Origin of the sequence: Desulfosporosinus fructosivorans (assembly GCF_004766045.1) — a bacterium.
Classification (GTDB): domain Bacteria; phylum Bacillota; class Desulfitobacteriia; order Desulfitobacteriales; family Desulfitobacteriaceae; genus Desulfosporosinus; species Desulfosporosinus fructosivorans.
Window position 1 is genome coordinate 57,672 of sequence record NZ_SPQQ01000011.1, and the last position, 57,671, is coordinate 115,342.

Consider the following 57,671-nt stretch of genomic DNA (forward strand, 5'->3'; position numbering starts at 1 on the left):
TACCCATTATGGGTATGAGCAATGCTTTGGCAACGTTTATTAGTTTTAATGCCGGAAAGCAAGACTATCTACGTATTCGAAGCGGCGTAAAATTTTTCTTTACCTTATCCCTGGGCATTGTAGTGCCCTTTATGTTGTTATTTGTTTCATTTCCACATGTCTTAAATGCTGTCTTTAATCCTCCAGCTGAGCTCAGAGAACTGAGCGGCTATGCCATTCAGGCATCGGGCATTGCAATTGTTTTTTCTACCGTACTCTTCGCCTTCTACGGCACAGTGCAAGGCTTGAAAAGGCCAGCCTTCATGATGGCTGTGTCTTTTATTTACCTCATTGTATTACGGGTTCCACTGGCCTATTGGATTGGTAACTATTGGGGTGAGCGAGGGGTGTTTTGGAGTCATCCGTTGGCAACGATGGTCGCAGCAATGATTGCTTTGATCTTGTTGGTGCGGTTGCTAAGAACTCCGGCACATTCAAGTTGAACTAAGGAGTTAGTAAATAAGAGTAAAGGGAGATGTCTTTATGAACAGAAAAGAGATTGAAAATCATGAGTAGAACTAATCGTCCGCTGACGAGTGAACCCCAAGTCATTGGCAGATCGGCACTTAGAGTCGATGCTCTGACTAAAGTTACGGGCGAAGAAAGATATGCCGCGGATTATTATCCAGAAAACCATCTTTGGGTAGGGGTCAAGCGTGCCACCTATCCCCATGCGAGGCTTACGAGTATTGATAGTTCGCAGGCAAAGGACATGGTTGGTGTCGCTACCGTTTTGACAAGTCAAGATGTACCAGGTAGTAATCGCTTAGGTATTTTCGAAAAGGATCAACCGATACTAGCCGATGGTATAGTGCGTCATTATGGCGATGCCATTGCGTTGGTAACGGCTGAAACCAAAGAAATACTAGAACAGGCGCTAGCGGCGATTGTGGTGGAATATGAACCCCTTGCTGCCGTATTTGATCCAGAAGAAGCTCTAGCGAACGATGCAGTAGTTCTTCATCCTGAGAGAGTCGATGGCAACGTACTACTGCGTGGCGAAATCAGCTGTGGACGCGGTGCTGAGGCTTTAGCAGACTGCGCGTTTACTGCAAAAGTATCCATCAAACTAAACTGGCAAGATCATGCCTTTCTTGAAACAGAGTCCGGGGTAGCATGGCTAGAGAAGGACGGTACCATCGCCATGATAGTTTCGACTCAGACACCCTTTCGTGATCGGTTGGAACTGGCAGAAGCCTTAAAAATATCACCCAATAAATTTAGAGTTATGGCGCCGCATTTAGGTGGTGCTTTCGGCGGTAAAGACGGTCTTACGGTCCAGGGATTTTTGGCGTTGGCGGCTCTTCATTCTGGTGGGCGACCAGTAAAAATGTGGTATTCGAGGGAAGAACGATTCCTAGCAGGAACCAAACGACATCCTGCGGTTCTGAACTATACCTTAGGGTGTGACCGAGAAGGCACTTTACATACTCTTGACTGTAGCATTTTGATGGATACGGGTGCTTATTCGGCACTCGGTGGTGAGGTACTTGGTTTAGCAATGGAACATGCTGGTGGTCCCTATTGTATTCCCCATACGCGAATCAAGGGGGCGGTTGTTTATACCAATAACCCCGTTGCGAGTGCCTTTCGAGGGTTTGGTGTACCGCAGGTAGCTGCGGGAATCGAGCAGGTCGTTGATGAACTAGCGAAGGTCGGAGGGTTTGATCCCCTCCAGTTTCGGCTGAAAAATGCTGTGCGCCGTGGCAGTGTTACACCGACCGGAGTGTTGCTGACGCAAACGGTAGGGATTGGAGAATGTTTGGCAAAAGTTCAGGAACATCGCCTATGGCGTGAACGGCAATCGTGGCAGAATAGTTCTCCACCCTTTAAACGGCGAGGCGTCGGTTTGGCAGCTTGTTATCATGCCGTTGGTTTTGGGCCGGTTATTCCTGATTATGCCAACGCTAAGCTAGAACTTTCTACCGATGGTCGTATACGTGTTTATGTTGGAGTCGTCGATATGGGACAGGGCAATGCTTCCACTTATATGCAAATTGTTGGGCATATTCTGTTCCAAGGGTATGACACGATGGAGCTGGTTCTGCCGGATACATCCCAGACACTCCCTTCTGCTTCCTCTTCTGCCAGTCGGACGACCTTTACCTATGGCAATGCGCTCATTGGAGCGGCAAATATACTGAAAGAACGAATCTTGGCAAGAGCATTACTGTTGTTTTCGTTTCAGCTCCTCGAACAACTGAGTGTTCAGGATCTAGTGCTATTACCTGGACGAATCTTACATCAGCCCTCGGGCCGGGAAGTTCCGCTGAAAATGGTCGCTGGGTTTATGGATGACAGTGAACGAATAACAACCTATAGTTACACTTGTCCCGTCAATAAACAAGTGTTGTCGACAGGGGGAAATCTTCGGCTTCATGGGTTTCCTCATCGGGTATTTTCCTATGGTGTACAGTTGGTTAGGCTACAAGTGGATACGTTAACAGGGGAAGTGGAAGTGTGTGATCTGCTCAACTGTATTGAGGCTGGGAGTGTGCTAAATCCCCAGGTTTTTGAACAGCAAATCCAAGGTGGTGCGGCCCAGGGAATTGGCTATGCTTTATTTGAAGATTTTGCTCTGGAAGACGGGAAGATCAGGACGAATGACTTTTCGACCTATATCCTGCCAACGGCAATGGATATCCCTAATATGGAAACAGTTGTCGTAGCTCTGGCAGAGGACGATGGACCCTATGGTATGAAAGGTGCGGGAGAAATCAGTATCGATGGCATTTTAGCAGCCATATCCAATGGTCTTGCTGGGATTATCGGGACACGTCTTACTCAGGGAACGCTGACTGGGGAAAAAATATTATTAGCTCTGCGTCAAACCGGTAAGGAGGGTGTGCGATGAGAGTGAAATTTATGCTCAATGGTAAGGAGACAGTCGTAGACACCCAGCCTGATCGGCGGGTGGTGGATCTTTTAAGGGAAGATATGGGACTGATTGGCGTAAAAGAGTGTTGTGGCGCAGGCGAATGTGGGGCTTGCACCATCCTCGTTAATGGAACAAGCCGCCTGTCTTGTTTGATGTTGGCGGCTCAGCTGGAAGGTATGGAAGTAACCACCATTGAAGGCGTAGCACCAAAGGGTGGCTTTGCAGTTGTGCAGCAAGCATTTATTGATCATGGTGCGGTGCAGTGCGGTTTCTGTACTCCCGGTATGGTGTTGGCAGTGTTAGATTTGTTGCATCGTAACCCGCAGCCGACGAGTGAGGAAATTCGAGACGGGCTAAGTGGTAATTTATGTCGCTGTACCGGCTATCAGAAAATTGTCGAAGCTGTTCTAGCAGCGGCTGCCTTGCTGAAGGGGAGGTGTGAGTAATGGATGTTTTGTTCCCACGTACCCTGGAGGAGTTAAGAGAACTGTTTGGGGTCTACCCTGAGGGGAGTATCTTAGGTGGTGGCACGGATCTTTTAGTTCAGATTCGAAAATATGGCCATAAACCGACGGCTTTATTTTCTGTGGAGCATTTGCCCGAGTTACAACGAGTGGAAGAGAAGGAAACCGATCTTTTTATTGGTGCAGGTGTGACCCATCAACAGCTTTGGGAATTACCCATCATCAAGGAACGTTTCCCAGTACTGCAGGATGCCTTAGCGGTACTTGGCTCTCCACCAATCCGGCATGCGGGAACGCTAGGTGGAAATTTGTGTACAGCATCGCCGGCAGGAGATACTTTGCCACCGCTCTATGTTCTGGGTGCCAAGGTAGCAATTAGCGGTCAAACAACCCAACGTTGTGTGTCGATTGACGAATTTATTCAAGGTCCTGGTCGTACGATACTGGAACAGGGCGAATTTGTAACAGGTATTTACATCCCTCTGCCAGCGCCGAACGCGTTTTCTGCGTATTACAAGGTTGGTAAACGCAAGGCTTTGGCTATTGCCATTGCCAGCTTGGCTGTGCTGCTAGAATTAAACCCTGATGAAACCGTGAAAAACATTAAATTGGCTTGGGGGAGTGTCGGTCCTACCGTCATGATCCTGCCAGACGTGGAAAACTTTCTCAAGGGAAAAGTTCTATCAGACGAAATACTAGTTCAGGCCGGAGAAATGGCGATCCTAGGCGTTGCTCCGATTGATGATATTCGGGCAAGTGCTGAGTATCGTCGACGTCTAACTGCGAATTTACTGTTGCGCCTTGGCAGTGCTATCCGTCTGAGCTCAAGTGACCTAGCGGAAAAATCAATCCTTTAGGTCACGAAGCAATCGTTACAAAAATTTGAAGAGATTGAGATAGGAGAGAATTAGTATGAAAATCAACAAGACGCAGGATGGAAGCAAATTAACCTTGACTTTTGAGGGCAGGCTCGACAGCAGTAGTGCCCCCAGTTAGAGACGGAAATTAAAGCCAACCTAGGAGGCATAACAGAACTTGTGATGGACTTTGCAGAACTGGTCTACCTTTCTAGTGCGGGGTTACGCGTTATTCTCGCCGCGCAGAAGCAGATGAACAAGCAGGGGGAAATGGTGATTGTTAAGGTCAATGAGACAATCATGGAGATTTTCGAGGTAACGGGCTTCACAGAAATTCTAAACATCGAGTAACACGTGACGTTTGGATGCCCTAAAGGTGGACATAGAGATAAGGAACACCCACTTACAAAAAGTGGGTGTCTCACGATTAGATGAAGAGGGATTATAAAGGATGATGAGAGATGTGTTTGATTGTGCCAAACTTGATAAAGACCCTAATGCTTATGTTTCCTATTGTTTAAAAACGCCTGTTTCACCGCATTTAGCGTCAAACCTTGAAAACGTCCGTATTGATCTTGAGATTATCTATAATGATTTTAATAGGATTAAGTCAGAGTTTGACTATCTGGCCTATGCCACCACCATCCATAAGAGCCAAGGCAGTGAGTATCAAATCGTCGTGGCACCCTTAACGATGCAGCACTACGTGATGCTGCAGAGAAATCTTCTGTACACTTGCGTGACTAGGGCTAAGAAGGTGTTTGTTCTAGTGGGCACCAAGAAGGCGATTAGTATGGCAGTCCGCAATAATAAGACGTCGAAGCGGAATACCCGTTTGGCGGAGAGATTATCGATGCCGTGATTTCGGCAGAAGCTCGATGACTAAGTGATATTTAGCTCGAACATGTGTTATAATATGGAAATAATGATCAAATAGACGATCTTCGAATCATCGAATATAATTATCATGAGGAGCGAATTTTAATGTCAATACTACAACATAGTAGTGATAAAAAATATACTTATGCTGATTACCTTACCTGGGTTGAAGACGAAAAACGATGGGAAATATTTAATGGAGTGCCGTATATGCAATCTGCTCCAACTTGGCAGCATCAAGCAATATCAAGCGAACTGATGTTGCAATTTGGTGAGTACTTACGGAATAAGCCATGTAGAATTTTTTCGTCACCGTTTGATTTAAGGATACCTGAAGCAGGAGAATCAGACGAAGAAACAACGTTTGTATGTCAGCCTGATCTTTTAGTCATTTGTGATCAAGCTGGTTTAAAAGGTACAGGGTATTATGGAACGCCTACCCTAATTATCGAAATATCATCGCCTTCAACAGTCAGGAAAGATAAGTTATTCAAGTTTAACAAATTTGAAAAGGCCGGGGTTAAAGAATATTGGATAATCGAACCAGACGGTAATATCGTGAGCGTGTTTACTTTGCAGGACAATAAGCGATATGGAAGGCCTGATGTATATTCAGATGAAGACAAAATAAGTGTGAGTACCTTACCAGACTTGATCATTGATCTTAATCTAGTTTTTGCTAATCTGTAATTGGACTCTGAAGATTAAATAATATTTCATTGTAGAAGCCGGTTGCTTTTTGCAATTGGCTTCTTGATGCCAGGGATGTGTTATAATATGGGAAAAGGAGGCGTCTATATGTCACCTACTCCAAAAGAGTTATCAGCCTCTTACAGCTATGCTGACTATTTGACTTGGCCTGAAGACGAACGCTGGGAGCTGATTGACGGAGTTCCCTTAAATATGACTCCCGCCCCTACGCCAAAACATCAAGAAATTTTAGGAGAAGTGTTTCGTATATTGGCAAACTGGCTCAAAGGAAATAGATGTAAAGTCTATATGGCCCCGTTTGATGTTCGACTAGCCGGGCCCGAGACACTTGATTCGGCGATTGATAAAGTTGTTCAACCAGATATTTCGGCGGTGTGTGATCCGCAGAAAATTGATGATCGTGGATGTTTGGGAGCACCGGACATGATCGTTGAAATACTATCACCGTCAACGTTTAAAAAAGACCTAGGGATAAAGCTTACCCTTTATGAAAGTTCCGGGGTTAAAGAATATTGGGTCGTCTACCCCCTGGATGAAACAGTCATGGTATTTATTCTTCAAAACGGTCAGGATGGAAAACCTACGGTCTACTCAGTACCCGATGAGATTCCAGTAGAATTATTCAATGATCTCACGATACCCCTGGAATCCGTTTTTCGATGATTCTCAGATGAATTCTAGATAACTAAAAGCATAGTTGATTCGCTCAGGGGCATCATGAAACGCGATGCTCCTTTTGTCTACACAGAATATTAGAGACTGGAGCAAAATATTATTGATGCACTAAAGCAGGAGAATATCTTAGCACTGCCTTTTTACGTTGCTTATTTACTTTCTAATTTAAAAATAGTCCTAAGTAGCCAAAGGAAACCAAAGAACAAATGGTATAATGGAGTTTAAGGGGAGCGAAAAATGGGTTATAAAATATTACTATTTGATCTAGATGACACATTGCTAGATTTCGGTGCTATCGAAATTGATTCGTTAAACAAATTATTTCATCAACATGGCTATAGCTTTTCGGATGAGCTGTTTCGAGTATACAATTCCGTCAACAAACAACTGTGGACTGATTATGAAAATGGAACTATTGCATTGGATGACGTATTAAACTCAAGGTTTTCAGGAACCTTGTTAAAATTGGGCAAAACTGTGGATGGTATTGAATGGGAAAATCAATATCGAGAACTTTTGGGAAATGGGCATCAACTGATAGACGGAGCCTTGGAATTGTGTCAGAGCTTATCTGTGTCGCATAGACTGTTTGTCATCACAAATGGAATAACAAAAACTCAGATCAAGCGATTGAAACAGGCAGGATTATATGGATTTTTTGAAGACATATTTGATTCTCAAAGCATTGGATTCCAAAAGCTGTCGAAAGAATTTTTTGATTATGTGATAGATCATATAAAGGATTTTAAAATCAGGGAAGCGCTTATTATCGGGGACTCCTTAAATACTGATATAAAAGGCGGCCTTCTATCAGGAATTGATACTTGTTGGATCAATAGAAAATCGGAAAAAAACTCTGCGGAAATTCAAAGCACCTATACGATCACAAGTTTAGCGGAATTATGTGACATTTGCGACCTTGGGCGTAATGCGTAGTGATTCACTATTCGCTATGATGCAGATACGACATAACAAAGACCGATCATGACGTGATCGGTCTTTGTTATGTCGTATGCCAAACAGTACGCAGGGTTTAATCTGAAAAGGATCCTTTTGGGAACGGCCTTGATATTTAACCGCTGGTGAATGTATATGTATATACGCAAAAATAAATTTCAATTGACCAACATATTAGTATCTGGTAATATAACTAATATATTAGTAGATACTAATGCGTTGAGGGGGAGCTATTATGGATTATTTAGATGTCAAAGTTAAATTCATAAAGGGATTTGGGGATAGAACCCGTCTTCAAATACTTGAAGCTATTAAAGACCAAGAAAAAACCGTACAACAGATCGTTGATCAAATCAATGGGAACCAGTCGAATGTTTCACAACACTTGGCCTGTTTAAAAGGATGCGGAATCGTAACATCACGTCAAGATGGAAAATTCATGTATTATTCGCTACGTGATGAACAGGTTAGAAGCCTTCTTAATATTTTTGACGCAGTTTTAGGCGATGTTGAACAGCAAGTCGCCACTTGTGACAAAAATGAAGTATGTCTTTGTGGAAAGGGTGATTTAAAATGTCTAACCAACCGAAAAAAGATCTCGCTTTAGAAGCTGATACCGGTTCTTATAGCATACATAATACTAAGAATATGTTTCCGATACTCTTGGAAACGGTTGTCCCCAAGACTTCAAACTGCAGTTACTGCGACCCAATTGAAGAATCCAACTGCCACGATAAAAAGGCTGATCTAGTGCAATTCCCTGTTTCCTCCACGAAGAAACAAGCAGGTATTCCACTTACCATGATTAAATCACCTAGCAGTGGATGTTGTAGTGATTCGTGCGGTGCCGAGGAGGACAGAGAACTTGAAATCAAGGATGCGATTGCTGGGAACATCTTAGAGTTTCGAGTTGAAGGAATGGATTGTCCGGTCTGTGCCCAGACTCTTGAGAAAAGTTTAATTAAGATGCTTGGTATAAATGATGCCAAGGTGAACTATAGTACTTCAAAAATGCAAGTTGTGGTGGAAAATGAGGCACTCCTAGAAAGCATTCAAAAACACGCCCAGAAACTCGGATTCAAGGCCACACCGATTACCCAAACTAAGAAAAAGGGTCAAACTTTCAATATCGAAGGAATGGATTGTGGAATTTGTGCACAAACCCTAGAAAAATATCTGAAAACCTTACCGACAGTAAGAGAAGTAAGTGTTAATTTTTCAACTGGTAAGATGCAGATTGTCCATGCTATGACGATAGAAGAAGTAATGAAAGCCGTGTCTAAATCAGGCTTTAAGGCTAGCTTGGTATCGAGTAGTAGAAAACAAAATACGAATAGTCCGGTTCCAGCTACTAAGAAATTCAACGTATCTTCAAACTCAATGTCTGGTATTCTCTTAGTTTTAGGATATTTCGGCACCATAGCCCACATTCCAGAGTTAATTTCTATACTGCTCTATGCTGCATCAGTCCTAATCGGCGGCTATAAACCTGCCAAAAGTGCCTATTACGCTGTTAAAAGCAAATCATTAGACATGAACGTACTTATGACAACTGCAGCAATCGGAGCAGCAATGATTGGTCAATGGTTGGAAGCAGCAACGGTTGTTTGGCTCTTTTCTCTGGGTATATACCTGCAAACTAAGACGCTTGACAAAACAAGAGACTCCATTCGTAGTTTAATGAGCTTGACGCCACCTGAAGCTTGGTTAAAAATAGGCCAAGATTTAGTCCGTACTTCAGTGGACGATATCTCTGTAGGCGATACCATAGTTATTAAGCCGGGTGAAAAAATTCCCTTGGATGGAGAAATTGTCTCTGGAACCTCAAGTATTAATCAAGCTACGATTACTGGCGAGTCCATTCCCGTCGATAAAAATGAAGGTGACACAGTGTATGCCGGAACAATCAACGAGAACGGTTCCCTAGAAGTAAAGGTGACTAAACTAATTGAAGATACGACCATCGCCAAAATCATTCAACTAGTTGAAGAAGCTCAAGCGAAAAAGGCAGTAACACAAACTATAGTTGACCGCTTTGCCAAGATATACACGCCCATCGTCTTTGCTTTAGCAATGCTTACCATGATCGTTCCACCAATGTTAGGTCTAGGAACTTGGAGTGATTGGTTTTATAAAGGCTTAGAGTTACTGGTTATCGCTTGCCCCTGTGCCTTGGTAATCTCAACGCCTGTAGCAATTGTATCAGCCATTGGCAATGCAGCAAAAAATGGAGTCTTGATTAAAGGCGGAACTTTCTTAGAAGTTGCCGGCACTATCAAGGCAATTGCTTTTGACAAAACAGGTACCCTCACCGCTGGTAAACCAAAAGTCGCGAAAATCATTACGCTTAATGGTTCTGAGCAAGAGATTATAAGTGTTACCAGAACTATTGAAGAACACTCTCAGCACCCGATCGCCTTAGCTATTATGAACTACGCTAAAGCTAATAATATTTCTAGCCAGAAAGCAGACTCCTTTAAGGCGCTCCCAGGTAAAGGAGCACAGGCTTCCATAGAGGGAATAGAATATTTTGCGGGTAAACCGGGCCTATTCCGTGAATTGGGATTGTTCATAGACCTTGAAGTACAAAACCGTATTGAAACTTCACAAAATGAAGGCAATACCATCGTTATGGTTGGAACTAAAACTAAACTTATAGGGATTATTCTAGTAGCAGATTATGTCCGCGAAGTAACAGTTACAGCTCTGAAAAAACTCAAAGAGGTCGGCATTGAACAGATTGTTATGCTAACCGGAGATAATGAAGGAACCGCGCGAAAAGTGGCGTCAGAAACAGGTGTCGATCGATATTTCTCCGAGTTGCTACCTGAAGATAAGGTGAACACAGTGAAACAACTACAGCAAGACTACAACGTCGTGGCAATGGTTGGTGATGGCATTAACGATGCCCCTGCCTTGGCTACCGCCAATTTAGGAATTGCCATGGGAGGAGCAGGAACGGACACAGCCATGGAAACTGCCGATATTGTTCTCATGGCAGATAATCTGGAAAAGCTTCCTCACACCATCAAGCTAAGTCGACGAGCTCTAAGAATCATTAAACAAAATATTTGGTTTGCCATCCTTGTAAAGTTAGTCGCTTTGGTGCTGATCTTCCCAGGTTGGCTTACCTTATGGATGGCTGTAATGAGTGATACGGGAGCAGCTTTGATCGTTATATTAAACAGTATGCGATTAATGCGTATGAAAGTGTAAAGAGTATTATAACAAAAATGTTCCTGCTGCAGATCTACCCTCGGATTGGGGAGCGTAATCGCAAACTTTTTCCTATAGATCACGTCGATCACCGGATACTGCGCCAGACCGAATAAGGCATGTGCTGCATCAAAAACAGCTTGTTATGTGGCGCCAGCTTGTCCCAAATACGACAACGTTTTCGTATTTGGGACAAGTCGTTTATAGGAGGGTGTCACGCTCAACTACACCTGAATAAGCGGTTTCCATAGCATCGGTCCCCAAATACAAGGAGTCGTAATCAATTATACAGTCACGCAGCGCTAATCAAGTGAACTAATAAGTTCACACGAAAATGGTTTTACATTCCCCATTGTGCCGCCAGTCATGATGGTTTATAAGTTGGTGTCAGACACCAGGTTCCTCTTGGTGTCGTAGTTTCCTTTGTCCGGGATGCAGTGTTGGGGGTAAGAAGAAATGAATATGGCAAGGGTGAAGCAATATGCGATTTTCAATACACTCAGGCCGTGGTCTGGGTGGAAGCGTAAGGATGAAGTGGGTAAGCATACTTGATTAGGGGGTCTGAATTTACTACTATATATGTATAGGGAGGATATATGTTATTGCGGCGGTGTTTATCATCGTTAGTTCCGCAATGCTGTACTCCAGCGCCAAAGTTAAAAAGGAAAACATTATTGATGCACTCAAGCAGGAGAATATCTAGGCCCTGTAGATTTAGGCTATTGAGTCTTCATGTCTTTACCTTATCATCTCTATGTTTTGATGGGGGAGTTTGACGAGTTTGGGATGCTTGTTATTTTGCTGAGAATTGAACTATCGGAATGACAAACATAAATGTCCGCGATTGATGCTAGGTTAAAAACTAACACCTTATCCCGAATTCGAGATAAGGTGTTAGTTTTTTTTGCTTAGTCCTGCTCGGTTAGAACCAGAGGTCTATCCTTAGTAATAGCAATGGTATGCTCGTACTGAGCGGAAAGACTACCATCAGTCGTTCTGGCTGTCCATTTATTGGGGTCAATCTTAAGCTGATATGATCCCACATTAATCATGGGTTCAATCGTAAATACCATGCCCTCACGAAGCCTCTCCCCCCTATCGGGTCGACCATAATGTGGGACCTGCAAATCTTCATGCATGGTTTGCCCAATACCGTGCCCTGTAAAGTCTCGCACTACGGAGAATCCCTGGGCTTCTGCATGACTTTGTATGGCATGAGAAATATCTCCGATTCTATTACCGATGATCGAGGTTTCTATGCCAATGTAGAGACATTCCTTCGTAACCCTAAGTAGCTTTTCAGCTTCCTTAGATATTTCACCGACAGGGTAAGTCCAAGCGGAATCAGCGAGCCAGCCATTGAGATTAACAACCATATCAATTCCTACAATATCGCCGTTGTTCAGAGGGACTTTAGTTGGAAATCCATGACATATTTCATCGTTAATCGACGCACATGTTGCAAATTGATATCCTTTATACCCTTTTTGCTCAGCAGTCGCCCCATGCGACTGCATAAAATTCTCTGCGAATTTATCAATTTCCAAGGTTGTTACCCCGGGACGAATCAGAGAACGAAGCTCTCGATGGATAGCAGTTAGAATCTTACCGGCTTCAGCCATAAGTTCGATTTCCTGTTCAGTTTTGATAATAACCAATTCAGATTTCCCCCTCAAATTTCACCTACTAGTATGCTCAGCTATTATAAGATGAGACTACTTATCTCAATTTTCCATGCGTGACTCAATGGTTGAGGCGATGTATCTCATGATTGCATTTGCAACACTTGTTGTTTTGATCATAAAGAAGAAATAACCGCCCCTGGCAAGGATTGCGGTTATTTCCTATAACTCTAATGCGGGCTAACCGTTCGGTTAGACAATCTGCTGGGCTGGCGTGCTTGCAACACGTCAGTCCTTTTCTTATATTATACCCATAGATGTAAAATATGCAACCAACTCACATAAGGCTGGAGGAAGATAAAAAAAGATACAGGCAGTATTTTTTTTTGACTGCTTTTCTTACGTAAGGCAATGGATTGGTTCATCATTCATCGTTCCATATACGCCGGAGCTTACATCTAGAAAGGGAAATTAACATGAACATGATATCTCTGCCCTTAGGTGTTTTCTTGATGATTTTCTGGTCTGAAGTGACCCATATAAACCCCGAATACACGCACTTGATTTGGCAGAACTTCAATAACTTTATGCTTGCTATTTCCAGACAGTAACTTTATTAGTGGTGATCCTTCCGACCATTTTATACGCTTCAGGGTTCCCTCTGTATCATTGTTGATGAGTGCGGCCACGATTTGACCATTATAATCTGCCCACTGCGCATAACGCATGAAGACTATATCGCCAGACTCGATACCAGCACCGATCATGCTGTCATATTTCACCCTCAAGGCATAGTCTGGTTGACGACTATCTTGGAATGGATAATGGATATAGCCCTCAACATTCTGCTCAGCCAGTAATCCTTCACCAGCACAGATTCTGTCTATAAGGGGGATAGACTTATATGACTGAGTTTTCTTAAATGATGAATTTATGTCAGACTTTAAGACATTTAATGAGTCGGCAATCTTTTGTAGATTACCAGGGGGAATTAATGTTTTTCCATTCACGTAGTCTGATATTGTGCTTGTTGGTAATTCAGTTTTATTGCTTAGATCGGTTTGACTAACACCTTTAAGATGTAGGATCCGTTTGAGGTTGCCAGAAATGTCCGCGATCATGCCAAGCTCAACCTCGGTATACTTACTGCGTGCCACATAATTCCCTCCAAAGTCAAAAAATATTCTATTCCGAGTATATCCGATTTTATGAATAATTTATAGTAGGTTAGATTAAAATATCTGTTGACTATCCGATTAAATCGGAATAATATTAAGACAACAAGTTAAACTAGAGGTTCAGGATTACATGGCGATTAACAAGGGTGTATAGAGGGCACCCAAGGAAAACTTAAAATTATCAGGTTTTTACTATAGTAATGCCGCTTTATATTATTTTGATTTGCAGTTTTAAGTTAGTTGAGGAGTTATTATTCTTCCGGATGATCGCTAAATTAATCCACCCCTTATGGACGAATTTATTTTCCGGAAAAATGACTAACGGTATTATAACCGTATATATTGTAATAGAACTAAATATTGCGTTTTGCGGGTAAGCAACCAATTTCTCTCTGAAGGGAGGAACTGGGGCTCATGAAAACATATGAGACGATGATGATTGCGATCGGATCCTGTTCATTACTAGTAAGTTTACTAGTGTTAATTGTGGAGGTGATAAAAGCAATTAGTAGATAATCTATTTTTCTTGACAGGTAAAAAGTAGCCAGCGCCAAACCGAGCTACTTCTCACCAACCGGTAAGGTTGCCTTGCCCGCACAGATAAGGATATTTCCTTATCTTTTTTTTTGCTTGCAATATCAAAATTATGTCGTCTGTTCCATTGGTATTACAAAATCAAAATAATAATAGTAATGAGGTTCAATTCCCATGACCCGTGGGAAATCCTTTATAAGGCGAAATTCCTGTTATTACACATTAGACGGCTACTGTACCGATCGTCCAAGAAATTAGGTTGTGGTTGACAATATTTTGACGATTTCGACAATAGAGCTGGTATATGCTGGAATTGTCCAAATGAATCGCACAATTTGGGACTAAAGTCCTAGTGGTACGAGCGGAGGTTTGAAATTATGCAATTTACCATGCGCGCTGTTAGGGTTTCCTGCGGGTATGCGGAAGATGAGGTTGCCAGATATTGTGGAGTATCAACTGAGACGATAAATGAATTGGAGATTGATTCTGGTCAGATAGATTATAATTTATTATCGAAACTTATTAATCTTTATGGAGTTCCCCTAGATATTATCTACCTAGGGTCTGAAACTGACAGCCATCAAAAGCACAGAAATGACCCAAGGGTAACATTTTAGTAACGTAATCATTGCGAATAGGTCAAATGAGCATTTTCGCTCGCCACATTGAAGTATCCGACGTATGGGTCCCATATCAAGACGACACTACAGAAAAGGAGGGGAATACTATGGTTAACTTAAGCCTAGATCGATTGGGGGGAAGTGGATAGCTACTTATTTAGCTCAGGAGTTTTAAATAAAATGATTGAGGTGAAGAAAGATGAGTCATAACTATTCAAATGAATTTAACAATAATGAAGTAAAATTAATTCCTTATGAAGTATTATCGATTGCTGCCGAGTTTACTTTTACTGAAATACCTGCCGGTGTGAAACTTGTTAACGCCCCAACAGCATGGGATAAGAGTGAAAAGGGTAAGGACATTGTAGTTGCTGTATTAGATACAGGATGCCAAACCGATCATGTAGATTTAAAAGATCGTATTATTGGTGGACGCAATTTTACTACAGATTATAACAGTGATCCTAATAATTTTTCTGATAATGTGGGGCATGGTACTCATGTAGCAGGTACAATTGCGGCATCAGAAAACAATATAGGTGTTTTAGGAGTAGCACCATTAGCCAAGCTACTTATTGTAAAAGTGCTTGCCGGTAATGGATCGGGGGCATATGAGTGGATTATAAATGGAATTAATTATGCGGTAAACTGGAGAGGTCCTAGTGGAGAAAAAGCACGAGTAATCTCAATGTCTTTAGGAGGACCTCAAGATGTTCCAGAACTACACCAGGCTGTAAAAAACGCAGTGAATAACGGTATATTAGTCGTTTGTGCAGCTGGTAATGGTGGAGATTGTAGCCCCCAAACAGATGAGTTGGATTATCCAGGCGCATATCAAGAAGTTGTAGAAGTTGGTGCAGTTGATTTAAATAAAAAAATAGCTTGTTTTAGTAATTCGAATAAAAATGTAGATTTGGTTGCGCCAGGAGATGGAATTTTGTCCACTTATATAGGTGGAGGATATGCAACATTAAGAGGGACTTCAATGGCAACTCCACATGTTTCGGGAGGATCTGCATTAATTATTAAACAATGTGAAAAAGAATTCGAAAGAACATTATCGGAAAATGAAATTTATGCTCAATTAATGAAGAGAACTAATGCTCTTGGTAATCCAAAATGCTTGGAAGGTAATGGCTTGTTAGATTTAGCAAAAGACTAAAACTAAGCCATCCTCCTCCAAAAAATTGTCTAGTTTATCAGAAATTGATTCATCGAAGCTAAGATTCCTGTATCGTGCCCTGCGTTGGCACCTAACAATATTCAATCCGAAAACAGACGCCCAAGCTAAGAAGACAAAGAAAAGGCCAGGATTATTTAATCCTGGCCAAGTTCACAAAAGGCAATATTATGCCGTAGTGCAGTCAGCTTTATTCCAGATTCAGACGTTTACTTAAAATATAATTTGCTATCGCGAAGTAAGCTGCGCATAAAAGGGCGGTAAAAATAATTCCAGAAGCAAGCATCAGTTGAATTGCCGGCTGCATGCTAATCAAATCATTGACAGAAGAGATATGGATATTGGAGGAATAGGTGGTTCCAGGGATCATATTGAAGAGTTTCAAAAGGATTTGAGAAAGAGCACTGAGGGCAATAAAGGCTCCAAAAGAGGCCAACATTTTATGCTGGTTAAACAGGTGCCCTATGGCTATCGAGGCATAGATGATCAAAATACCTGAAGCTAAGGTTACTAAGAGGACTATAATAATCTCGAAAAAGAGAAGGTATAGTGAAGCCCCTAATAGTTCAAACGCTTGGCGATAGGAATTTGAAAAGGCCTCAGTGAATGTAGTAAGGTCTCCATTTTTAAGAGCGATAACTAGGATTGACATCAAGGCGGCGATCCCACTGATCACAATCCACAGCATAGAAACGAAAAGCTTACTGACAATGTGTTTCCAGGGCTTGACGGGCAGCGTCAGCATCAAATAGCCCTCATCGGAAAGCAGATTTTTGTTAAAACGTTGAATCATCATAATAAAGGTCATGACGAGAATTCCTACCAAAATAACGATATAGATGGCCATGCTGATCATTGCAGGAGTATCAAAATCCTCTGGACCAAGAGTGAACCGATTGATTACTGCGAACAGCAACAAAGCGAGGAATAGCGGTAAAAATATTCTCCCAGTGGCTTTTAGTTCGTACTTTAAAAGCTTGCTTAACATTTGAACACCTCCCTGAATAAAACATCGACAGATTTACCCTTTGCATCCCGGATATCATCGACAGACGAGGTCATAACCACTTGACCTTGATTGATAAAAACCACATAATCCAAGATATTCTCTATATCTGAAATAAGGTGGGTCGAGATAATCACCGTGGCATTTTCATTGTAATTGCTAAGAATGGTTTGAAGAATGTAATCCCTTGCTGCCGGGTCCACTCCGCCTATAGGCTCATCCAAAAGATAAAGCTCCGCTTCGCGGCTCATAACAAGAATCAACTGAACTTTTTCCTTCGTTCCTTTGGACATGGTTTTCAGTCTGTCATTGGGGTTGATCTTGAGGCTTTTAAGCATGTCGTAAGCCTTCTCCGGTTTAAAATCAGTATAGAAATCGGAGAAAAGCTCAATGATTTGGTGGACGCGCATCCAATCATTCAAATATGTCTTTTCCGGAAGGTAGGATACGATTTTTTTGGTTTCGACGCCTGGTTTCTTATCTCCAATGAGAATAGTTCCACTGGTGGGGGTCAAGAGTTCATTGGCAAGCTTCAGGATGGTGCTTTTTCCGCTACCGTTCGGTCCCAGAAGCCCTACGATTTGGCCGCGTTCTATTTTTAGATTAACAGCAGATACGGCTACTTTGCTTCCAAATTTTTTAGTCAGGCCGTTGCATTCTAAAATAGTGCTCATTTCTTCATCCCCTTTACCATGGTATCAATAATGGTCAAGATTTCCGTTTGTTCAAAGCCCATCAACTGCATTTTTTCTAGGAATTCTGAGATTTGCGCCTGAGCCAATTTGGTTTTTGCTATTTCAACCATTCGTGCATCCTCCGTAATCGACCGCCCGCTTGTGCGGTGTGTAATAATGAGGCCATCTTCCTCCAGTTTTACCAGAGCCCTCTGCATAGTATTAGGATTTACCGCCGCCTCTTGAGCCATATCTCGTACCGATGGCAGTTTGGATCCTAGGGGATAAACACCGGAAAATATCATCAGCTCAATATGTTCTATCAGCTGGGTGTAAATAGGTCTGTCAGATTTTAATTCCCATGGCATTTGTATCACCCCTTGTATCATTGTATTAATCACTTAATACAATGATACACCCTTTCGAGATTTTGTCAACTTTGAACTTCAGGAGAGTTGTTTGAGTCAAGATAGCATTACATTAAGTTAATGTGGTAAAATTTAACTATAATTTCTTAGAAATGATAAGCAGGTGATAGAAATGTTTGAGCAAACTAATCAAATAGCTCAGTTGGAAGACATCATGATACGTAACAAGTTGTTTGAGAAATTCTGCTTGAGTAGAATAGGCGTATTTGGAAAAGTAAACGCAAAATAACACCTTTATATTACATCCTTTTTTCATTTTCGGTTATCCTACTTAGAGGTCATAAGTTCATTCTAAGGAGGGTTTTAAATTATGGGTAACAACAATGACAAAGACACTGGAAATGGGCCAGGAAAAGGACAAAATAAAGGGGCCGGACCACGAAAAGGAAAAACGAAAGAAAAAGGGTAAGAACAAGAGAAGCAAGGGTGAGTCTTTATTAGATACAATACCTAATGGTAACTGTATCTAATAAAGACTATATTTTTGAAACAAACAAATGCACCCACGGTCTACTGTGTAGAAGATAAATTGAATATGAGTTAGCCGTCTTTTGTCGCTGTGGTAACACATCGCAATTGTTGGGACAAGGGCCATCTTAAAGTAGGTTCACGCTGTAGTTGGTTTTCCAAACCCTCGTTGTAATTGCATGTTGTAGGCTACAAAACACTATATTTTACCAGTTGACAAACATCTCCCTACAAGTGTAGTCTATGCTTAGATTACACTTGTAGGGAGATGTTGTTTTAATGTCTGACTTAAGCTGCCGAATTTCAGATGCAGAATGGCTCGTAATGAAAGCTCTTTGGCAGGAATCACCCTTGACCGCTTCTTTAGTTATTGGGCATTTAAAACCTGACACCGACTGGAGCCCTAAAACAATTCAAACGTTGATTGCCCGCTTAGTTAAAAAGGGAGCTTTAGGTGTGAACAAAGAAGGTAGTTTAAATCAATACTATCCCTTAGTGTCGCAAGATGAATGTATGCGCACAGAAACAAATTCTTTTCTGCAAAAGGTGTATGGCGGTTCACTCCACCTACTACTGGCAAACTTTGTTAAGGACGATAACTTATCACCGAAAGATATTCAAGAGCTGAGAAAGCTGCTTGATAGAAAATGAAGTAGTGAAAGGGTGAGAAAACATGAATTTGACTGAACTCTTTTACTACGTTGTTTCTTTATCGTTGCTGGGAAGCATATTGGCTATAGGTCTACTTATTATCAAGAAATTATTTAGGCATAAGCTTAGTGCTAATTGGCATTACTACATTTGGTTCGCACTTATTATAAGGCTACTTATCCCCTTTACACCGCCCGCTCCGTTCAGTGTATTTAATCTCATCCCACATTACCAGCCGGGGATTCAATTACCCCAAACAATGCCAAGTGAAACAGGTTCAACGACTGCGCTTCAACAGGATAATAGTGTAAATATTACACCAGAAACGTTGTCTGGGCCAACAAATATTCAGTCCCCGCTAGTTGCGTCCGCAAAAGCATGGTTTAATTGGCAAACTTCTGCCCTCGCTTGGTTGATAGGAGTTAGCGCAATTTTTTGCTATATCCTGCTTATCAATTTATGGCTGCTGTATAAAATCAAGAAACTTCCAGTGTGCGACTCAGAGGATATCTTGAGAATTTTACAAGAATGTCAATCGAATCTAAAAGTCCGTTCCGAAGTTGCCATTGTCTATGATGATTCGCTCAAATCGCCTGCACTTTTCGGATTATTTCATCCCAAAATTATTATTTCTCCAGAGATAGTCAAAAGGTTATCATCTGAAGAACTAAGCTATATTTTCTTGCATGAACTTAGCCATCTAAAACGTTGGGATCTTTTGGTAAATGGTCTGGTGCTGGCAATCCAAGTTGTTTATTGGTTTAACCCACTCGTTTGGTTAGCCTTATCCCAAATGAAGCAGGATTGTGAAATAGCCTGTGATGCGACAGCTCTAGCTGCCTTAAAACCAGAAGACCATCAGAAATACGGTCAGACAATTATTAGTCTCTTAGAACTACTTTCGGAACCTCATTGGGTTCCGGGTACTCTTGGTTTTGTCAGTAAGTTTCACGCGAGGAGGATAGTTATGATCTCTAAGAATAAGCAAACAACGGTAAAATGGGCGGTAGCAGCTCTAGCCTTAACCCTGGTAGTCGGGTGTTCCAGTTTAACAAACCCCATCAACCCACCCGCTGGGCAAACTCAAAATGACCCCCTAACAAACAGTCAGCAAACGGATACAGTAACTCCAAACTCACCTTCATCATCAACTGAGGCAAACTCAATTGTCTACCAAAATACCCAATATGGATTTAACTTTACCTTACCGGAGACCTGGAAAGGCTATTCCATTGTAAATAGTAATTGGGAGGGCCTTGCCCTGAAAGGGCAACAGAGTGGTCAAACAGTGGTTGAAACTGGCCCGATAATTTCTATCCGAGACCCTAAGTGGACAGCTCAAACCCCACGGCAGGATATTCCCATCATGGTATTTACGCTTGACCAATGGAATTCACTTCAGCAGGAAGTATTCCATATCGGGGCAGCGCCTATCGGGCCAAGCGAATTGGGTCGTAACAACAGTTATGTGTTGGCACTGCCTGCGCGTTATAACTTTGCCTTCCCGGCGGGGTACAAAGACGTGGAAACGATTTTAGAGAGCAAACCTCTTCAGACAACTCAGACGACGCAACAACACCCTGATTCCACGGAATCGCTGTTATTTAATATGATGGTGTTAGGTCAACAAGGTAAAGTAATTAACAGCGACTTTGCAGCGAAAATAACGACAATAGAAGACGTCGAAAAAGTCTGGGGCAAGGCAGATAAAACAGATTACGTCGCAGCTGGTAAAGGTCGCTATGCCACCTATACCAGCCATAATGTTGTGCTTGGCATAAACAAGGGAGAACAACTATTTGAAGTTCGGTCCTTCGATAGTCGCTTAAAGGGCGTAACCCTTGCCCAAGCAAAAGAAGTGTTGGGAACTCCGCCCTACGATGTTAAAGCTAATGGGCAGGAAATCATCGGCTATACGGCAGGCTCAGAATTCAAAGTCGAAATGATCTTCCCTCAACCGACGAAGGATAGCCCTAATCCAGTGATGGATCACTATAATGTTCTTTATCCTCAAGGAACTGTTAATAGTATGGCAGATGACCCAGGTAGGCAATGGTAAGATCACACTAGGTCCAGTGCCAGCGGCAGCAATGAGTATCTGAAATTCGAAGAAAAGGCATACCCCTGACACATGAATATTGTCAGGAGTATGCCTTTTCTTTACTGAGATATGTTCAAAGTGGTAAGCAGGCTTATCGTTAAGCTCCGCTTCAAGAGCTGCAGATACGACCGCCGTTCCGCTGAATACTTACCTTTGGTGGATGCTGGGTATAAGGTGATAGGCGACAACAAGTGGGAAATTATTTGCAAATATTTGGTCATCAATGAAAATGTCATAAAATCGCATTTTTATTTAGTATAATTCTAGCTATCCCAATTAAACATCATCTTACTGTAATTCAAATATTTGCTTGAAAAGTATAATTTAAGGAGGGATGATGCAACATATTACGAACGATCACGATATTTGTCATAATATCATGGCTTCTGCACAAAGTTGCTTAAGTAGCACTGTTACAGTGACGAAAGATAATCAAATTGCGGGGACTCAATTATGGTGAGAAAATCTGTACGAAGAAAGATAATGAATAAAGACGGTGAAAGGAGCATTTAGATGAGCGTATTAAATAAACTATCCCCTAAAGAGGTTTTTGCTTTTTTTGAGGAATTATCCAGTATCCCCAGAACTTCAGGAAATGAAAAACAGGTAAGTGACTACTTGGTGGACTTTGCAAAAAAACGGGATCTGGAGGTCTTCCAGGATGAAGCGCTGAACGTGATTATTAAAAAGGGTGGAACTAAGGGTTATGAGGAATCAGAACCTGTGATTATCCAGGGACATATGGACATGGTAGGTGAAAAAATAAGTGGTAGCAAACATGATTTTTTAAAGGATCCAATAAAATTAAGAATTGATGATGATTTTATTTATGCAACAGATACCACTTTAGGCGCAGACGACGGTATAGCCGTGGCGTATGGATTGGCAATCCTGAATGCGTTGGAGTTGAAACATCCTCCCATTGAGCTTCTAATCACTACCAACGAAGAAACAGGTATGAACGGAGCAAGTACTTTAACTGCAGAACACTTATCAGGAAAGACCATGCTGAATATCGACGCAGAAGAAGAAGGCATATTCCTTGTGAGCTGCGCTGGAGGTCTGACTTCTTATGTAACCTTCAAACCTGATTATGAAGACCTGTCCGGAATGGTTATGGAAGTTTCTGTAACGGAATTAAAGGGTGGACATTCAGGAATGGAAATTATCAAGCAAAGAGGAAACGCGATCAAGCTTTTAGGACGAGTTCTGAACAGACTTAACGAGCAAATCGAGATAAGACTTGTTACCTTAAGGGGCGGAGCAAAACACAATGCAATTGCGAGAGAAGCCTATGCAACAATCGCCTTCACTAAGGAAAATGCTGCTCAGGCCTCTGAAATAATAAAGGCTATGGATTCTATCTTTAAAGATGAAAATAGAGTTGAAGACCCTAAGGTAAAGGTGGAAATTAAAAAAGCTTCAGGAGATAAGATGATGGTACATAAGAGCAGCAACAACATCATCAACTATATTTTGACCGTTCCCGATGGAATCCAGAGAATGAGCAGCGATATAGCGGGTCTTGTTGAGAGCAGCTTGAACCTGGGAGTCTTGGAAGATAAGGGTGGAAAGATAGAATTCACACATGCCGTAAGAAGTTCAGTCAAAAGCCACAAGGCAGAAATAGCAGAAATCATATCTGCTTTGGGAGATCTTACAGGAGCCATAGTCAATAATACCGGTGATTATCCTGAGTGGCAGTATGAAGAGGGCTCCAAAATAAGAAAGACAGCGATGTATTCCTACAAGGCTCTTTTCCAGAAAGAACCGGAAATCAGTGCTATTCATGCAGGCCTTGAGTGTGGCCTACTTAAGAAAATACTTCCGGATACAGATATGATCAGCTTTGGCCCGAACCTCTTCGATGTGCATACTCCAGAAGAACATATGAGTATCTCCTCCGCCGCCAGAACCTATCAATTCTTGACGACATTGCTTGAAAACTTGAAATAAGTTCGAAAAAGGAGATTGTAATCCATGAGTACAACAATTAATGAAAAACTCTCCAGCAGTGCGTATGGAGGAATAAAAGGAGATGAATACATTCCTTTTGTCCCAACCAGTGAAGTAATGCCTGAAACAACAGGTTATTCCTTCATAATAGGTATACTGTTCGCCTGCATGTTTGCCGCAGCAAACACTTATCTGGGACTTAAAGTAGGCATGACTATTTCGGCAGGTATACCTGGTGCCATCCTTGGTATAGGATTATTAAAGGGTGCCTTTAAAAGGAATAGCATACTTGAAGCCAATTTTGTAGCATCACTTTCAGCCATGGGAGAATCCATAGCAGGCGGTATCATATTCGTACTTCCAGCCCTTATTCTCTTAGGATTTGGACTGTCTATCATCCAGGTTGCCATTGTCACTGTGGTTGGTGGAATAATGGGCGTGTTCTTTATAACCCCTCTTCGACGATTCCTAATCGTCGAAGAACACGGAGAGCTAGTATTTCCTGAAGCCATGGCAGCTGCTGAAGTGCTTGTGGCAGGTAGTGCTGGCGGAAGTGGATTCAAAACTGTTGTAACAGGAATTGGTGCCGGTGGAATTTACAAGTTTATATCAGGCGGACTGGGATTTTGGCCAGAGACAGCCTCTTACACCTTCACAAGGTACCAAGGAACACAGATTGGGGTTGACGCCCTGGCTTCGCTGCTTGGTGTTGGTTTTATCATAGGCACAAAGTCCTCAGCGCTGATGTTCGGTGGTGGTGTGATTGCCTGGTTTGCCATGATACCCATGATCAGCTTCATAGGCGCAGGGCTTGCAGCACCAATATTTCCGGGCACTATTCCCATTTCCGAAATGTCAGCCAGCAATATCTGGTCAAACTACATCCGATACATCGGTACCGGTGCCGTTGCAACGGGTGGAATTATCTCACTTGTAACCTCTCTTCCTGCAATCGTCTCAAGCTTCAAGCAGTCTCTGGCAGGTATTGGAGGAAAAAATGGCGGCAAAGTTGACAGAATGAATCTTGAGGCTCCGTTGTTATGGGTCGTTGGAGCTGCTGCCTTTGGATTCCTCGCAACCTGGTTAATACCAGTCATAGGAGGAGGACTCCTCGGTGGTGTATCCGCGCTGATATTCTCATTCTTCTTCGCAGTTGTGTCTGCCAGAATGGTTGGTATCATCGGAGCTTCAAGTAATCCGGTTTCAGGTATGACCATAGCAACTTTATTAGTGGTCACCTCCTTGCTTAAAATTACAGGAGTAGTAGGCGATGAGGGCATCAAAACAGCACTACTTATCGCAGGCGTTGTCTGTGTTGCAATTGCAGTTGCCGGTGGTACTGCCCAGAGCTTAAAGACCACGTTCATAATAGGCGGGACTCCTAAGAAAGTTCAGATAGGAATGTTTATAGCATTATCTGTAGCTTCAGTAGTAGCAGGAGGAGTAGTGCTTCTGCTAGACAAGGCCTACGGTATCGGAACACCACTGGTTGCTGCCCCACAAGCATCTTTAATGAAACTTATTGTTGAAGGTATTATGACGGCACAGCTACCTTGGACTCTGGTTTTAGTTGGAGCTGCCATTGCAATATTCTGTGCCTTGGCAAGTATCCCGATCCTTCCAGTCGCACTTGGTATTTATCTTCCAATTTCACTTAGCTCACCTGTATTAATCGGCGGAATCATTAGAAAGATCGTTGAGGCTAAATTCAAAGAAAACGAAGAACGGAAAGCAGGTTCAGTTGAAAGGGGTATACTCCTGGCATCAGGACTTGTGGCAGGTGATGCCCTCATCGGGATATTAATTGCAGCGTTTGCCGTACTCGAAGTGAACATAGGGATTGGAGCCACATTGTTTCCAGCACTTGCAAAAAGCAACTTATTCTCCTTCATCATGTTTATGGCCCTGGGAACTTGGGTATATATCTTTGCTATCAAGAAAAATAAGGGTGTGGAATAAGTATGCGTGAACACTCTGCAAAGGATAAATACAATTTTGCCTTATATGTTCCAGTCATCAAGTATATGAACTGGGAGAATATCGATGGTAGAGTCAAATTGTATTTTTCTGTAAAAGACCCTGTCCGAAGATTTGCAGGCTGGTTAGTCAAAAAATCTCCTGCCAATGACTTGACGTTTGATGAATTGTCCTCTAGGACATGGTTATTGGTGGATGGGAAAAGAACAATATTCGAAATTTCTAAATTAGTTAATATGGATAGTAAAGACACAATGGAAGAATCCTTAAGAAGAGTGATAACCTTCTTCAGATATATTGCCAAGAAAGGCTGGATTACTTTTAAAGAAGCTAACCAGGAACCCAATGAAACCTCGGCTTAAATGAATCAAAACCTTGAAAGCATAGCACGAAATTGCCCAAAAAACCGGTGCCGACTTCTCGATTGAAATGGCACGATCCGTTCGAGCCGCTCTGGAAAATTGGCGTGGAAAACATGTAGCGGAAAACATTGAGTAGAAGTTTCGGATTATCTGCTGTAATTTAGAAAAAATTAATTAACACCCCAAGCTTCTTTTACAGAGCTTGGGGTGTTTTAAGTAAAAAAATAAAAGAAGTTAAAAGTTCCTCGAGTACTTTAACTAACCGTACCGTTTAATTGGATAAATTCAACATTAAAGGTCTTTACTTATTATAAATCATATTATTTCACTTGTTTTAATGAAATTTACTGTGAATAATAACCATATTCCTATATGAATTACTAAAAATGGTTTAATGTACAAATTGACCGCCGTATTTAGCTCATGCTATTATTGCGGAGGAATAGGAAATGCTTATAACCTTAATTATTTATTGAATTATTGAGGTGAACTATGAAAAGAGTTGTTTTTTTCTTAACATTAGTTTTAATCATGCTAAGTTCGATTGTGGCCGGGACGCTGGCTATGTATACTGTCTCCGTTGACAACTTGGCTGAAGGCAGTGTAGTTGCCAAAGAGTTCATCTTTCTTGGGGAAGGTACGGATACCTTTCAGCAGGGACTGAAAATAGCGCCGTCTGAGACAACTCAGTGGCAGTTCAAGGTCAAAAACTATGAAAACAATATCGTATCCGAAACAGATATGTACTACAAACTTACCTTTAATGTGCAAGCTGTGTCAGGTAAAAAGGCAATAGAACCATTAAAAGTCACCGTCAAGGACTCGAACGGCAATGCGCTTAACAGTGTAACCGGAGTGGGAACCTTTGCTGTGGTGGGATCATTTCCTCTTGCGGTTAATGGCCAGGAGCAGAATTACTTGGTGGAGATATCCTGGCCGGATGACGGAACCTCCGACGTTAAGTATGCTGGCGGCAATTACGGAACGATGATTAATGTGGATGCTGTTGCTTCCCAAATTCCTTTCAGTGTTGTTGATCCGGGAGACCCTTCCCAGGGGAAACAGGTCGACGTGCGTTATGAGACAACAACCCCGTGGCAGAACGGACAAAGCGGTATATATCAGTATAATTATAAGGTCACCATTACCAATAATTCCTCTGAACCTATCAACAATTGGAGCATTGGCTTTTTCCTTCCCACAGACAAGTTGACCGACGTCTGGAGTAATGCTAAGCTGGTGTCCAATTCGCCACCAGGATACTACAAATTCCTCAATCCTGGTTATAACAACCAGGCCACAGATAATATATTGCCTGGACAAAGCGTATCCTTTGGCGGTCCGGCATTGGGCATGGGCACTGAGGCGATTCAAACTATCAGTGTAGGCGGAAGCAATATAAGCGATACCACCAATGTAGATTTAACCTGTCAATTTGGCAAGGCATCCCTGAACTAAAAGGACTCTGAGCTGGATTATATGGATGAGATGAGGAGGGGGGATATGAGGAAAAAGATTCTCTTGCTTCTTGCCTTAAGCGCTATACTATTTGTTTCATTAACCGTGGGCACTCTTTCTAACTATACGAGCGTTTCCAGTTTCGGTACCAGCATTTACCCCGATTTGCACAAGCTAAAGAACTGATAAACCGGAATTTATTAATAATCAAATTGAATTTAAAAATTGGAGGAAAAATAATGAAAAAGGTACTAACGATTGTCGCACTTGTCTTGATTTTAACGTCATCCGTGATCGCAGGGACACTGGCAATGTATACGACGACTATTGACAATATTGCTGAAGGCAGTGTTGTGGCCAAAGAATTCATCCTGGTAAAAGGCGGTACGGATACTTTTACGAAAAATGTAAAAATTGCCCCGTCTGAAACAGTGAATTGGCAGTTCAGCGTAAAAAACTATGACGGTTCAGTTATAAGCGAGACCGGGATGGACCTGAATTTTGCTGTGGATGTTATGGCCGAGAACGGTAAAAGCGTGATTGCTCCGCTGGTAGTAACTGTTAAAAATTCGAATGGCGACATTGTTGGCACAGTAAACTCAAGCGGTAAAATAGTATTTAACGATGAATTCGCGTTGAGCGCAAGCGGACAAGAGAAAACCTATACTGTATCTGTGAACTGGCCCAGCGATAATAACTTAGATATCAGTTATGCTGGAGCAGATTATGGAACAGCCGTTAAGGTGTCTGTAACCGGTACTCAGAAATAAAGGCAGATGAATCGTTAAATTTTCTAAACAGGGCGCGAGTACCAGCAGGGACTCGCGCCCTGTTTATCATTTATAATGCGTAGTACTTTGATTTTTTACATATCCATAGGACATAATATAAGGAAGTCCATCGTTTGAGCTATACCCGATCCCCGAAAAGAAGGTTGAAGCATGACCCAAACAAAGTATACGACCCAGGAACAAATTGAGGCAATGCGCCAAGAAATCCAACGTGAAAAAGAAAAAATGGCGGGAATATCTTCCGGAAAAGGCCCGTCCGGAGGCCGGCTGCCGCAAGGAAAGCAGGCTGTGAAAACAGTCGGTGGGGCGATATTTTTAGCTCTCTGCTTACTCATTGTGTGGTCCATTATTTCGATCCAAATGACAAAGAGCAGGGGAGAAATTCCCAACGTCCTGGGTTTTCAGCTTTTTGCCATAGAGTCCGGCAGTATGGAGCCTACGCTGAAGATCGGAGCAGTGATTGTCAGTCGGAAACCCAAAAACCCGGAAACTCTTAAAGTAAATGACATCGTTACGTTCAGAACCTTATCCAATGCTATTGTCACTCATCGGATTATTGAGGTAGATGTTAATGACGAAGGCAGTAAAGCTTACCGAACTAAGGGGGATAATCCGAGAAATTCGGCGGATCAGGAACTGCTCACCTCAAACCGGGTGATCGGAGTTTTTGTTGCCAAAATACCCTTAACCTAAAGCAAATTTTAGGGGAGAAATAGAGATGGAACATGGTCCTGAACGGGTTGTAATGATGGAAGGCATCTCATCCGGCGAGCATTTTTTGGTTGGTGGAGAGATACCTCGGCGAGTGTTGGACGACATCACCCTGTTGATCAGAAAGGCGGAAGCCTGGGGTATCAATGGGACGTCATTATTTGAGATCAGATTGTTGCTGGAAATCATGGCCAACATCAGACCCTATGACAGGGGTAAATGCGCTTTGATCGAGCGGGGCATGATGAGGCGCAAACGCGAGATCTTAAGACATGTCTTTTATATCGGAAGCTCCGAAATGCTTTACAACAATATGAACGTGCTGGAATTTCTGATGTTCGCTACCGCCAAGTTCAAGATCAATAAGGTGGTGCTTCAGGAACGGATTTTTGAATTAATTATTGCTATAGGGCTGGGCCACCTTTCCCTGACGCCCAACCATTTGCTGACTAAAGAGGAAAAGGCCGTCATCACCTTAATTGCGGCCGTATACTCGGACAGTCTGATGATCGTATTCAATTTTCCCGAATACGTATGGGATGAAGTGCTCATTGATGCTATCGCCAAGCTCACAAGCATTATCAGGGAGCAGGGAAAAACCCTGATCCTCGCTACTCAAAACTGCCTTTTGATCGAGAAGGCTTGTTCCCATACGGCAATACTGCAGGATGGACAATTAATATACAGCGGCACGGTGGAAAATTTCCGTTTGAATTTTGACAAGGTAGAAGTGATTATCCGGGATAAAGCTGTCCACGCCATGAGGGAAAAACTCGCCCTGTTATTCCCCGGCTATAAGCTAGTCGCCAAAGACGACAGCCTGCTGATCAGCAGCCTTGGTTCAGAAGCAATTGACCATGGAGCTATCTATAAAAAAATCCTAGAGTCCGGCTTTACGCCAGACTCAATAGAGATTAATCCTAAAACAGTGCAAAATGCCTATGAGGAGCTTATGCGGCAGCATGATTTACAAAAATAGCTATTTCAAGAAAGAACTTCGTCAGGCCTACATGGGAAATAAAATCAGCACTAATCGGAAAATGGCCTCTGCTCTCTTTCTGGGCCTTTTTTCGTTTGCTCTTTACTTTGTGGTTCAGACTCTGCAGAAAAGCGTGCTTTCCGATGTTGTTCCCGAAATCATGCAGGCCAGTTACTTTTCCACAGTTTACCTTTACATTCACATAGCTGTTGTTTTTAATATCATCTATTTCATTGCCTACTATGACTATCTTTTTTTCTCGGAAATCAGAAACAACTCTTGGTATCTCTTGATTCAAATGGGCTATCAGCCGGTGATCATGTTTATTGCCAAGTTTTTTGCCCTAATGTATTCTATGATGCTGATTTATTCCGTTGGCTTTGTGGTGACGATAATCCTCACCTTTCTGCTGAAATACACCTTTATAGTGTCCTATCTGCCCACCCTCTACTTAGTAGGGCTGGGAGACCTGCTCCTCATCACGATCCTCTCTATGACGTTTTCCCTCTACGCCAAGACTGTAATTAATGGCCGTTATTGGACTTTCTTCTCCGCCGTGCTTATCTCCGTGCTAAAAATAACGTTGGGACAGTATGCAATCATTTCCAACCGTGTGTCAATGCAGAACATCTTTACTCTGTTCGATGTGAAGCTATCATCGTATTGGCTAGTTGGGGTGGTGATCATGATAGCTTGCTGCCTGATATGTCTGTTTCGGAGCAAAAATCTGGCCAAGTACTACAACCTTCCTTCCAACGCAGCCATCCTGCCGACAGGTATGGAGCTTGTAGAAATCGACTCCAAAACGGGCAAGCAGAAATTGATCGGTAGCAAGGCCAAGCAGGGATGGCGCGGCCGAATCGTCGATACGGTGACCACCCTATTCCTGATTGTTTTCATCTGTGCTGCCCTGGCTTTCAATGTCTTCATTATTTTGATCAATGCATCCACACCTGGTCAAGAGGTCACCATACGTGGAGTGATCCCCTTTGTGTTTAGCACCAGTACCATGCAACCGGAGATTATGATCAACGATCTAGCCTATTTTCAGAAAATCGATGTCCAGTACCCGATCGAGGAAGGGCAAATCATTCTTTTTGAAGAGAATAATGTGCTCTTTGTAGAACGGGTCATTACCGAGACAGGAAACCAATTGAACGTGGATATTGACAATTATCCCCCTATGTCCCAGATCGGGGCAATGAAGAAAACAGTGACACGACAGGCCGTACACGGCGTATACAGCGGCAGGAACCGCTGGCTGGGAGCGCTGATACTTTTTGCCAATACCATTGTGGGCAGGCTGCTCTTTTTGCTGGTTCCGGCGGTTTTGCTTTTTTATCAGGGACAAATTTATAAGTTTTTTAAAAAAGTCAGTCAGTAAAATTGGGATGGTGTGGTAAATCACATCACTGTGACCTAGAACTTGTTTGCAGCTTTGCCAGTTTGAGTGAAAGGTATGAGCTGGAAAGACTCGCCTAGCATCAGGAAAAAGGCAGGTAGTATCCAGAGGAGAGGGGGGGCAAACAAGGCTGAAGGGATTAGATACCCTCCAGCCTTGTTGTTTGTACTAATGGTTAAAGTATAGTAGTTTATTTAAAGGCTGGCGGTTTTTCTTTAAAGAACTTAGTTTTATAGGCTGTGTAGATAAAGCCTAGAGTAAGCCAACTGAAGCCGACAATTTTAGCTTGGGGCTGAAGACTCATCCAGACATAGAAGATAATAATGAACCCAATGGCCGGCAGAAGAAGGTATTTGAACAAGGAAGCCAAATCTCTTTTCTTGCTCCTGATCACGTAGTGGGATACGACGGAAACATGCAGAAACATGAAACCGGTCAGTGCTCCGAAGTTAACCATAGAGGTCAGGAGATCCATGCTAAGAAGTGCACCAATGGCAATAGCGATAAAAGCTACAAATATCGTGCTCATATAAGGAGTTTGGTACTTGGGATGAATTTTACCCAGGAAGGCAGGCATCATCTTATCACGGGACATGCTGTAGAGCAGACGGGAGATGGCGGCTTGAGACACGAGTCCGTCACCGATACCCCAAGCCACGGCTGTTCCCAGAGCAACTAGAATTCTGAGCCAGTTTCCTCCGGCTACTTGAGCCACCGCATAGAATGCAGTGTCGGGGTTTTGGAAGGTGGTGTGATCTGGCCAGAGCAGTCCAGCCAAGTAAGTTTGGAGGACGAAGAGTCCTCCGACGAGAAACAAGGCCGTTACAGTAGCTTTGCCGACGATCTTCTGAGGCTCTTTGGCTTCTTCAGCTAGGGTACTGATCGCGTCAAAGCCCAGAAAACTTAAGACCGCCAGGGAAGTAGCCGCCATGACCATATCCATGTTGAAGCCTTCCGGTTTCCAAATAGGGTCCAAGGTGAAAGCTCCCTGTCCGGCACCTTTTAAAACCGCTACAAAGGCCATCACTACAAAAACAATCAGGACGAATAGTTCGAAGATCAGCAGTCCGATATTAGTTTTAGCGGTCAGTTCAATCCCGCGAAAGTTTACCACGGTGTTGATAATGACAAAGAGGGCAATCCAGCCCCAATAAGGCAGGATGGGTAAGATTTCCTGCAGAGCATAACCGGCAACCAGGTAAACCAAGGCAGGGGTAAGAATGTAGTCCAGCAGTAAGGACCAACCGGCAAAAAAGCCTACATAGGGGTTGATCCCCCGGGAAGCATAGGAGTAAACCGAACCGGCCATCGGAAAGGCACTCGACATTCTGGAATAGCTTAGGGCTGTGAAAATCATGGCTATAATTCCAATGATATACGCCAGGGGGGCCATCCCGTTAGAGACATCGGTCACATATCCGTAAATACCCATAGGGGCAATAGGAACCATGAAAACCATTCCATAGAAGAGTAGGTCCTTAAAAGTGAGAGCCCTTTTAAGCTCTTGCTTATATCCAAATTCCTCTAGGCTTGTATCGGTCGGGGTAATCTCTTTATTTGGCATTAATAAAAACCTTCCTTTCTAAAGAAATTAAATAATTTTAAGTTCATGTAGAACACTGAGGGGCATAGAAAATCTAGCAGTCTTTAGCGGATCAACGATTTGACAGATCTGAGCGTTACCACAGGCACTCATCAACATGCCGGCTTCGTTCAGACTGAGAGAACTTCTCCCGGTCAGGAATTGGGCCATCTCGAAGGTAGCTGTTTCGATAGCCTGATCGAGGGTTAGAGCCGAAGCAATAAAGGCTAGTTCCTCTTCTGTCTGTACTACCGGATTGCTGATTTCCAGGTTATCGACCTTACGGATGGTTACATCCACTTCGCCGGAGACTTCGACGCCTGAAACCATAATTTCCCCGTCTCCCATAACGGCATGCAAATCTCCAAGGGCCAACAGACCGCCGTCTACCTGGACCGGCAGATAGAGGATAGAGCCCGGTTTGATCAGGGTACAATCCATGTTTCCACCATGACTTCCCGGAGTTCCACAGGGTATACCGACTCCATCCGGAGCAATCCCAATGACCCCGATCATGGGAGTCAGGGGCAATTGTAACTCTTTAAAGTAAGCGATGTCTCCTTCGATCGGGATGATGAGGGTTTCTGATTTTTTGATCAGGCTGCCCAGAACACCGGCATCTGGGGCGGCTACCATTTTACCCGGTGTTTTGACCCGAATCGCTTTAATGGTTACCGAGATGACATCCCCGGCCTTTATTCCGTTCAGAAAAACGGGACCTGTAGCAGGATTGACGCGCTCAAAATCGAGAATTTCCAGGGTATCCTCAGGGTGATTAATCTGCTCGCTAAAGCAGTCAAGCGTTTCAAACGTAAGCTCACAAGGTAAACTGACTTGAGCAACAGGTAAGTTAGTTTTGTCCAAGGCAAAGAAATGCGTGTCCTTAGAGATGAACATACCGATTCCTCCTTTTTAATCTTAGGCATACAGATACTAATACAGATACTGGTCTTTAATGTACAGCCTCAATAGTCCTCGGATTTGAAACCTTTCTTACCCAAGAGCTTCATGATGATCATATAAAACAGGCCTATACTTATCCAGACAAACCCCAGTTCTCTGGCCAAAAATCCTAGGCTCATCCACACATACCCGATAATCAAGAGACCAACAATGGGAAGAAAAAGATGGTTAAAATAATTTCGACTCTTCTTCCGGATAATAAAATGATTAATAACGGTTACATGGAGGATAAGGAAAGCGGATAATGCACCAAAGTTGATCAGGGACGCCAAGTCGTCGATTCTAATTCCGGCCATCATGATAACTAGGGTAATAAAGGCTACGAGGAGCGTGCTGACATACGGAGTTTTATACTTGGGATGGATTAGAGCAAGAATAGCAGGCAATTTACGGTCGCGAGCCATACTGAAGAGGATCCTGGAGATCGCTGCTTGGGCAACAAGGGCGTTGGCAATACCCCAGGCCAAGGCTGTAGCGACACTACATAGCCCTCTTAGCCAGTTTCCTCCCGCGATTTGGGCAATCTCATAGAAGGCACCGCTTAAATCCTGAAATGAAGTATAGTCAGGAACAATCAAGGATGCCACCCAAGTCTGAAGGATAAACAGACTCCCGATGATTGGAATGGTCAGGATAATTGCCTTTCCCACGATTTTACCGGCAGCGGTTCGTTCCCCTTTTACTTCTTCGGTGAGAGTGGAGATGGAGTCAAAGCCGAGGAAGCTGAGCACGGCAATCGAGGCAGCATTCATCAGCAGGGAGAGGTCGAACTCCTCCTTAGCGATGAAAGGCATAAGAGAAAAATGGGCTCCGTTTATATGAACATTTACTGCAGTAAAGCCAACCAAAAGAAAAATTAAAAGAACGCTAATCTCCACGGCGACAATGACTTTATTGGTTTTAGCCGTAATCTCAATGCCTAATATGTTAATGACTGTATTGATAAGGACGAATACAATTAACCAAGCTACCTTAGGTATAATCGGAAGCATGGTATGTAAAGCGGTTGCACTCACTAAATAAAGCAGCGGGGGGATCAGAATATAGTCAAGCAGAATAAGCCAACCGGCAAAAAAGCCGATATGCTCGTTAATTCCCCGCTGGGCGTAGGAGTAAACGGACCCGGCAACAGGGAAGACTTCTGCCAGACGGGCATAGCTCAAAGCCGTGAACAGCATTCCGGTCATCCCGATCAGGTAAACCAGAGGAACCAGGCCTTTGGAACTGCTGGCCACATAGCCGAAAATTCCAAAGGGGGCAATCGGCACCATGAAGATGACCCCGTAGATTAATAAGTCCCCAAGCGTTAACGAACGTTTAAGTTCCTCTTGATACCCTGAATGCTGCATTGTACTTTCACCTCAAGAAATTATTACATAACGATACAATGCTGCTTGAACTGTATTATATCAGTTGGCGCAGCATTACTTTTACAAATATTTACCCAGTTTTTATAATTTCCTGCATTTTTCTCAGTAAGCTGATGATCACTTGTAAGACAACACTCAAGCCTAGACAGAGGATAGGCGTGTAAAAGTACCCAAACCTTAGATAGATGAAGACCCCGCAGATTAAGGGAATCACGCCGCTATAAGCAACAAATCTCAGCGGAGGAGAGGTTCGGAAAAGCGTTATCAGATAGGGGACGATCAGGGAGGCATAAACAATACCTAAGACAGAGATTACCTCGATCAGGGAATTGTGAAGCAGGAGTAGAAAAAAAGCTGCGACGAGAAGGTTGATTAAGAACGAAAAAATATACCCTTGCTTAATCGGGCTCGTTTCTTTAACGGGGTGATCAGTCTCCCGGAATTTGAAATAGAGTAAGACAGTACTGAAAAGATTGAGAGCATACGAAGATGAGACGGCGATGAAGACAGTCAGGATATATAAATTGAGTAAAATAATCGACTTATTTCTCTCCAAGACTTGCAGGATGTTATTTCCGGTCAGTATTGTTTGGGACATGCCGTAAATAGTGATAGATGAGTAACCCATGGATATAGCGAAGACACAAAATATCGCAATTAAAAGGATGGAATACTGCCGTTGTGGCTTAAGTCGATAGACGCAGTGCCAGAGGGAATGGTCCAGGAGATACTGGGAGGTCAGGATGATAATTCCAGTCAGGAGAATTATCGTCCATTCTGAAAAACTGATCGGGTTAAGTGGGATTATGACAAGATCTTGGTAGGTGGTAGAGAGGCCTTTTTCTAAGAAGACGGAAACCGTGATCAGGGCAGTTGTGAAAAAGACAATGATCATCTGAGGTTTGGCTCCCTTATTCAAGGCCTCAAACCCTCCTAGTCCCGAATAGATAAACGAAAAGACAACTATAAAGAAGATGATCTGATAACTTGCTTGCAGAAAATAGGGACCAAGTAAATAGTTTAAGGCGACCAACTGCAGGAGCATGTTCCCTAAATTAATTGCGCATAAAACCAGTAAATGATATTTGTAGCTATAGGGGTCGGATTGTTCTCTTAATAAATCATGGATACTTTGACAGGCCTTCTTTTTACGGAGTTTGTAAACGATTAGGACATAAATAAGGAGACTGGCCAAGACCGTGAAAGCGAACGCTAGGCCACCCATAACCCCGAAGAGGAGAGCATAGATAATGGCGAAGGCCAGGAGATCCCCGGAAATGAGGCGCGATAGCAAGAGGTTGGTACCAGTGCTCAACCCTCCAAAGCCGGAGCGTCCTTCGGAGTAGACCTGCAGATTGGGGAATGATCCGATATGGGGGAACAAAAAAAGAATCAGGATTACCCCTAGATATAAGGGGATGTACCAATTAATCATAACGACCGCTCTTAAGTTCTTTATACTTACTGGGGGTTAAACCCTCGTATTTTTTAAAAATGCTGTTAAAGTAGTTTTGACTGTGAAAACCAACGACATCAGCGATTAAAGCCATACTATAATCAGGGTGTTTAAGAAGTAGAGATTTGGCCTTTTCAATTCGGTATTTCATAATATAGGAAGGAATACTGAGCTCCATTTCGTCCGAGAATTTCTTGCTTAAATAGGTTGGGCTAACATGTACGGTTTCGGCCAGGCTTTCCAAGCTGATCTTTTGACTGAAATCCCGGCTGATGATATCTAGAACTTGTTCAATGACGACCGTTTTAGACGGGGAATACCCACTGCGTTCAATGAACTTCTTGATCGCCTCGTCTAATTCGCCGGCAATAATGGGTTTGACTAAATAATCGACCACTCCTAATTTGATCGATTTTTGCGCATAGGCAAAGTCCTGATAGGCGGTTGTAATCACAAAGCTCAAATCGGGATTTTCCCGCTTCAGGGTTTCAATCAGTTCTAAACCTGAGATGCCGGGTAAATGGATATCAATAAAAGCCAGCACAAACTTATTTTCTCGGGATAGTTTGAGAGCTTGGGAAGTTTCTTCTGCACAATGGATCTCCCAGACCGGCCATTTCTGTTTTATCATGTGAGCGAGCTGTTCCAGTTCTAAGGGTTCATCATCGACTACTAAAAGCTTCATAATTTTACCTCCGGAGTGTAGGGCCAGTCTATTCTGGCCTCCGTCATTTCATCGTTTCTTTGAATCTTCAGTTCTGTCCTCATATCAAAGGTGATTTCTAAGCGTTTACGAAGATTTTCCAAGCCGATACCTTTAGAGGGGAAAGAATCCTCAATTCTGAGTTCTGGGCCGTTGTCTATAACGACCAGGGAGGCCCAGTTACCTTGCCGATGCAAGGATATTTTTAGAATTTTTTGGCCTGTCTTTTTGTCCAAGCCATGCTTAAAGGCGTTTTCAACCAAGGTTTGCAGGGTGTAGGGCGGAAGGAGAGTATCTCTGGCTTTGGAGTCGATTTCGATCACGGTTTGAAGCTTTTCTCCAAAGCGAGTCTTTTGAATGCGGAGATAGTTTTCCGTATGCTGCAACTCTTTTTCAAAGGTCACCAGCGGTTCCTTTTCCATATAGTTGTATCTTAGAAAAAGAGACAGATTTTCCACGGCTTTGACCGAGTCCTCTAAGCGGCCTAATCTTCCCAGACTGGTAATGGCATTTAACGTATTAAACAAAAAATGCGGCTGGATCTGTTGGTTGAGTTGCATAAATTGGCTTTGCTGTAAGTCATGCTCGAGACACACTCGTTTGTTTTCAATTTCTAAAATATTAACTTCCCTTTCTAAGAAGGATAAAAGTAGGATAATGACAAAACCGGCCACCGGTAAGAGTGTGCCCGCCATGAGGGACAGAGAGAAGAAATTATAAGAAATCATGTCTTTCACCCAATCCTATCAGCCCGAGGGGACTTAATATCATTAGAAACACTCTTTTTGTAGTCTGCATTGGTTCCCCTAAGACACTGCTAATTGCTTTAGTATTCAATACTGCTGTTTGAAGTCCTGCTTGAGCGGGCTAGATTCCAAGGATTAGTCGCAAAAGTTAAGGTGTAATCAAGAGAATCGGTTATTAGGCTTTGGGGGGGATATCGTTGCGTTTCGCTATTATTTTATAATAAATCGTTGACAGATATATCGGATAGTGATACATCTTGTATATCTGTCAACGATATATCGGAGGTTGATTAATTTGGATAATTGTTCACCTTTGACCGAAGCATTATTTTATATATTGTTGGCGGTACGAACACCAAACCACGGATATGGAATAATTCAGGATATAAATGAAATGACAGGTGGCAGGGTGGTATTAGGCCCGGGGACCTTGTATGGCGCCATTAACACTATGCTTACGAAAGGTTGGATAAGTTTATTCAGTGAGGATAAAGAATCTAGAAAGAAAAAGGAATATTTACTAACTAAAATTGGCAGGGAAATATTTGAGCAGGAAGTTAATAGATTAAATGAACTTGTAGAGAATGCGAAGAAGATGGATGAAGGAAGGGAGATGAAACAATGTTAAAGTGTAGTTTGGAAATGTAAATGGAAAATTGAACAATTAAGCAATGAAAAAAGTAGGATGCCTTATAGGCAAACTGCAAGACGGAAGTTTAAGAGAGCATCACTGGAATTCTGAAAGCTGAAGGCGAAAATATCAAAATGGAGTAAATCAATGGACATTTTAGCAATTAGTATAGTTATAATTATCTTCTTCTCATCGATGATACAGTCAATTACTGGATTCGGTTTTGCAATTGTTGGTACTCCGCTGCTACTGTTATTTATGGAACCGTGGCAGGTTATTAGCTTGATAACTATTTGCGGTTTATTACTGAATCTTATGGTTATCATTAAGACCAGAGGACGGTCAGATCCAAAAGTGATATGGCCATTGTTTGCGGCAAGTCTATTTGGAATTGTACCTGGAGTATATATACTAAAGGTTATAGACCCTTCGATTCTAAAGCTTTGTATTGGAATTTTGATTATATTAGTAGCATTTTTTATGGCCTCAAATTATGTTATGACTATTAAAAATGAAAAATTGGCGACAATTTTAGTTGGTATCGTCAGCGGTTTTATGGGAGGTTCAACGAGCTTAGGCGGGCCACCAGTTGCGCTTTTTTTGATGAATCAGCACCAAGATAAGGAAGCTTTTCGTGCAAATCTCGTCCGTTTTTTTTGCTACGGTAATATTGCAACTCTAGTTATAATGTATTGCATGGATACATTAGATATAGGTATATTTTCAAATCTTATATATGCAATTCCTGGAGTTTTAGTTGGTGGATGGTTGGGGGAAAAGTCTTTTGCAAAAGTGAGTCCGAAATTTTTCAGATGGCTGACCTTAATCATTATATTTTTTTGTGGTGTAGTTAGTGTTGTAAGCGTATTGGTAAAATAATATAGCTAACTGAAAAAATAAAGTGCCGATTAATCTCTCATTGATGATTCGAGGCGAGGCATACACCTAATTAGATGGTGGATTTTATAAAGAAGGGGAGCACAAACCCGATTAACTAAGGCCAGACTTCCTTAGCGTATAGGAACTCTGGCCTTTTTCTTGTTACTTACTTTTTGAGAACGAAATTATCTAGAGAAAGAAGGATTATAACCGCAGCTATGGATACATCGGGAGAAAAACACGATGGCAAGCAACTCCAGGAGTTGGTGGAGAAAAGTGAAGAGGCAGGAATTGAGGTGTCTTTCCCCTGCGAAAATTATCCAGTTAAATTGGAGGGAATTAAGGAAGTATATCGAATTTTATTAAAGTGCTATGAGGTAAGAAGTTAGTGGACCTTTATAATTTGCGTTTGAATTCTCAATGACTTGCTTCTTATTAACGTTTACATTCATGGAATTAAACGGCACATTAAAGATAGATTAGGATACTAACCACCCTTTGAAACCTAATATAATAGGATTGAGGTGAAGGTATGGAGAATAAGCTCAAAGAGTTCATTAATAAATATCCGTTTTTTTGTGACATTTTAGAAACCCTTGACGCATCTGTATACTTTTGCGATGTTAATGGCCGTCTGCTTTATATCAGTAAAGTGGCAGAGCGACTGGATGGTTATACCAACGAAGAGCTTTATAACCGCACTGTAGGAGAGGCCTATGGCTTGGATGAGAGAACCAGCCCGATGTTACTGGCATTAACTACGGAAAAACCTGTGGTGGATAAAGCTTTTCGTTATGTTGTTAATGGTCGGGAGGCTTATCAGATTTGTAATGCTCGTCCTGTTTTTATTAACGGTGAAAAAGTGGGGGCATATACTATCCAAAAAGATGTGACTCAGTTAATGGAGGTTATAGAACAAAATATTAGTCTACAAAAGAAAATATTTTTGCCGAATCGGAATGATCCCGAGGAATCTCGCCAAGGTCAAGATATTGTAGGCATAGACCATCTCATTGGAGAGCATCCTCTTTTCAAGGAATGCAAGGAAATGGCAATAAGGGCGGCAAGAAGCGACTCCCCAGTCCTTCTCACCGGGGAAACGGGTAGCGGCAAAGAGCTCTTTGCGCGCTGTATCCATCAAAATAGTAACAGGAGAGATGGCCCGTTTCTGGCAATAAATTGTGCAGCTATTCCGGAAACCTTGCTGGAGAGCATTCTTTTTGGTACTTCCAAGGGTATTTATACCGGGGCAGTGGAACGGAAAGGCCTTTTTGAAGAGGCCGAAGGAGGTACATTGTTTTTGGACGAAATCAATTCCATGCCTCTCTTTTCTCAGTCAAAACTGCTTCGGGCTTTGGAGGAAAAAGAAATTCAACATCTTGGGAGTAAAGAGCGAATCAAGATCAATGCCCGTATTATCAGCAGTAGTAACGTTTCCCCACAGGATGCAATCAGTAAAAAGCAGATTCGGGAAGACCTTTTTTATCGTTTGGCCGTGGTGAATCTTATGATCCCTAACTTGGCTAGTCGCAAAAGTGATGTTTTTTTACTAATCTCTCATTATATCAAGTTGTATAATGAGAGATTCCAAAAACATATCGTTGGCCTTGATGACGAAGTTTTACATTTCTTTTTAAATTTCTCTTGGCCCGGAAATGTCCGCCAGTTGAAGCATTGTTTGGAAGCAGCAATGAACTTAGTTACCGATCAAGATCTGAAAATCAAAATAAAGTATTTACCAGCTTATCTACTTTCCGGAAATAACGTTAACACAGGTGGTTACATCCAAAAAGAGTCTTCTTTTAATAGAAATAGACATCGTAAATATCTTAAGCCGGAAAGTACCGGTGTATTTTCATCAATTTTTCAGAAAGAAAAAGAAGAGATCATTCAGGCTTTAATGGAGAATCAAGGGAATGTTTCCAAGACCGCTAAACAATTAGGGATGCATCGTCAGTCTTTAATTTATAGGATTAAAAAATATAATATAACATAGCAAGATATCTCTTCAACCACCCATTAATATTAATGAGTGGTTTTTTTGTTATTCCAATACTAAAAAATTTTGATTCTAGATATACCTAAACGTTTACAGAAAAGTCTAAACAATTATAGACAATATTATTAAAATATAAACTGTTTTAGTCAATTGTTTTATCATAAGTATAGAATTGTAGCATAATTTCAGAGTTTTCTTAATGGCATGAATCTTGCTTATATATTATGGAGTTGATCAAAATATTTAGGAGGTTTTAGTCATGCAAAGGTATCAGATTTTGTCACAAAATGAAATTGAACAAATTCATGAGACAAGCTTGCGGATCATGGAAGAGGTGGGGGTGAATTTTAGTTATGCTCCAGCTCGGGAAATCCTGTCGAGAGGAGGGGCCAAGGTTGAGGGACAAAGAGTTTATTTTCCAAAAGGTATGGTGGAAAGAGAAATAAAAAAAGCCCCCTCTTCCTTTACCCTTTACGCCAGGAATCCCGAAAAGAATGTTTTGATTAACACTCAGAAAACAGCATTTGTAGGTCCTTATGGTTCACCCTTTATTATGGATATGGACAACGGACGCCGTTTTGCTAAATTGGATGATTTCATTAACCTCTGTAAACTCCAACATCAAATGGATAATATTGACGTTATGAGCCACATTCCATGTGAACCTCAAGACGTGGATGCAGCGGTTCGTAGTCTGGAGATGGTTTATCAGACACTGAAATACAGTGACAAACCTTTGATGGCCACTGTTTTAGGTTATGAGATGACAAAAAGGAACATTGAAATGGCTGCAATCGTTTTTGGCGGCCTAGAAGTAATAAAAGAAAAACCTGTTGTAGTAGGCATTCCGTGTACATTAACGCCGCTCAGTTATGATGACAAAATGGCAGGGGCTATTATTGCCTATGCAGAGTATCGGCAGCCGCAGTTAGTGAACTCACTCTGTATTGCTGGTGCAACGACTCCTGTCACCATCGCTGGTACGGTAGCCCTTCAGAATGCAGAAGTTCTTGCGGGTATCGTTCTTGCCCAGTTGGTCAGTGAAGGAACACCTGTTATCTATTCCGCATCCTCTTCCAATGCCGAAATGCGCAACGGTTCTCTTGCCATTGGTACTCCGGAAGATGCGATATTTTCTCTTATCAATGGTCAGTTAGCCAAATTCTATAATCTTCCTTGCCGAATCAGCGGGGCTCTTTCCGACAGCAAGTGTGCAGATGCTCAGGCGGCTTACGAATCTATGCTTACATTGAGTATGGCCCAAATGGCCGGCGGCAATTTCATTCTTCACAGTGCTGGTATCATCGATACCTATAACACTGTTTCACTGGAAAAAATGATGATTGACGATGAAATTATTGGTATGATTCGTCGTATTGGTCAGGGCGTTGTAGTCAATGAAGAGACCCTTGCGTTCAATGTCACCAAGGAGGTCGGTCCTCAGGGCCAATTCCTCACCCATGTGCATACATTTACTCATTTCCGCAAAGAGTTTTACTCTCCAATCTTGAGCGATCGCAATAATCCCACTCAGTGGGAAGCGGAGGGTGCTCTTACTGCAGAAAAGAGAGCCAATGCCCGATGGAAGAAACTGCTTGATGAATACGTAGAACCTGTTTTGGACAAAGATGTTGATGTCGCATTAAGAAAATATAAAGAACAATAGGATCTGAGAAATAATAGCTTGGACAGAGAAATGTTTTTACCCGTCTTCACACCACGAGATGTTGCATGAGAAGTTATTTGATACTGGCTAAGAATCGAGAAATGCTTATAAATGTAGTCGGTGTAATTGTGTGTTCTTGCTAAAAAAATGCAGAACAGAGGGTGCAAAAATATGAAAGATAAAACTAATAATCAAGCCAAAATTGACTATACGTTGTTTTGGCCCCCACTGCTGGTAATTGTCTTGATTTGTGCTTATATAGTTCTAAATCCAAAAGCCGGTAATGATGCGGTAAACAGTCTTTTTGCAGTAGTAACCGGGAAGCTTGGATGGGCTTATGAGATCTTTGTACTGGCTAACATTGGGCTAATCCTCTACTTCATTTTCGGCAAATATGCCAACAAGAGATTTGGGGACGAAAAGCCAGAATTCAGTACCTTGACCTGGTTGGGAATGCTCTTCACGGCAGGTACCACTGGCACAATCTTTTTTTGGTCCAGCATTGAATTTTATTATTTTCTTTCCGGACCACCTTTTGGGCTTAAGCCCTTTTCCCCCGAAGCCTGGGATTGGTCCTTGGCTTATAGCCTCTTTAACTGGGGAATTGGCGGATATGGACTTTATGTAGCAATTGGGGTTGTTTTTGGCTATTTCTTCTTTGTTAAAAAGAAAGAGGTTTTTCGTCCAAGTACTGCCTGCGAAACTTTCTTGGGTAAACATGCTAGTGGAGCCATTGGTAAAGTGATTGATATCTTCTATATGATTGGAGTTATAGCAGGGGTAAGTACCTCTATTGGCTTAGGAACTCCAATCATTAGTGAACTACTTACCAAGATGGTCGGCATTCAACATACCCTGGGATTGGATGCTGCTATTATCATTATCTGGACGCTCATTTTCACGGTATCAGTTTATTCAGGTCTGGAAAAGGGTATTGCTTTTCTCAGTAATGTACGGGTTTATTTGGGATATGGTCTGTTAATTTTTGTTATTCTTGTTGGTCCGACTACATTTATGTTAAACAATTTTTTCGATGCTTTAGGCATTTCTACGAATAATTTTATGCGGATGAGTCTATATACGGATGCTCACCTAAATGGCGGTTTTCCACAAGGTTGGACAATTTTCTTCTATGCCTGGTTTATGTCCTTTGCCCTCAGTACAGGCATTTATTTGGCGCGCATATCCAAAGGTCGCACAGTTCGCGAATTTGCCTTGGGAGCTACATTTTCGGGAGTGCTAAGTGCTTATCTCTATTTCGCTGTGCTAGGTAATTACAGTATCCAAGTCTTTAATGATAAGGTTATCGACGTAACAAAAATCTTTAACGATTTTGGAGCCCAAAGGGCTGTCGTTGAAATTTGGAGTACTCTACCCTTGAGCGTGATTATACTGCCAATTTTCATGATTCTGATTTTCATCGCTACAGCGAACGTCATTAATAGTGTGGCATATACCTTGGCGATGGTTTCGTCCAAAGACCTGAAGTATGGAGAAGAGCCAGGAAAATTGAGTAGGGTAGTCTGGGCTGTTATTCTTGGCTGTCTAAGTCTGACACTATTGTTTTTGGGTGGTCTTAAACCACTGCAGACATCTGCTACCGTCGGATCTTTTCCGACAATGATCATTATGGGTCTAATATTTTATGGATTCTTGAAGGAACCCAAACAGTGGGATTAACTGATTTTTCAAGTTCCGGGATGAAAATCTGAGGAAATCATCAGAAGATGTCGATGATTGGAAGAATAAAAGGACATTTCAATTTAACAGAAATAGGGAGGAAATAATAATGAGCGATTTCACTAAGTTAGCAGATGCTGTCTTACGAGGAGACTTTGGCGGTGCAGGGCAAATCACAAAGGAGCTTATCGATAATGGTGCGGATCCTTTAGCAATCATCAGCCAAGGATTAATCGCAGGTATGGATATCGTAGCACCTAAGTTTAAAGCCGGGGAAATGTATGTGCCGGAAGTAATGATGGCAGCAAGAGCCATGGCTGTAGGAATGGAATTAGTTAAACCTTTAATTAATGATGTTGATATTCCTTCTAAAGGAACCGTATTAATTGGAACTGTAGCAGGGGACCTCCACGACATCGGAAAAAACTTAGTAGGAATGATAATAGAAAGCGGCGGCTTCAAGGTAATAGATTTAGGCGTTGATGTCTCAGTAGAAAGATTTGTTGAGGCAGCAAAGCAATATAATCCACAAGTAATTGGTATGTCTGCTCTATTAACGACAACTATGATTGCAATGAAGGATACTATTGATGCACTTACTGAAGCAGGTTTACGCAAGAACTTAAAAATTATTGTGGGTGGGGCTCCTTTATCTGTAGATTTTGCCAACCAAATTGGTGCAGACGGTTATGCATCAGATGCTGTGACCGCCAAGGAACTATGCGAGAGACTTGCGGTTTAACCTATATAAGTAGGGTTCAGGTAGTAATATAACTACCTGAACCCTCTTCTTAAAATTGAAGCCAATATTATTGAAAAATATTTAGAAAGAGGGTTAAGAGATGTTAATCATAGGAGAACTTATAAATACGAGCAGAAAAGCCATTAAAGAAGCAGTAGAAAAGAAAGATGCAAATTACATTCAACAAGTGGCTAGAGAACAATTGGAAGCTGGAGCAAATTATATTGATGTCAACTGTGGAACTATGATTAATAACGAGATTGAGATCATGGAATGGCTGGTTAAAACTGTACAGGAAGCGGTTGAGGTGCCGCTCAGTATTGATAGCCCAGATCCCAAAGTCATTGAGGCAGGTTTAAGACTTGTTAAATATGGCCAACCCATGATTAATTCCATTTCTGATGAGAAGGAACGCTTTGATAGCATCTTACCATTAGTCGTTAAATACAATGCTAAAATTGTAGCATTATGCATGGATGATACTGGAATGCCGGAAACTGGCGAGGATCGTGTACGAGTGGCTAAAAGCCTTTATCTAAAACTTACTAAAGCTGGCGTTTCCGACGAAAATATTTACTTTGACCCGCTGGTTAAGCCGATTAGTGCCGTAGAAAAAGCGGGTGTCGAAGTATTAGAGTCCATAAAATTTATTAAAATATTATACCCTGACGTGCATTTTACTTGTGGTCTCAGCAACGTTTCCTATGGACTACCAAACCGTAAGGTATTAAATAGGCTATTCGTTGTGCAGACCATGACTTTGGGGATGGACGGTTATATTCTTAATCCTAGTGATAAAGAGATGATGGGAGTTATTTATGCTTCGCTGGCATTATTGGGTCAGGACGCTTATTGTATGAATTATTTAACTGCTCATCGTAAAGGGTTATATGAAGTTTAATAAGTAAGGTCTTAAGCAAATTCATTTGAGGCGGAAAGGCAACGTGTGGCAAGTGTACTAGGAATGAGAGGAAACCGATGAAAGATCATCTAACCATCAAAAATCTAAGTGTGGCTATCGGAGATCACAACAACAACGCCTCAGCATCACTCGTTCTTTATGTGTAGAGCCAGAGGTGTTATTAATGGATGAGCCTTGTTCATCCCTGGATATCCATAATACTAAACTAATTGAAGACCTTATCGTGAAGCTGTCCCAGCAGTACACGATTGTCATCGTTACTCATAATTTACAGCAAGCGAAAAGAATTGCCGATTATACAGCCTTTTTTCTGGGGGGGAGGTTAATAGAAACGAACACTACAGAGGCATTGTTTACAAAACCTCAGGAAGAAGAGACAAAACAATATTTACTGGGGTTATTTGGCTAGATCCGAAATCATTCCCCTTCATCCGTAAAAATAAGCTTCACGAACGCAAGCAGCCTCTTCCTGTTTAAGAAGAGGCTACTTGCGTTCGTATTGATTGAACTTTATTACCCCGTGGGGGATTTCATTGATACATGCGACAGAATAAGCTAAGTTTTCACTGGCAGATGCCAGAAGCCGTCTTTTGCCGTAAAATATAAGTCGTGCAAACAAACATTTCACGGCCAGTTTATACATCAAAATGAAGTGCATATCAACTGGTTCTACCCATGGATATCGGAGAGTTAACGGTAAAACGTGTAAATTCGCCAGTTTTAGGGGCTGAGAAAACTGGAAAAGGCGTAAAATTCGCGGTTATGGAGGAAATCATTCGTGTAGTATAATAAACACAAAAGGAGATGAAATGATGAAGAATTTTCTAGATGCCATCCATGAAAGGGTTTTATTATATGATGGTTCTAAAGGTGTTATGCTTCAAAGGAGAGGTTTAAAAGGAAATGAAGCTTCAGAATCGTGGAATTTATCAAAACCAGATGAGGTTAAGAATCTATATAATCTATACAAACAAGCAGGATCGGATGTAATTCAAAGCAATACGTTTCCAGGCAATAGAATTACACTAGATATGCATAATTTAGGGGATAAAACTTATCAACTTAACTTTGAAGGGGTGAAATTAGCAAAAGAAATTGCAGGTGATGACATTTATGTTGCCGCTTCAGTGGGTCCAACTGGTATGATTTTAGAACCTGCAGGGGATTTAAGTTTTGATAAAGCCTATAGTATTTTTAAAGAGCAATTAAGGGCAATAGAAGATGCAGGTGCAGATATTGTTAATTTTGAAACGTTTTCAGATTTAAATGAATTAAGGGCAGCGATATTGGCTGCTAAAGAAACTACAACGCTTCCGATTATTGCGTCAATAACCTTTAATGAAAATAGTAGAACGCTATCAGGTAACTCAGCAGAGGTATGTGCTATTGTGTGCCAATCATTAGGAGTGGCAGTCGTGGGTGCTAATTGTTCAGGAGGTCCAGATAGTTTAATAGAGCCCATTAAAAAGATGTATTCTGTTACATCAATTCCTCTTACAGTGAAAGCAAATGCTGGGATGCCTAATTTAGTGAATGGAGAGGCAGTATATGAACAAAAACCAGAACAATTTAGTTCATATACAAAAGAATTTGTAGAGAATGGAGTAAGACTTATTGGTGGGTGTTGTGGAACGACACCAGAATTTATCAGCGCGATAAAGAAAGAACTAGATAAGATCAAAACTCCAGATTTAGAATTAAAAGCCAGTTCGACAATTACCTCTGCCTTTAATCATCTTGTACTTTCTAAAGACAAGGAATACGTGGTTAAAAAACTATCGCTTAAAGAAAATAATGCTGTGGAGATGTTAAAAAACGGTGATTTTTACAACTTGATACGAGACTATAAATCAGAAAAAATGGATTACCTTTTAATAGATTTTGCTAACCTGAATGAACCTTTCGACGTCTCGGGATTTACTAGCAACATTAGCTTTGTAATTAAAAAACCACTAATCATTAAGTCTGCGTCAACTGAAATTCTCAATAAATTTTTAAGATATTATCCTGGAAAAGTCGGAGTAGTTTTATCAGATAATACGGAAATATCTCTTTCTCAATTAAAACACTACGGTGCCTTAATTCTTAATGAAGAGTTGGAACCTATAACCAACTGATTGCCAGGGATGAATACCATGTACCAACGATTACGTGATTTACGTGAGGACAGGGATTTTACTCAGCAAGAGCTTGCCACCGTGCTGAAGGTAAGCCAAACAACCTATTCAAGATATGAAAGCGGTGCCCTTGATATTCCTAATACCTCGTTAATTAAACTTGCTGAATTCTATAAAACGAGTATTGACTATCTGGTGGGACTGACCAATAATAAAAAACCCTATCGCTAAGTGAAACCCTGAATTTTTCCTTCAAGCTCTCGTATGTCCATGCTAGAAAAAGGTGATATTAGGTAAGTTCTAACCTTGTAAAGGTAAAGGCTTTGTTCTTTGATTCTATTGATTAGAGGTGGAAAGACATGGAGTGGAACTATGAAAATGGACGTATTTATAGCACTGATGAAAAGGGTGAACTGATGTGTGAGACTACGTTTATCCGAAAAGAAAATGGAGAAGTGAATATTGATTATACCTATGTTAATCCTGTTTTGAGAGGTAAGGGTGTAGCCGGAAAGATGATGGAAGTAGTTGCAGAGTATTTCAGGAAAGAAGGAATTAAAGCTACAGCCACGTGTTCATATGCTAATATTTGGCTAAAGCGGCATGAGAAACAGTATCCGGATATTTTATCCGAAGATACGAGTGATCAAGCCGTCGCCTGCAAGATTGATGGAAAACATTAACTACTATAAGCAGTTGTTAGAAATACCTATTGAGTAGAAAATGCCTTCTGGTTAGATTGGAATATTGGTGAGTGTAAACTAGATAATGGGGTAGGATTATGGTAATAAAACCGCTTAACTATTCGTTTTTCCGACAACCGACGCTTAGTTTAGCTCGTGCTTTGTTGGGGAAATTGCTTGTGAAAGAAACTGAGTTAGGTACGGTCTCGGGATGGATCGTAGAAACCGAAGCCTACATTGGACCAGAAGATCGTGCAGCACATGGGTTTGAAAATCGAAGGACTAAAAGAACTGAGGTCATGTTTGGGCCACCTGGGTACGTCTATACTTATGTTATGCACACCCATTGCCTTATTAACGTGGTTAGTGGAGAGATCGGGTGTCCAGAGGCAGTATTAATTAGAGCTCTAGAACCATGTGGCGGAATAGACCTGATGTATCAACGGCGTGGAAACGGGAAAAAAGAACGAGAGCTGACCAATGGGCCGGGAAAGTTAACGAAATACCTGAGTATAGTTAAGGAAGATTACGGGAGAGCGTTGTTTGAGTATCCACTTTTTATCGCCGAAGGAAAAGAAATGGGATCTATTGCGGTGGGTCCAAGAATAGGGATTCATAATAGCGGAGAAGCGGTACACTATCCTTGGCGTTTTTGGGTACAAGATAATCGCTTTGTCTCCAAATAATAGGGGGCCTAAGTTCAAAGAAGATTAGTTCAGAATGGGAAACATTACTTTTCTCTCGACGGGACTCATCAGAGTGAGAAGAAAATCCTCAAGTAATCCAACAGGTCCTTTCCAGTCCGATAAGAAAGATTTGAGGCTCTGTGATGGGGAGAACCTCTTGGATGGGATACTTGTAAAATCCCAGAAAATGGAATAAGAAAAGCACTCCGGACAGAGTGCTTTTCTTATTCCATTTTTCCTACGCAAGAGCCGCGTTGAATCGTTGACGCATCCCTTTCCTTTTGCTCATATACCGGGCGCGGATCAAATTTGGCATAGTTTTTAGCGGGCTTCGTCTCAATTCCCTCAAAGGAAATGGGCAGTCCTGCCGAGGCAAGGAAGCTTTTGCCATCCTGAATTTGAAAATGGATGTGAGGCTCTGTAGTATTGCCGGAGTTGCCGCATTGCGCGATGTGCTCGCCGCGCTTTACCTGCCGACCCGCCTTGACCTTAATGCTTTGGGGCAGAAGGTGAGCGATCAAGCTGTACTCTTTTGCTGCGTGCCTGATTACAATGTAATTGCCACGAATGTCTTTGGCGGTATGGTCTACGGAACCGTTGCCAGAGGTGCGGGAATCAGGGTATTTGTCTATTGCTTCCACAACAACTCCGTCAGCCGGGGCTAAGACTTCCCTGCCGTAGCAATAGTAGTTCGGCAAAAGGGCTTTGTCGCCGGAACAGCTTTGACCGTTGTCATCCAAGATCAAAAAGTCATAGGCGTAGCGCTGGGTCAAAATGCTCCAGGAATGAGAGGTTTTCTTGTCGGGGCCACCGTTGACCGCCGTCCATTGCCCGCTGAACGGCAGGGAATAGCGTATTGCAGGCTGATAGTTATTTTGATCCGGCAGCCGGAACCCATGGGAAATATAGATATAGGGTATAGCAATCAACTGCTGTAAGGCCTGCACAAAAGTCGAGAAAGAGGTGAAAATTTCCACAAAAGCAAACAGCCAGAACAACCAGAGATATTTCCAGATCAGCGTATCCGAAAAGAACATCGGCAGGCCCAAAAGACCTATATATTTTAGTTTGCTGGATATAGCGACAATTCGATTCATATAAACCTCCCGGCTGCTTACTTTTAAACGGTAATGAAAGCTCAATGATTTTTTACCCATTATAACATACCCTTGTGAATTCAGAGCCTATCTTGAAACAGACAGCGGCGACTATCTGAAGAAAAATCTGCCTATGAAATATATATGAAACGCACAACGTGCGCAATGAAGGTATGAGAGTGGATAAATTTGGAACAAAAGAGAAATTTGCCGTTGTATGGAGAATATTAAAATAATCAATAGATGTAAATGGAATGGCTAAGATTCTAGTAGTAGATGACCAATATGGTGTCAGTGCCTGCTTCTCGAGACTTTCTCCTCTTACATTAAATTTACAGTTTTGAAGTATATAATAAACGTTTGTTATGTTATAGTTGCCCCAAACCCACTCCTAATGTGTATTATTTCTTTTTCGCTTCTCTAGCGGAATACCATGTGGCCAAGATGTAATAATCTGAAGTGGGGAATACCATAAAGCCGTAGGCTCCAAAGGTATCAAAGGGGATATCGTTTCTATGGTCGATTCGGAAAAATATCCTTTCGCGTCATTAGAGTAAATTTATGACTTGAATCATGACAATTTGTTGCATTATTACGCACAGAAGGGTACGACTAATTTATTGGATGTGCAAGGACAAAGAATCTAACCACAAAGGAAAGTAGCTAAATAACCTATTGTCCGTTAGGGATACTTGCGATATGGTATTTATAGGAAGTGTAAATCATGAGGGAAAAGGCTATGGATATATCCTCATACGTCGAAGGAAACAAACTCAAAATTGAACAAGAGGAACGAAGACGTTTAGATTTCTATAAGGAAGCTCGCGAAAAAGCAGAGAAAGTTGCAAATGCCCTAAGATATTCATTCCCCAATATTGAGGTTTATCTCTTTGGCTCACTGACGACAGATCAGTTTGAATTGGAGTCTGATATTGATATAGCTGTCAAAGGATTACTTGAGGAGCATTATTTCAAGGCATATCGGATTGCCGAAGATATTGCAGAACCGATTCCTATTGACTTCATTCAATTCGAATTTGCTCAGGATTCTATGAGAGAACGCATTGTGAGAGATGGGGTGAGAATATGACAGGCAAAGAAAAAAAAAGAGCACAATATAAAAGGCTTATCGTTGAAATTAAAGAGGATTTAAACGCAACACAAAGGATTGCCAGAGATATTTCTAACATAGTCCGGGTATTAGAGGCGGAGACGGGTTCGGTGCGGGGATCAGATTTAATGGCTTGTGCGGGGTATTTACATCATTACTTTACGGCCTTTGAGTCGATTTTTGAGCGAATTTCAAGAGCTTTCGATGGAGGACTGGTACAGGATGGAGATTACCGTCGAGAGTTGCTACGATCAATGACACTAGAGATTCCAGACCTACGTCCGAGAATTATATCTAAGGATCTAGCAGAGGAATTAGATGAATACCGACGTTTTCGCCATATGTTCAGGCATGCCTATGGATCTGAACTACGCTGGCGCAAAATGGAGCCCTTGGCAATGGGTGTAGAAACTTTGACATTGAATCTTCTGAAGGAACTTTCTGAGTTTCTACGATTTGTAGACAAATTGAGTGATTCTATAGCACGGTAATGAGTTAGCGTAGTCATCATCGTTTTCCAAGGCATCGGTTTAACAAACCGGTGTCTTTAAGTTCGCAACTTAAACCCTGAAAACTAATAGACGCTCAAGCCCACATTTGCCTGGGCTTGGAGCGTCTATTAGTTCTTAACTAAGGGATACGATTTTGAAGACATGAAAAATGTCTATTTGAAGAGTTTAAAGGCGCCTTAACCGAGCAATACGTACTACAGCAGCTTATAGCCAGTCTAGAAATAATGTCTTATAGGCAGTCTGGAAATAACGCCTTATTACTGGTCCGCAGAAAAGGCTGTGCAGAAATCGATTGTTCCTTAACTAGGATCGCTGGAAGGAATGAACATCAACCCTAAACCGGGAGCAGTGTTGGAAGAAGGCGGACCAATTCCTGCGTGGCGTATTTCCAGATTACGTATGTTATAGGAAGTTCAACTATTAGAATACCTTCAGAAGAAAAACACTCTATTGATTTGAGTTGCCTAGTGGCGATTCAAATCAATTTGTTATATGGTAATGGGGCGGTGGCTACGTGTCATATACTGGGATTAAGGAGTTTGGTACATGGAAGGGCGATGTTTTGGTAGCTGCAGGTTGATTTTTCTAGACAGTCGTAATATAAACCTTTGAATCTGATAATTGCGGAAAGCAAGAAGCCACCTCGCTTTCGATAGGTTCGAGGTGGCTTCTGATAACTATTAAGAGTCTCTACAAGTAAATGATTCTATATAGTAAATTTACTGATAATTGTTTGGAGCTCAAATGCCATATTGGATAGACTCTGGGCCGACGAAGTCACCTGTTCCATTGAAGCTGTTTGTTCTTCAACCCCAGCAGAGACCGTTTGCGCTTGATCTGCTGTCTCCGAACTTATTAACTCGATTTCACGAACGGAAGTAACTATTTGCTGATTTCCACCTGCAATTTGTTGTATGGTTCCCGATATCTGTTCCATTTGAGCGGATACGGTTTCAACAAGTTTAGCAATTTCACTGAAGGATTGTCCGGCCACGGTGACAACATCCATCCCCACTTTTACACTACCTACGCCATCTTCCGTAGCAATGACTGCCGTACCAATATCGCTCTTATTTTGATTAATGAGGGCTTCAATCTGTTTTGTTGCTTCCCGTGATTGCTCTGCCAATTTTCTAACTTCTTCAGCGACAACCGCAAACCCACGACCTTGTTCTCCTGCCCTAGCTGCTTCAATCGCCGCATTTAGAGCCAATAAATTGGTTTGGTCAGCAATCCCAGTAATGACTACAATGATATTTCCAATCTTTTCGGAATTCGTTGATAGCTCCGTTATAGACTGTTGTACGCGGTCTGTTCCTGCGCTAATGATGTTCATTTGTTCAGCCACTCGGTCTAACGCTTTTTGCCCTGCTTGAGTCGTTGTCAATGTATCGACCATTGAACGGGTGATTTCAGCAGAGCTGGCCGCGACTTCCTCTGTGCTCGCGGAGATTTCTTCGACAGCAGACGATGTTTCGTTTACAACACCTGCTTGTTTTTCTGTCCCTTGGGCTACTAGTTCAATAGAAGCCGCTATCAGGGTTGAAGCTTGAGTATTCTGCTCAGCTATGGCAGTTAGCTCTTCTGATGAAGCCGCGACTTGCTCCGAGGACTGAGAAACATGCAAAACTAGTCCATGTAAATTATTTTTCATTATATTGAAACTAGTGGCTAACTGATCTGTCTCGTCATTTCCTTTGATTAGTAGATCGTTAATTGATAAATCGCCCTCGGCTAGTTTATTTGCCATTTTATTAATGGATGTAATCTGACTAGAGATTTTAGTTGAAGTATAGAATCCCATGCTTAAGGCCAGAACAATTGCAAGAATTGAAACGCCTATCCCAAAATTAGCCATAGTCTTGCCGAAGGATTCTGCTGTCGAAATAGCTTTGTCTGTATTCGCCATCTCCAACTTCATAAGCTCGTCGAACGTTGATTGCAAACCTTTACGCATTGTTCTTCCGTCTTGAAAAGACAGATTCATCGCCAGGGTGATATCCCCAGCATTGTAGGTATCAATGACTTTAAAGCTATTTTGAGTAAATTTATTTTGAGTGTCAGAAATTTGACTTAGCAACTGGCGCTCTTGCCCAGTTGTCATATTACCTTCAATTGACTTCAGACGCTTTTTGATCTCCTGATCTTTCGCAGCTATTTCTCCACGAAATTCTACGCCCCTTGTTATTAAAAATCCACGCTCATCATTTGCCTGACCTGTGAAATAAAACTGAACTTGACTTAAGACAGTTATATTATGCTCAGAACTATTTTTCAAGAGATTGTTATACGAATTTTGCACGTGGTTTATTCCATAAATAAAAGTAGAGGAAACTAAAATAACCATTAGAGATACAATAATATATCCAGCTAAAATTTTTGTTTTTATTTTCCAGTTCCTAATCCAAAACATTCTAAACGACTCCTTTATTAATGACTTAAACTTTGGTTTTCAATTCCGTACTAAATATTATTTTATTTCACAATGTTAGGGTATTCCAATGGGTATAGTGAACAGTTCTGCCACTAACGTACTCAATAATATCCCCTAAAAGTAGTTAGTTTCTATGGATATTCGACATTAATCTCTATAAACCTTTTATTTATACAAACGGGGACACAGGGGGACAGGTACATCGTCCTCATGATAACATCTATTTTCTTATCTGGGTGAGGGATGGATTTCGAAATCACAATAGTAAGGAAGAACGGAATATCAATGAGAGTGATTGACAGAACGAGGGACAAGGTGCCTGTCCCCTTTCGTTCCCACGAAAAGAGTGAAGAAGTTGTGACTGTCGTTTTGAATGGTAGTAACGGCCAAGTCCAGACGAATTTTTTTGAAGCCTGGGAGGAAAACATACCTGCAGAGGAGCGTGAGTATTCCCTCACTAGAGCTAAGCTATCGCCGCTAGAGGGTCTTTATCAGACGGCTTGCCGAAATGCGGAGCAAGCGACGCAAATATGGGCGGAAAAAATAATGACGCAAGGAACTTGGCAAAAAGAGAAAGAACTAGCCAAGATCGCTGGCTACTACGACGAATTGGCGGCAGAGATCCATAAGAAATTGACAGGGACAGGAGATCTGAAAAAAAAGGCCCGCCTAGAGCAGCAGTTGTCGGCAACTTTAGCGGACCGTGAAAGGCGGGAAAAGGATGCGGTGGAACGTTACGGCGTGGAAGTTGACATTCGACTCGACCACGTTGTGGCTTATTATATTCCATGCCTGTGGGTGAAACTGGAATTGGCGCACAAGGATCAGGTCCGCACGTTCACTGTGTTTTACAATCCACTGTCGACCGAGATTGAAACACCAGTCTGTGAGCGCTGCGGGCGGCAGACAATTAGCCTAGTCCCAGAGCATGATGGTTTCGTTTGTCCGGAATGTAGCGTTGGGTGGAATTAAAACAATTGGAAGGGGTCAAGACCACGTACGATTCGTTGCAAAAGCTAGGAACAACATACTGTTATTGCTGCTACGGATTAATTGTCAAGCGAGTACAACAAAGAATTTAGTAATTAAACTCATTTTCCCAATTAAAACTGCCCGAATCCTCTAAGCTTTTGGGCCAATGGCCGCACCATTCCGGTACTCTAGGAGCCTCCACTCGGTCAAGGCTTGGTGTATAGGGCTTTAAATCAATAACAGGAGAACCCTCGTTTGCATCGATGTAGGCAATGGCAATGGTCCCTTTTGCATGGTCGATATAAAGGATTTGTGCGACGGTCAGGGCAATTGGATTTGGTCTGAACGGTGACCGGGTAGCAAAGATACCCATGCTCAGTGGAGATTTCTTATATGGGGCTGGAACCTCTAGAACGCTTCTGGACTCATTGTTATCATTGCCGTCAAACCACCAAAGCACATTGACATGGGAAAATCCATCCAGTTCCTTTAAAGCGGGGATATACTGGGTTGTTACTTCTATGAGCATACCAGCCTCACTTGTTTCTATTTTCCCGATCGGATTTACTGCAAATTGCTTCATATATACCTCATACCTCCATTTTTCAATTTTGCATTTCTGCAATTTTAGTGTAAACCCTACCACTGTGTGAGAGTCAACACCAAAAATGACCGGCAGAAGATTTCTGCCGGTCATTTTAAAGGTTTAAACGAAGATGTTTTTCAACAGGAATTTGGATTTCTGTAAGATATTTGTTTGGGTCTTTCTCATTCCACGGGCCTCGGTGACAAATTTGTCTGTTTTGCCCGGTCATTTGATACTGGTCATGTTGCATTAGCCAATGGGCAAAGGACTCATACCCAGGCGCAATATTTTCAAAGGGACCGTACACCATTGAACAAACCATGGTGTCGACTTTTTCTGTTTCCCGGAACCTAAAGTTGCCGCTGCTTTCGCCTATCTGATCGACAACCATACACACCTCGACATCTACGTCGGAATCCTTGTAATCCATATCATGATAGATTGCAAAGTCGCTGCCAGTTGAAGTCATATCCACATGGTGGGCCTTAGCGTAATCAAAAAGCTCCTGCCACAGCATTCCCTCGCAGAAATAGTTCGGAATAATTCTGCGCAGAGAAAGGACTCGATAGGTAGGAATACTTTTTAGAGAAACATTGCAATGGATTGAGATTTTATCATCTGAAATGTCATCGATTGCAATATCTATTTTGGCCAACTTTTCTTGCTCCAACTTAATGGATGATTGTATTTCCTGCTGCTTTTTTTTAAGGTGATTGGTTATAGAGTTGTCCCAATCACAAAGAGCGACTGTAATTTCCGAGACGTTAAATCCGGTGTCTCGCAAAAAAATGATCTTGTGTAATATAGGGATCTGCTCAACGGAATATATTCTGTAGCCGGTGAATTTGTCAATATGCACTGGCTTTAAAAGCCCTGTTTCATCATAGTAGCGCAGCATCCGAATTGATACTTGTGTGAGCTTTGAAAATTCACCTATTCGAAACATACATCGTCTCCTTTGCAGTATGAAAGTCCAATATATTAATATAGTAAATTGTTGTACACTGAATTAATATACCATTATCGGTAGAAAAAAACGAGTTGTCCCCTAAGAGAGGGCATGATATTAAGGAGGAAGATTATGTCAATAGATAAAGAGATGCTTCGGGCCACAGCGAAAAGCATTGTAACGATACCTCAGCATTATCAGCTAGAGATGGAAGCTAGCGTTCCAGAGGGCAATGAGCAAGAACGGTGCTTCATTTGGGAGGACCCTGAAAACCAGGATAACACAATTGAGATCGTACTGGATTTGGTAACCGGACAGCTCAAGCGGTTGGCTATCGATCGAGAAGAAGTGGGAGCGACCAAGGAGGAAGCTAAACAGATCTGCCTTGATGGAGCGGCCAGAGCGGTAACC

Annotated in this window: 57 protein-coding genes (2 of these 57 cut by a window edge); 42 read left to right on the forward strand and 15 right to left on the reverse strand. The window is 41.9% G+C overall.

Going from position 1 to position 57,671, the window contains the following annotated elements; all coding sequences use genetic code 11:
- The 11 genes from E4K67_RS23540 to E4K67_RS23590 all read left to right on the forward strand — a co-directional run.
- Positions 1-482: the 3' portion of an MATE family efflux transporter gene (locus E4K67_RS23540; RefSeq protein WP_135551236.1), read on the forward strand. 853 nt of this gene lie to the left of the window's left edge; only the last 482 of its 1,335 coding nucleotides appear in the window; its start codon lies beyond the left edge, outside the window; it ends in the stop codon at positions 480-482.
- Positions 483-547: 65 nt separating this feature from the next.
- Entirely contained in the window at positions 548-2,893 is a 2,346-nt protein-coding gene (locus E4K67_RS23545) for a xanthine dehydrogenase family protein molybdopterin-binding subunit (RefSeq protein WP_135551238.1), read from the forward strand.
- Positions 2,890-3,363 carry a (2Fe-2S)-binding protein gene (locus E4K67_RS23550; protein WP_135551240.1) on the forward strand — a complete coding sequence of 158 codons (474 nt, stop codon included), beginning with the start codon at positions 2,890-2,892 and terminating at the stop codon, positions 3,361-3,363. The genes E4K67_RS23545 and E4K67_RS23550 overlap by 4 nt, the downstream gene beginning before the upstream one ends.
- Positions 3,363-4,238 carry an FAD binding domain-containing protein gene (locus E4K67_RS23555; protein WP_135551242.1) on the forward strand — a complete coding sequence of 292 codons (876 nt, stop codon included), beginning with the start codon at positions 3,363-3,365 and terminating at the stop codon, positions 4,236-4,238. The genes E4K67_RS23550 and E4K67_RS23555 overlap by 1 nt, the downstream gene beginning before the upstream one ends.
- A 183-nt stretch (positions 4,239-4,421) precedes the next feature.
- The gene (locus E4K67_RS31360; protein ID WP_338031913.1) at positions 4,422-4,589 is read left to right on the forward strand and encodes an STAS domain-containing protein; all 168 of its coding nucleotides are present in this window, start codon (positions 4,422-4,424) and stop codon (positions 4,587-4,589) included.
- 100 nt (positions 4,590-4,689) lie between these two features.
- A complete protein-coding gene (locus tag E4K67_RS31640; protein ID WP_420841582.1) occupies positions 4,690-5,100 on the forward strand; it encodes an ATP-binding domain-containing protein in 411 nt (136 codons plus the stop codon).
- A gap of 122 nt (positions 5,101-5,222) precedes the next feature.
- On the forward strand, positions 5,223-5,807 hold the full coding sequence (locus tag E4K67_RS23570) for a Uma2 family endonuclease (RefSeq protein ID WP_135551244.1): 585 nt from the start codon (positions 5,223-5,225) through the stop codon (positions 5,805-5,807).
- 108 nt (positions 5,808-5,915) lie between these two features.
- Positions 5,916-6,491 carry a Uma2 family endonuclease gene (locus E4K67_RS23575; protein WP_135551246.1) on the forward strand — a complete coding sequence of 192 codons (576 nt, stop codon included), beginning with the start codon at positions 5,916-5,918 and terminating at the stop codon, positions 6,489-6,491.
- Between the two features lie 249 nt (positions 6,492-6,740).
- Complete coding sequence (locus tag E4K67_RS23580; RefSeq protein ID WP_135551247.1) at positions 6,741-7,439, forward strand: YjjG family noncanonical pyrimidine nucleotidase; 699 nt, start codon at positions 6,741-6,743, stop codon at positions 7,437-7,439.
- Positions 7,440-7,695: 256 nt separating this feature from the next.
- A complete protein-coding gene (locus tag E4K67_RS23585) occupies positions 7,696-8,067 on the forward strand; it encodes an ArsR/SmtB family transcription factor (RefSeq protein ID WP_135551249.1) in 372 nt (123 codons plus the stop codon).
- Positions 8,034-10,676, forward strand: coding sequence for a heavy metal translocating P-type ATPase (locus tag E4K67_RS23590; protein ID WP_199242636.1), 2,643 nt, complete (start codon positions 8,034-8,036; stop codon positions 10,674-10,676). The genes E4K67_RS23585 and E4K67_RS23590 overlap by 34 nt, the downstream gene beginning before the upstream one ends.
- A 908-nt stretch (positions 10,677-11,584) precedes the next feature.
- Here E4K67_RS23590 and map read toward each other — a convergent pair.
- On the reverse strand, positions 11,585-12,334 hold the full coding sequence (gene map / locus E4K67_RS23595; RefSeq protein WP_135551251.1) for a type I methionyl aminopeptidase: 750 nt from the start codon (positions 12,332-12,334) through the stop codon (positions 11,585-11,587).
- A 461-nt stretch (positions 12,335-12,795) separates the two neighbouring features.
- The gene (locus E4K67_RS23600) at positions 12,796-13,455 is read right to left on the reverse strand and encodes a LexA family protein (RefSeq protein ID WP_199242637.1); all 660 of its coding nucleotides are present in this window, start codon (positions 13,453-13,455) and stop codon (positions 12,796-12,798) included.
- Between the two features lie 435 nt (positions 13,456-13,890).
- Between E4K67_RS23600 and E4K67_RS30790 the strand changes: the two genes are divergently transcribed.
- The 3 genes from E4K67_RS30790 (at position 13,891) to E4K67_RS23610 (ending at position 15,792) form a co-directional block, all read left to right on the forward strand.
- Positions 13,891-13,992 (forward strand): putative holin-like toxin, encoded by a 102-nt coding sequence (locus E4K67_RS30790; RefSeq protein ID WP_243454596.1) that lies wholly within the window; start codon positions 13,891-13,893, stop codon positions 13,990-13,992.
- A gap of 395 nt (positions 13,993-14,387) precedes the next feature.
- A complete protein-coding gene (locus E4K67_RS23605) occupies positions 14,388-14,627 on the forward strand; it encodes a helix-turn-helix domain-containing protein (RefSeq protein WP_135551253.1) in 240 nt (79 codons plus the stop codon).
- A gap of 202 nt (positions 14,628-14,829) precedes the next feature.
- Positions 14,830-15,792, forward strand: coding sequence for a S8 family peptidase (locus E4K67_RS23610; RefSeq protein ID WP_135551255.1), 963 nt, complete (start codon positions 14,830-14,832; stop codon positions 15,790-15,792).
- 208 nt (positions 15,793-16,000) lie between these two features.
- Here the strand turns inward: E4K67_RS23610 and E4K67_RS23615 are convergent, their stop codons facing one another.
- Genes E4K67_RS23615 through E4K67_RS23625 form a run of 3 tightly spaced genes read right to left on the reverse strand, consistent with a single transcriptional unit; the run spans position 16,001 to position 17,858 of the window.
- Complete coding sequence (locus tag E4K67_RS23615; protein ID WP_135551257.1) at positions 16,001-16,798, reverse strand: hypothetical protein; 798 nt, start codon at positions 16,796-16,798, stop codon at positions 16,001-16,003.
- Positions 16,792-17,490 (reverse strand): ABC transporter ATP-binding protein, encoded by a 699-nt coding sequence (locus E4K67_RS23620; RefSeq protein WP_135551259.1) that lies wholly within the window; start codon positions 17,488-17,490, stop codon positions 16,792-16,794. Before E4K67_RS23620 ends, E4K67_RS23615 begins: the two co-directional genes overlap by 7 nt.
- A complete protein-coding gene (locus E4K67_RS23625; RefSeq protein WP_135551261.1) occupies positions 17,487-17,858 on the reverse strand; it encodes a GntR family transcriptional regulator in 372 nt (123 codons plus the stop codon). The genes E4K67_RS23620 and E4K67_RS23625 overlap by 4 nt, the downstream gene beginning before the upstream one ends.
- Positions 17,859-18,665: 807 nt before the next feature.
- On the opposite strand from E4K67_RS23625, the gene E4K67_RS23630 reads away from it, so the two are divergent.
- The 11 genes from E4K67_RS23630 (at position 18,666) to E4K67_RS23675 (ending at position 30,756) form a co-directional block, all read left to right on the forward strand.
- Positions 18,666-19,037: a BlaI/MecI/CopY family transcriptional regulator gene (locus E4K67_RS23630; RefSeq protein WP_135551263.1), complete on the forward strand. Its 372-nt coding sequence runs from the start codon at positions 18,666-18,668 to the stop codon at positions 19,035-19,037.
- A 22-nt stretch (positions 19,038-19,059) separates the two neighbouring features.
- On the forward strand, positions 19,060-21,096 hold the full coding sequence (locus E4K67_RS23635) for a M56 family metallopeptidase (RefSeq protein WP_135551265.1): 2,037 nt from the start codon (positions 19,060-19,062) through the stop codon (positions 21,094-21,096).
- Between the two features lie 555 nt (positions 21,097-21,651).
- Positions 21,652-23,094, forward strand: coding sequence for an aminoacyl-histidine dipeptidase (locus E4K67_RS23640; protein WP_135551267.1), 1,443 nt, complete (start codon positions 21,652-21,654; stop codon positions 23,092-23,094).
- A 24-nt stretch (positions 23,095-23,118) separates the two neighbouring features.
- A complete protein-coding gene (locus tag E4K67_RS23645) occupies positions 23,119-25,053 on the forward strand; it encodes an OPT family oligopeptide transporter (RefSeq protein WP_135551269.1) in 1,935 nt (644 codons plus the stop codon).
- Between the two features lie 2 nt (positions 25,054-25,055).
- Positions 25,056-25,433, forward strand: a complete 378-nt coding sequence (locus E4K67_RS23650) for a PqqD family peptide modification chaperone (RefSeq protein WP_135551271.1) — start codon at positions 25,056-25,058, stop codon at positions 25,431-25,433.
- A 492-nt stretch (positions 25,434-25,925) separates the two neighbouring features.
- Positions 25,926-26,891 carry a cellulose binding domain-containing protein gene (locus E4K67_RS23655; RefSeq protein WP_135551273.1) on the forward strand — a complete coding sequence of 322 codons (966 nt, stop codon included), beginning with the start codon at positions 25,926-25,928 and terminating at the stop codon, positions 26,889-26,891.
- Between the two features lie 45 nt (positions 26,892-26,936).
- Entirely contained in the window at positions 26,937-27,077 is a 141-nt protein-coding gene (locus E4K67_RS30285) for a hypothetical protein (protein ID WP_199242638.1), read from the forward strand.
- Between the two features lie 53 nt (positions 27,078-27,130).
- Positions 27,131-27,661 carry a hypothetical protein gene (locus E4K67_RS23660; RefSeq protein WP_135551275.1) on the forward strand — a complete coding sequence of 177 codons (531 nt, stop codon included), beginning with the start codon at positions 27,131-27,133 and terminating at the stop codon, positions 27,659-27,661.
- A gap of 171 nt (positions 27,662-27,832) precedes the next feature.
- On the forward strand, positions 27,833-28,375 hold the full coding sequence (locus E4K67_RS23665) for a signal peptidase I (protein ID WP_135551277.1): 543 nt from the start codon (positions 27,833-27,835) through the stop codon (positions 28,373-28,375).
- A 25-nt stretch (positions 28,376-28,400) separates the two neighbouring features.
- The gene (locus E4K67_RS23670; RefSeq protein ID WP_135551279.1) at positions 28,401-29,372 is read left to right on the forward strand and encodes a P-loop NTPase family protein; all 972 of its coding nucleotides are present in this window, start codon (positions 28,401-28,403) and stop codon (positions 29,370-29,372) included.
- A complete protein-coding gene (locus E4K67_RS23675) occupies positions 29,356-30,756 on the forward strand; it encodes a S26 family signal peptidase (RefSeq protein WP_135551281.1) in 1,401 nt (466 codons plus the stop codon). The genes E4K67_RS23670 and E4K67_RS23675 overlap by 17 nt, the downstream gene beginning before the upstream one ends.
- A 208-nt stretch (positions 30,757-30,964) precedes the next feature.
- On the opposite strand, the gene E4K67_RS23680 is transcribed toward E4K67_RS23675, so the two are convergent.
- The 6 genes from E4K67_RS23680 to E4K67_RS23705 all read right to left on the reverse strand — a co-directional run bounded on the left by E4K67_RS23680 (position 30,965) and on the right by E4K67_RS23705 (position 37,576).
- Positions 30,965-32,338 (reverse strand): APC family permease, encoded by a 1,374-nt coding sequence (locus E4K67_RS23680; RefSeq protein WP_135551283.1) that lies wholly within the window; start codon positions 32,336-32,338, stop codon positions 30,965-30,967.
- 27 nt (positions 32,339-32,365) lie between these two features.
- Positions 32,366-33,253, reverse strand: a complete 888-nt coding sequence (locus E4K67_RS23685) for an acetamidase/formamidase family protein (protein ID WP_135551285.1) — start codon at positions 33,251-33,253, stop codon at positions 32,366-32,368.
- 68 nt (positions 33,254-33,321) lie between these two features.
- A complete protein-coding gene (locus tag E4K67_RS23690; RefSeq protein ID WP_135551287.1) occupies positions 33,322-34,668 on the reverse strand; it encodes an APC family permease in 1,347 nt (448 codons plus the stop codon).
- Positions 34,669-34,759: 91 nt separating this feature from the next.
- Positions 34,760-36,124, reverse strand: coding sequence for a hypothetical protein (locus E4K67_RS23695; protein ID WP_135551289.1), 1,365 nt, complete (start codon positions 36,122-36,124; stop codon positions 34,760-34,762).
- Complete coding sequence (locus E4K67_RS23700) at positions 36,117-36,830, reverse strand: response regulator transcription factor (RefSeq protein ID WP_135551291.1); 714 nt, start codon at positions 36,828-36,830, stop codon at positions 36,117-36,119. Before E4K67_RS23700 ends, E4K67_RS23695 begins: the two co-directional genes overlap by 8 nt.
- Positions 36,827-37,576, reverse strand: a complete 750-nt coding sequence (locus E4K67_RS23705; RefSeq protein ID WP_135551293.1) for a sensor histidine kinase — start codon at positions 37,574-37,576, stop codon at positions 36,827-36,829. Before E4K67_RS23705 ends, E4K67_RS23700 begins: the two co-directional genes overlap by 4 nt.
- 313 nt (positions 37,577-37,889) lie before the next feature.
- Between E4K67_RS23705 and E4K67_RS23710 the strand changes: the two genes are divergently transcribed.
- From E4K67_RS23710 to E4K67_RS23765, 13 genes are all read left to right on the forward strand, one after another.
- Positions 37,890-38,222 carry a PadR family transcriptional regulator gene (locus E4K67_RS23710; RefSeq protein ID WP_135551295.1) on the forward strand — a complete coding sequence of 111 codons (333 nt, stop codon included), beginning with the start codon at positions 37,890-37,892 and terminating at the stop codon, positions 38,220-38,222.
- Between the two features lie 150 nt (positions 38,223-38,372).
- Positions 38,373-39,104 carry a sulfite exporter TauE/SafE family protein gene (locus E4K67_RS23715; RefSeq protein WP_135551297.1) on the forward strand — a complete coding sequence of 244 codons (732 nt, stop codon included), beginning with the start codon at positions 38,373-38,375 and terminating at the stop codon, positions 39,102-39,104.
- A 218-nt stretch (positions 39,105-39,322) separates the two neighbouring features.
- Positions 39,323-39,493, forward strand: coding sequence for a hypothetical protein (locus E4K67_RS29920; protein WP_206752227.1), 171 nt, complete (start codon positions 39,323-39,325; stop codon positions 39,491-39,493).
- A gap of 143 nt (positions 39,494-39,636) precedes the next feature.
- Positions 39,637-41,100 (forward strand): sigma-54 interaction domain-containing protein, encoded by a 1,464-nt coding sequence (locus E4K67_RS23720; RefSeq protein WP_135551299.1) that lies wholly within the window; start codon positions 39,637-39,639, stop codon positions 41,098-41,100.
- A 262-nt stretch (positions 41,101-41,362) separates the two neighbouring features.
- Positions 41,363-42,769 carry a trimethylamine methyltransferase family protein gene (locus E4K67_RS23725; RefSeq protein ID WP_135551301.1) on the forward strand — a complete coding sequence of 469 codons (1,407 nt, stop codon included), beginning with the start codon at positions 41,363-41,365 and terminating at the stop codon, positions 42,767-42,769.
- A 171-nt stretch (positions 42,770-42,940) separates the two neighbouring features.
- Positions 42,941-44,449 (forward strand): L-carnitine/gamma-butyrobetaine antiporter, encoded by a 1,509-nt coding sequence (gene caiT / locus E4K67_RS23730; protein WP_135551303.1) that lies wholly within the window; start codon positions 42,941-42,943, stop codon positions 44,447-44,449.
- A gap of 109 nt (positions 44,450-44,558) precedes the next feature.
- Positions 44,559-45,191, forward strand: a complete 633-nt coding sequence (locus E4K67_RS23735) for a cobalamin B12-binding domain-containing protein (RefSeq protein WP_135551305.1) — start codon at positions 44,559-44,561, stop codon at positions 45,189-45,191.
- Between the two features lie 100 nt (positions 45,192-45,291).
- Positions 45,292-46,092: a methyltetrahydrofolate cobalamin methyltransferase gene (locus E4K67_RS23740; RefSeq protein WP_135551307.1), complete on the forward strand. Its 801-nt coding sequence runs from the start codon at positions 45,292-45,294 to the stop codon at positions 46,090-46,092.
- A 184-nt stretch (positions 46,093-46,276) separates the two neighbouring features.
- Entirely contained in the window at positions 46,277-46,522 is a 246-nt protein-coding gene (locus tag E4K67_RS23745) for an ATP-binding cassette domain-containing protein (RefSeq protein ID WP_420841583.1), read from the forward strand.
- A 400-nt stretch (positions 46,523-46,922) separates the two neighbouring features.
- Positions 46,923-48,230 carry a homocysteine S-methyltransferase family protein gene (locus E4K67_RS23750; RefSeq protein WP_243454597.1) on the forward strand — a complete coding sequence of 436 codons (1,308 nt, stop codon included), beginning with the start codon at positions 46,923-46,925 and terminating at the stop codon, positions 48,228-48,230.
- An 18-nt stretch (positions 48,231-48,248) separates the two neighbouring features.
- Entirely contained in the window at positions 48,249-48,461 is a 213-nt protein-coding gene (locus E4K67_RS23755) for a helix-turn-helix domain-containing protein (RefSeq protein ID WP_135551309.1), read from the forward strand.
- A gap of 128 nt (positions 48,462-48,589) precedes the next feature.
- Complete coding sequence (locus tag E4K67_RS23760; protein WP_135551311.1) at positions 48,590-48,913, forward strand: GNAT family N-acetyltransferase; 324 nt, start codon at positions 48,590-48,592, stop codon at positions 48,911-48,913.
- A gap of 98 nt (positions 48,914-49,011) precedes the next feature.
- Positions 49,012-49,599, forward strand: coding sequence for a DNA-3-methyladenine glycosylase (locus E4K67_RS23765; protein WP_135551312.1), 588 nt, complete (start codon positions 49,012-49,014; stop codon positions 49,597-49,599).
- Positions 49,600-49,823: 224 nt separating this feature from the next.
- Here the strand turns inward: E4K67_RS23765 and E4K67_RS23770 are convergent, their stop codons facing one another.
- Positions 49,824-50,756 carry a M23 family metallopeptidase gene (locus E4K67_RS23770; RefSeq protein WP_243454598.1) on the reverse strand — a complete coding sequence of 311 codons (933 nt, stop codon included), beginning with the start codon at positions 50,754-50,756 and terminating at the stop codon, positions 49,824-49,826.
- Between the two features lie 679 nt (positions 50,757-51,435).
- On the opposite strand from E4K67_RS23770, the gene E4K67_RS23775 reads away from it, so the two are divergent.
- Both E4K67_RS23775 and E4K67_RS23780 read left to right on the forward strand, forming a co-directional pair.
- On the forward strand, positions 51,436-51,786 hold the full coding sequence (locus tag E4K67_RS23775) for a nucleotidyltransferase family protein (protein ID WP_135551314.1): 351 nt from the start codon (positions 51,436-51,438) through the stop codon (positions 51,784-51,786).
- The gene (locus E4K67_RS23780) at positions 51,783-52,298 is read left to right on the forward strand and encodes a ribonuclease toxin HepT-like protein (protein ID WP_135551316.1); all 516 of its coding nucleotides are present in this window, start codon (positions 51,783-51,785) and stop codon (positions 52,296-52,298) included. Before E4K67_RS23775 ends, E4K67_RS23780 begins: the two co-directional genes overlap by 4 nt.
- 727 nt (positions 52,299-53,025) lie before the next feature.
- Here the strand turns inward: E4K67_RS23780 and E4K67_RS23785 are convergent.
- Positions 53,026-54,732 (reverse strand): methyl-accepting chemotaxis protein, encoded by a 1,707-nt coding sequence (locus tag E4K67_RS23785; RefSeq protein WP_135551318.1) that lies wholly within the window; start codon positions 54,730-54,732, stop codon positions 53,026-53,028.
- A 306-nt stretch (positions 54,733-55,038) separates the two neighbouring features.
- Here E4K67_RS23785 and E4K67_RS23790 point away from each other — a divergent pair, with 306 nt between their 5' ends.
- Positions 55,039-55,725 carry a hypothetical protein gene (locus tag E4K67_RS23790; protein WP_135551320.1) on the forward strand — a complete coding sequence of 229 codons (687 nt, stop codon included), beginning with the start codon at positions 55,039-55,041 and terminating at the stop codon, positions 55,723-55,725.
- A gap of 106 nt (positions 55,726-55,831) precedes the next feature.
- Here E4K67_RS23790 and E4K67_RS23795 read toward each other — a convergent pair whose 3' ends face one another.
- Entirely contained in the window at positions 55,832-56,308 is a 477-nt protein-coding gene (locus tag E4K67_RS23795) for an SAM-dependent methyltransferase (protein ID WP_135551321.1), read from the reverse strand.
- A 115-nt stretch (positions 56,309-56,423) separates the two neighbouring features.
- Positions 56,424-57,257: a MerR family transcriptional regulator gene (locus E4K67_RS23800; RefSeq protein WP_135551323.1), complete on the reverse strand. Its 834-nt coding sequence runs from the start codon at positions 57,255-57,257 to the stop codon at positions 56,424-56,426.
- Between the two features lie 135 nt (positions 57,258-57,392).
- Here E4K67_RS23800 and E4K67_RS23805 point away from each other — a divergent pair, with 135 nt between their 5' ends.
- Positions 57,393-57,671: the start of a YcdB/YcdC domain-containing protein gene (locus tag E4K67_RS23805; RefSeq protein ID WP_158408563.1), read on the forward strand. Its footprint extends 1,263 nt past the window's final position; 279 of the gene's 1,542 nt are visible here — the first part of the coding sequence; it begins with the start codon at positions 57,393-57,395; the stop codon falls past the right edge of the window.

Bases quoted from the DNA above. Each gene is read 5' to 3' on its own strand.
- E4K67_RS23580 (WP_135551247.1), top strand. From the start codon at position 6,741: ATGGGTTATAAAATATTACTATTTGATCTAGATGACACATTGCTAGAT.
- E4K67_RS23635 (WP_135551265.1), top strand. From the start codon at position 19,060: ATGAATTTGACTGAACTCTTTTACTACGTTGTTTCTTTATCGTTGCTG.
- E4K67_RS30790 (WP_243454596.1), top strand. From the start codon at position 13,891: ATGAAAACATATGAGACGATGATGATTGCGATCGGATCCTGTTCATTA.
- E4K67_RS23605 (WP_135551253.1), top strand. From the start codon at position 14,388: ATGCAATTTACCATGCGCGCTGTTAGGGTTTCCTGCGGGTATGCGGAA.
- E4K67_RS23630 (WP_135551263.1), top strand. From the start codon at position 18,666: ATGTCTGACTTAAGCTGCCGAATTTCAGATGCAGAATGGCTCGTAATG.
- E4K67_RS23700 (WP_135551291.1), bottom strand. From the start codon at position 36,830: ATGAAGCTTTTAGTAGTCGATGATGAACCCTTAGAACTGGAACAGCTC.
- E4K67_RS23740 (WP_135551307.1), top strand. From the start codon at position 45,292: ATGTTAATCATAGGAGAACTTATAAATACGAGCAGAAAAGCCATTAAA.
- E4K67_RS23655 (WP_135551273.1), top strand. From the start codon at position 25,926: ATGAAAAGAGTTGTTTTTTTCTTAACATTAGTTTTAATCATGCTAAGT.
- E4K67_RS23610 (WP_135551255.1), top strand. From the start codon at position 14,830: ATGAGTCATAACTATTCAAATGAATTTAACAATAATGAAGTAAAATTA.
- E4K67_RS23640 (WP_135551267.1), top strand. From the start codon at position 21,652: ATGAGCGTATTAAATAAACTATCCCCTAAAGAGGTTTTTGCTTTTTTT.
- E4K67_RS23675 (WP_135551281.1), top strand. From the start codon at position 29,356: ATGATTTACAAAAATAGCTATTTCAAGAAAGAACTTCGTCAGGCCTAC.
- E4K67_RS23760 (WP_135551311.1), top strand. From the start codon at position 48,590: ATGGAGTGGAACTATGAAAATGGACGTATTTATAGCACTGATGAAAAG.
- E4K67_RS29920 (WP_206752227.1), top strand. From the start codon at position 39,323: ATGGATACATCGGGAGAAAAACACGATGGCAAGCAACTCCAGGAGTTG.
- E4K67_RS23780 (WP_135551316.1), top strand. From the start codon at position 51,783: ATGACAGGCAAAGAAAAAAAAAGAGCACAATATAAAAGGCTTATCGTT.
- E4K67_RS23735 (WP_135551305.1), top strand. From the start codon at position 44,559: ATGAGCGATTTCACTAAGTTAGCAGATGCTGTCTTACGAGGAGACTTT.
- E4K67_RS31360 (WP_338031913.1), top strand. From the start codon at position 4,422: ATGGACTTTGCAGAACTGGTCTACCTTTCTAGTGCGGGGTTACGCGTT.
- E4K67_RS23725 (WP_135551301.1), top strand. From the start codon at position 41,363: ATGCAAAGGTATCAGATTTTGTCACAAAATGAAATTGAACAAATTCAT.
- E4K67_RS23650 (WP_135551271.1), top strand. From the start codon at position 25,056: ATGCGTGAACACTCTGCAAAGGATAAATACAATTTTGCCTTATATGTT.
- E4K67_RS23615 (WP_135551257.1), bottom strand. From the start codon at position 16,798: ATGTTAAGCAAGCTTTTAAAGTACGAACTAAAAGCCACTGGGAGAATA.
- E4K67_RS23695 (WP_135551289.1), bottom strand. From the start codon at position 36,124: ATGATTAATTGGTACATCCCCTTATATCTAGGGGTAATCCTGATTCTT.
- E4K67_RS23590 (WP_199242636.1), top strand. From the start codon at position 8,034: ATGTCTAACCAACCGAAAAAAGATCTCGCTTTAGAAGCTGATACCGGT.
- E4K67_RS23680 (WP_135551283.1), bottom strand. From the start codon at position 32,338: ATGCCAAATAAAGAGATTACCCCGACCGATACAAGCCTAGAGGAATTT.
- E4K67_RS23620 (WP_135551259.1), bottom strand. From the start codon at position 17,490: ATGAGCACTATTTTAGAATGCAACGGCCTGACTAAAAAATTTGGAAGC.
- E4K67_RS23715 (WP_135551297.1), top strand. From the start codon at position 38,373: ATGGACATTTTAGCAATTAGTATAGTTATAATTATCTTCTTCTCATCG.
- E4K67_RS23755 (WP_135551309.1), top strand. From the start codon at position 48,249: ATGTACCAACGATTACGTGATTTACGTGAGGACAGGGATTTTACTCAG.
- caiT (WP_135551303.1), top strand. From the start codon at position 42,941: ATGAAAGATAAAACTAATAATCAAGCCAAAATTGACTATACGTTGTTT.
- E4K67_RS23750 (WP_243454597.1), top strand. From the start codon at position 46,923: ATGATGAAGAATTTTCTAGATGCCATCCATGAAAGGGTTTTATTATAT.
- E4K67_RS23545 (WP_135551238.1), top strand. From the start codon at position 548: ATGAGTAGAACTAATCGTCCGCTGACGAGTGAACCCCAAGTCATTGGC.
- E4K67_RS23690 (WP_135551287.1), bottom strand. From the start codon at position 34,668: ATGCAGCATTCAGGGTATCAAGAGGAACTTAAACGTTCGTTAACGCTT.
- E4K67_RS23795 (WP_135551321.1), bottom strand. From the start codon at position 56,308: ATGAAGCAATTTGCAGTAAATCCGATCGGGAAAATAGAAACAAGTGAG.
- E4K67_RS23585 (WP_135551249.1), top strand. From the start codon at position 7,696: ATGGATTATTTAGATGTCAAAGTTAAATTCATAAAGGGATTTGGGGAT.
- E4K67_RS23555 (WP_135551242.1), top strand. From the start codon at position 3,363: ATGGATGTTTTGTTCCCACGTACCCTGGAGGAGTTAAGAGAACTGTTT.
- E4K67_RS23770 (WP_243454598.1), bottom strand. From the start codon at position 50,756: ATGGGTAAAAAATCATTGAGCTTTCATTACCGTTTAAAAGTAAGCAGC.
- E4K67_RS23775 (WP_135551314.1), top strand. From the start codon at position 51,436: ATGGATATATCCTCATACGTCGAAGGAAACAAACTCAAAATTGAACAA.
- E4K67_RS23785 (WP_135551318.1), bottom strand. From the start codon at position 54,732: ATGTTTTGGATTAGGAACTGGAAAATAAAAACAAAAATTTTAGCTGGA.
- E4K67_RS23660 (WP_135551275.1), top strand. From the start codon at position 27,131: ATGAAAAAGGTACTAACGATTGTCGCACTTGTCTTGATTTTAACGTCA.
- E4K67_RS23670 (WP_135551279.1), top strand. From the start codon at position 28,401: ATGGAACATGGTCCTGAACGGGTTGTAATGATGGAAGGCATCTCATCC.
- E4K67_RS23550 (WP_135551240.1), top strand. From the start codon at position 2,890: ATGAGAGTGAAATTTATGCTCAATGGTAAGGAGACAGTCGTAGACACC.
- E4K67_RS23685 (WP_135551285.1), bottom strand. From the start codon at position 33,253: ATGTTCATCTCTAAGGACACGCATTTCTTTGCCTTGGACAAAACTAAC.
- E4K67_RS23790 (WP_135551320.1), top strand. From the start codon at position 55,039: ATGAGAGTGATTGACAGAACGAGGGACAAGGTGCCTGTCCCCTTTCGT.
- E4K67_RS30285 (WP_199242638.1), top strand. From the start codon at position 26,937: ATGAGGAAAAAGATTCTCTTGCTTCTTGCCTTAAGCGCTATACTATTT.
- E4K67_RS31640 (WP_420841582.1), top strand. From the start codon at position 4,690: ATGATGAGAGATGTGTTTGATTGTGCCAAACTTGATAAAGACCCTAAT.
- E4K67_RS23575 (WP_135551246.1), top strand. From the start codon at position 5,916: ATGTCACCTACTCCAAAAGAGTTATCAGCCTCTTACAGCTATGCTGAC.
- E4K67_RS23570 (WP_135551244.1), top strand. From the start codon at position 5,223: ATGTCAATACTACAACATAGTAGTGATAAAAAATATACTTATGCTGAT.
- E4K67_RS23645 (WP_135551269.1), top strand. From the start codon at position 23,119: ATGAGTACAACAATTAATGAAAAACTCTCCAGCAGTGCGTATGGAGGA.
- E4K67_RS23800 (WP_135551323.1), bottom strand. From the start codon at position 57,257: ATGTTTCGAATAGGTGAATTTTCAAAGCTCACACAAGTATCAATTCGG.
- E4K67_RS23625 (WP_135551261.1), bottom strand. From the start codon at position 17,858: ATGCCATGGGAATTAAAATCTGACAGACCTATTTACACCCAGCTGATA.
- E4K67_RS23705 (WP_135551293.1), bottom strand. From the start codon at position 37,576: ATGATTTCTTATAATTTCTTCTCTCTGTCCCTCATGGCGGGCACACTC.
- E4K67_RS23765 (WP_135551312.1), top strand. From the start codon at position 49,012: ATGGTAATAAAACCGCTTAACTATTCGTTTTTCCGACAACCGACGCTT.
- E4K67_RS23745 (WP_420841583.1), top strand. From the start codon at position 46,277: ATGGATGAGCCTTGTTCATCCCTGGATATCCATAATACTAAACTAATT.
- E4K67_RS23665 (WP_135551277.1), top strand. From the start codon at position 27,833: ATGACCCAAACAAAGTATACGACCCAGGAACAAATTGAGGCAATGCGC.
- E4K67_RS23720 (WP_135551299.1), top strand. From the start codon at position 39,637: ATGGAGAATAAGCTCAAAGAGTTCATTAATAAATATCCGTTTTTTTGT.